Genomic DNA, 55,574 nt, shown 5'->3' with positions numbered 1-55,574 from the left:
ATTCAACATCAACGCGGGTTGCGGGTCCACCGACACCGCGCTGGCGGCGCGCACCATACTGGAGACCGGCGCCGACGTGGGCATCTGCCTCGACGGTGACGCGGACCGGGTGATGATCCTCGACGAGACCGGGCGCGTGGCGGACGGCGACCAGATCATGGCGCTGATGGCCGCCCGCTGGGCACGGGCCGGCAAGCTGTCGAACGGCACGCTGGTGGCGACGGTGATGTCCAACCTCGGGCTGGAGCGGTTCCTGCAGGGGCAGGGCCTCTCGCTGGAGCGCACCGCCGTGGGGGATCGGCACGTGGTGACGGCGATGCGCGCCGGCGGGCACAATCTGGGCGGCGAACAGTCGGGCCATATCGTGATGACGGATTACGCCACCACCGGCGACGGGCTGCTGGCGGGGCTGCACTTCCTTGCGGCGATGATCGACACCGGCCAGCCGGCCAGCGCACTGACGCAAAGCTTCGAGACGGTGCCGCAGCTGCTGAAGAACGTGCGCTATGCCGCGGGCAGCGATCCGCTGGGCGCCGCGGCGGTGCAGGCGGTGATCCGCGATGCCGAGGGGCGTCTGGCGGGACAGGGGCGTCTGTTGATCCGCAAGTCGGGGACGGAGCCGCTGGTGCGGGTGATGGCCGAGTGCGAGGACCCGGACCTGCTGGTCGAGGTGGTGGACGGGATCGTGGAGGCAGTCGCGCGGGCGGCGTGACGGCGGCGCAGGGTGCCTTGGGGCTCTGCCCCAAACCCCGAGGTATTTTCGACGAGAAGAAGGGGAACCCTCAGGCCGCCGGGCGGGACCAGAGGCGGGTCAGGCTGGCCCATTGGCTGATGGCGAGGCCGCAGAGGATGAGGGCGAGCGCTGCGAAGAAGCGCAGGGGCAGGGTTTCCGACAGGATCAGCGCGCCGCAGAGGACGGACCAGAGCGGCACCTGATAGTTGACCAGCGTCATGAAGACCGAGCCGGCGGAGCGGATGACCGTGACACGCAGCAGGGCGGCGAGGGCGGTGGGGAAGAGGCCGAGGAAGACGATGGCCCCCATCTGCACCGGAGCGGCGCGGCCGGGAATGCCCTCGACCAGCAGCATCGCCGGGATCAGGACCGCACTGCCGACGGCCAGCGTCAGCGCCGCCAGCACGATCGGATCGATCGGCGGGCAGCGGCGGGTCATGATGCTGGCGATGGCATAGGAGACCGCCGCGGTCAGGCAGGCGACCTGACCCAGCGGTTCCCACCCGCTGCCGATCCGCAGCACGCCGGGGCCGATGAGGACCAGCGCGCCGGTGAAGCCCACGATCACGCCGATCAGGCGGCGGGTCGACAGCGCCTCGTCACTGAAGACATGCGCCAGCGGCAGCACGAAGAGTGGCAGGGCCGCCATCGAGATGCCGGCGAAGGCGGAGGGCACGTATTGCTGGCCCCATGACAGCAGGGCGAAGGGCAGGGCGGTGTTCAGCACGCCGATCAGCGCGAGGTACTTCAGCAGGCGCGGCGTCAGGGCGGGCCATGGCCGGTGCAGGGCAGCCCGTAGGCCCAGCAGGGCCAGCGCCCCGAGGGTGGTGCGCGCGCAGGCCACGGTCAATGGCCCGTAGCCGCGCAGCGCCACCGCGACCACCATGAAGGTGCCGCCCCAGATCAGGCCGAGAACGCCGATCGACGCCCAGTTGCCTGCGGTCGGTGCGGTGGAGCTTGTCGTCGCGTTCTGCATGGGGGTCCAATGCCGTACCATGTCCACGCCCCCCGACACGGGAGGTTCGTCATGGGCTTCAGTTTTCTGTTGCCGCTGCCGGCGCTGGTCACGTGTCCCGCCGCATCGGTGTGCCCTGTCTATAGCAAGGCCGCGATGGAGAAACAGCGGAAAGACCCGACTGTGCCAAGATCTTCCTGCGCCGCAGGCGGACCGGGGCCGCTGCCATTGCACCGGGGCCCCGGGCGCCATGTGAAAGGCCCGCCGGTGGGCGGGCCTTTCGTCGTTGCGGTGCGGCCTAGTTGCGGGCCTTGTCGACCATGCGGCCGGCGGAGATCCAGGGCATCATGCCGCGCAGCTTCTCGCCCACCTTCTCGATCTGGTGTTCGTCGTTGATCCGGCGTGTCGCCTTGAAGGACGGCTGGCCGACGGCGTTTTCCTGCATGAAGTCGCGCACGAACTTGCCGGACTGGATGTCCTTCAGGACCGCCTTCATCCGTGCCTTGGTCTCGTCGTAGGGCAGGATGCGGGGGCCGGAGACGTATTCACCGTATTCGGCGGTGTTCGAGATCGAGTAGTTCATGTTCGCGATGCCGCCTTCGTAGATCAGGTCCACGATCAGCTTCACCTCGTGCAGGCATTCGAAATAGGCCATCTCGGGCTCGTATCCGGCCTCGACCAGCGTCTCGAAGCCCATGCGGATCAGCTCCACCAGACCGCCGCAGAGCACGGCCTGTTCGCCGAAGAGGTCGGTTTCGCATTCCTGGCGGAAGTTGGTCTCGATGATGCCGGAGCGGCCGCCGCCGATGGCGGAGCAGTAGGACAGGCCGATGTCCATCGCCTTGCCGGTCGCGTCCTGGTGGACGGCCACGAGGCAGGGCACGCCGCCGCCCTTGGTGTATTCGCCGCGCACCGTGTGGCCGGGGCCCTTGGGGGCCATCATGATGACGTCGACGCCGGGCTTGGGCTCGATCAGGCCGAAGTGCACGTTCAGGCCGTGGGCAAAGGCGATGGCGGCGCCTTCCTTCAGGTTGTCGTGGACGTATTTGCGGTAGGTCTCGGCCTGCAGTTCGTCGGGCATGGTGAACATGATCAGGTCGCACCATGCGGCGGCCTCGGCGATCCCCATGACCTTCAGGCCCTCGGCCTCGGCCTTCTGGGCGGAGGGGGAGCCTTCGCGCAGGGCGACGACGAGGTTCTTGGCGCCGCTGTCGCGCAGGTTCAGGGCATGGGCGTGGCCCTGGGAGCCGTAGCCGAGGATCGCGACCTTCTTGTCCTTGATCAGGTTCACGTCGCAATCGCGGTCGTAGTAAACGCGCATGGGGGTTGTCCCTTGGTTGGTTGCATTGGGGCGCACCATAAGGAGATTTGCGCGGGTTGCGAGGGTGGATTTTTGAGTATTTCGGAAAAAGCGAGGACTATCATTCGCGAAATGCGCGGTATATGTGATTTTCATGTTGGATGACAAGGACAGGGCGCTGCTGCGCCGGTTGCAGGCGGACCCGAGCCTGACGGTGCCGGAACTGGCCGCACTGGCAGGGTTGACGGCAGGGCAGGCGACGCGGAGGCTGGACCGGATGACGGCGGATGGCGTGATCCGGGGCCAGACGGCGGTGATCGACTGGGCGGCACTGGGGTATCCTCTGCAGGTCAGTCTGCGGGTGACGCTGGACAAGACGGTGCCGGGGGCCTTCGACGCCTTTCTGGCGGCGGCGCGGGAGGTGGCGGAGGTGCTGGAGATCCAGACCTTCCTTGGCCGGGTCGACGTGCGGCTGGCGCTGGTGGCGCGGGATCTGGCGCATTACCAGGACCTTTATCGCAGGCGCATCCTGTCGCTGCCGCATATCGCGGATATCGAGGCGCTGATGGACGTGGCGGCGGTGAAGTCCGAGACGGGGCTGCCGCTGTGACGCTGGACGATCTGGACCGGGCGCTGTTGCGGCTGATGGTGGCGGATGCGGCGCAGCCGGCGAGTGCGCTGGGACGACAGCTGGGGCTGAGCCAGCCCGCGACCTGGCGGCGGATCCGGCGGCTGCAGGAGGGCGGCATCCTGCGCGGGCGGCGTCTGCAGCTCGATGCGGAGCGGCTGGGGTTCGGGGTGACGGTGTTTCTGGGCCTCAAGCTGGCGACCAAGGGGCGCGTGAGCCTCGAGGATTTCGAGCGGGCGGTGGGGGCGATTCCGGAGGTGCAGGTCGTGACCCATGTGCTTGGTCTGTACGACTATCGCCTGCGGGTCGTGGCGCGCGATCTGGCGGATTTCGAGAGGGTGCTGCGGCGGCGGATCATGACCCTGCCCGGTGTCGGCAATGTCGAGGCGAACGTCATGCTGAGCGAGGAGCGCAGGCCGGGACCGCTGTGACCGGACTGTGAAGATAGGCTTTGCCTGAGGCCCCGTTTCGGCCTAGCTGAGAGGAGCAGCGATGGAGGACGCGATGGACGGACAGATGACGCAGACCCCGGTCGATCCCGACGGGTTGATGGAATTCTCGGTGGTCTTCACGGACCGGTCGCTCAATTCCATGAGCAAGGCCTTCCAGCAGGTGATGCGTGACTGTTCCGCCATGCTGAAGGACGTCTACGGTGCCGATGCGGTGGCCATCGTGCCCGGCGGCGGCACCTTCGGGATGGAGGCGGTGGCGCGGCAGTTCGGCACGAATGCGCATTGCTTCATCCTGCGCAACGGATGGTTTTCCTATCGTTGGACCCAGATCTTCGACGCGGGCGGCTTCGCGGCCCAGACCACGGTGAAGATGGCGAGCCAGACCGGCAACGACAGCCGCGCCCCCTTTGCGCCGGCGCCCATCGCAGAGGTCGTGCAGGCGATCCGCGACGCGAAGCCCGACGTGGTCTTCGCCCCCCATGTGGAGACGAGCGCGGGGATGATCCTGCCTGACGACTACCTGACCGCCATGGCCGATGCGGCGCATGAGGTGGGGGCGATCATGGTGCTCGACTGCATCGCTTCGGGCTGCGTCTGGGTCGACATGAAGGCCACCGGCGTCGACGTCCTGATCTCGGCGCCGCAGAAGGGCTGGTCGGCCACGCCCTGCGCCGGACTTGTCATGCTGTCGGACCGCGCGGCGCAGCGGTTGGAGGCGACCACCTCGAACTCCTTCGCGGGCGACCTGAAGAAGTGGCGCGCGATCATGAAGGCCTACGAGGACGGGGGCCATGCCTATCACGCGACCATGCCGACCGATGGGCTGCGCGCCTTCCGTGACGCGATGGAGGAGACGCGCGACCACGGGTTCGAGAAGCTCAAGGCGGCGCAGTGGGAACTGGGGGACGCGGTGCGCGCGCATCTGGCATCCAAGGGGGTGCAATCGGTCGCGGCGGAAGGGTTTCGGGCGCCCGGCGTCGTGGTGAGCTATACGGACGATCCGGAGGTGAAGTCGGGTGCGGCTTTTGAGCGCGAGGGGATGCAGATCGCGGCAGGCGTGCCGTTGCAGGTGGGCGAGCCCGCGGATTTCATGACCTTCCGGCTGGGGCTTTTCGGGCTCGACAAGCTTTACGACGTGCAGGGCACGCTGGACCGGCTGCTGCCGGTGCTGGACCGGGTGCTTTAGGACGCGCCGAGGCCGAGCCGCATCAGGCGGCGGCGGACCGGGCCGGCGTCGTGCAGCGCCCGGACGCCGAGGGCGCGCAGGTCGTGGATCAGCGGGCTTTGCGCCATCGAGGTGCGGTTGAGGGCGTCGATCCCGGCGACGCGCAGCCGCATCTCTGCATTGCGGGTGCGGGCGTAGGCGGCGAGCATCGCAGGCGATCCCAGTGCGTCGGGGTTCGCCTGCGCAAGGTCGCGCAGGGCGGCGATGTCGGCCAGCGACATGTTCAGGCCCTGCGCCCCGATGGGGGGCATGACGTGCGCCGCCTCTGCCACCAGCGCGGTGCGGGGGGCGGTGATGCGGTCGGCGATCTGGCTGATGATCGGCCAGACCGACCGGCGACCCACAAGCGTCAGCGGGCCATTCACCCCGGCGCTGCGGTCGTTGGCCGCGGCGGTGAAGTCGGCATCGGAGAGCGCGGCGAGGGCCGTGATCCGCGGCCCGGTGTCCATCCAGACGACGGAGGAGCAGGGCCGACCGTCGTGGTCGGGCAGGGGGACCAGCGTGAAGGGGCCGCCCGAACGATGCACTTCGGTCGAGACGCCGTTGTGCGGGCCGGGGTGGGTGACGGCGAAGGTCACCGCCTTCTGGCCATAGCGCGTGGTGGTGACGCCGATGCCTGCGGCGTCCCTCACCGGTGATCCGCGGCCGTCGGCGCCGATCACGAGGCGGGCGGCGACCTGCGTGCCGTCGGTCAGCCGCACGAGGGCCTGATCGGTGCGCGCGACCATGCTGGCAAAGCCGGTGCCGGTGCGCAGGGTGACGTTGTCCATGCCCGCGATGCGGTCGACCATGACCCGGCGCAGCAGCCAGTTCGGCAGGTTCCACCCGAAGGGCGCGTCCGAGATGTCGCTGGCGGCGAAGTCGCGGCTGACGGGGGGATCCTGCGACGCGTCCACGATCCGCATGATGGCGAGCGGCGTGGCCTGGGCGGCCAGCCCGGACCAGAGGCCGGCGCGGTCGAGGACTGCCTGTGCCGGTTGCAGGAAGGCGGTCGTGCGCAGGTCGGCGCCGGGATCCGCGGCATCGGTGACGGGCGGGGCGGGGTCCACGACGGTAACGGCGAAGCCCGCCCCGCCGAAGGCCACGGCCGCCGCGAGGCCGGCGACGCCGCCGCCGCTGATCAGCAGGTCTGTCTGGGTTCTGTCCATGGCTGGAACATAGGTCAGGGCGGACCGCTCGGAAAGGCCGCGCGCTGCGACATCCTTGCCTGCGCCCGTGGTGGACCGCTATGCTGGCGGCAGACCGGGGGATCACGATGCAAGACCGCGCCACACCGCAGAAGGATGCCTATGCGCTGATCCTCGAGGCGATCGACAGCCATATCTACAAGCCCGGCGACCGGCTGGTGGAAAGCGAGCTGGCCGACCGGCTGGGCGTCAGCCGCACGCCGGTGCGCGAGGCGCTGCAGCGGCTGGAGACGCAGAGCCTGCTGACCCGCGACGGGCGGTCGCTGATCGTGTCCTCTCTCGATCACACGCAGATGGCGGAGCTTTACGTCGTGCGCGGCACGCTGGAGGGGCTGGCCGCGCGGCTGGCGGCGCGTCATGCGACGCCGGAGGAGATCGCGGTGCTGCGCGACATGCTGGCCGCCGACGAGGCGCTGAAGGACGACCCGGAGGCGCTGAGCCGTGCGAACCGGCGGTTCCACAAGCAGATCCATCTGGCGTCACACAACCGGTTCCTCGTGCAGCAGCTTGACCTCGTGCACCGGTCGATGGCGTTGCTGGCCACGACCTCGATCTCTGCCAAGGGGCGGGGCGGCGACACGCTGAAGGAACACGAGCGCATCGTCGCGGCCATTGCCGCGGGCGACGGCGATGCGGCGGATGCGGCGCTGCGGGCGCATATCTCTCAGGCCTTCGTCACCCGTCTGAAACTGGATGCCGCGAAGGTGGAGGCAGCGCCCTGACGAGAGGAGCCTGCTGCGGCGGCAGCAGCAGGCCGTGCGCGGTCTTGTGCCAGTAGAACGGCTTCCACGCGAGTTCGAGCAGACCCTTGTAGCAGGCGACGGCCCCGAGCGGGAAATAGACCTGCAGGGTCAGCGCCCATGGCGTCAGCCATGCCTTGTCGGCGCGGCGCAGGGCGAGGGCGGCGATGGCGAAATTGGCAAGCTCGCAGGCGATGAAGAGGCCGACCATGGCCCAGAAGGCCGGGCGGGGCAGCACATCCATCGCCGGGTGGTGCAGCCCGAAGGGCACCAGCCAGAACGACCAGATCAGCGGCGCCAGCAGGAACTGCGACAGCGTGCCCGCAAAGAGCACCTGCACGCCGAAGAACCGCCACGCGCCGAGGTCGCGCCAGAGCGCCGCCGGGTCGCGCATGTGCACGCACCAGGTCACGCCGTACCCCTTGAGCCAGCGGGACCGCTGCTTGACCCATGACCAGGGTCGGCCATTGGCCTCTTCCTCGGTGACGGTGGGGATGAATTCGGTCCGGTAGCCCGCCCGTGCCAGCCGCAGGCCGAGGTCCGCATCCTCTGTCACGTTGTGGGCGTCCCAGCCGCCGAGGGATTCAAGGATGTCGCGGCGGAAGAACAGCGTGGTGCCGCCCAGCGGCACGACCAGCCCCATGCGGGCGTAGCCGGGCAGGACCACGCGGAACCAGCTGGCGTATTCGATGGTGAAGCAGCGGGTCAGCCAGTTGGCGCCGCTGTTGTAATAGTCGAGCACCCCCTGCAGGCAGGCGACCTGCGGGTCCGCCCGATCGAACGCCCGTGCGACGATGCGCAGCTGGTCGGTGGCGGGCGCATCCTCTGCGTCGTAGACGCCGACGATGCTGCCCCGCGCGAAGTCGAGCGCGTAGTTCAGCGCCCGCGGCTTGGTGCGCAGGGTGCCTTCGGGGACGGTGATCGACCGCATCCAGGTCAGCAGGCGGGTGCGGCCGAGGGCGTCACGCGTGGTGTCGTCGTTGTCTTCGAGCACGAGGCAGACGTCGAGGCGTTCGCGGGGGTAATCCAGCGCCTCTAGCCGGGTCAGCAGGTGATCGGCGATGGCCCGTTCGCGGTAGAGGGGGACGAGAAGCGTGATGATCGGAAGGGTCCCGGCGGTGTCGGGGGGCGGCACGTGGTTTTGGCGCAGGCCACTGAGCGCCGCGGCGACCTTGATGCCGCCGGTGAGGACCAGCAGCAGCACGGCGAGGGCCGAAAAGGCGGTGATCACGGTGGCGGGGGCGGCGACGGTCGCGGCCACCAGCAGGGCGGCGGCAAGTATGATCCGCCGCAGCACGCGTCCGGCGCGCCAGCCGCGGCAGCTGTCGGTGGCCGGCGGGCGCTGTTCCGCGCGCCGGACGAGGTCCGGGCCGAAATCCCGCGCCAGCACCCCCGCGATCTGGTCCGGTGTGCTGGTCGCCATGCGGACCGGGCCGAGGGCGGATTCCAGTGCCGTGCGATGTCGTTCGAAGCGGATATAGTCCGACGACAGGACCAGCGTGCAGTCGCCCATCCGGCGCCATGGCAGCACGCCGCCGGCCATCGCCTGTGCCGCACCGTAGTCCTGCACGAGGGCGCGGTCGGGGGCGTGCACCATGGGATCGATCAGCCGGGCGGAGAGGGCCGCGTTCTGCACCATCGCCAGACTGCGTTGCGACAGGCTGAACCGCGTCTGCAGCACGCCGAGCGGGGTCAGACCCTCGTGGCTGGCGATGTCCTGCGCCGACTGGGCCTGCGTCGGAGAGATGCAGCCGTCCTGCACCAGCCGTCGCAGCAGCACGGCCGGATCCACCGTGCGGTGGGGATGCGACGGGGGCGGATCCGGATCCGCCACGGGAAGGCAGGGCGCGAGAATCGTCATGGATCCGCCTGAGTTGCGGGTCCAGTAGGTCAGGGGGTCGTTAAGGAACCATTAACCCGGGTCGGGCTCAGTTCACCTTGCGCGCCTGCATGGCATCGGCAAAGCGCTCGAACAGGTAATAGCTGTCCTGCGGGCCGGGGCTCGCCTCGGGGTGATACTGGACCGAGAAGACCGGCCGGTCGGCCAGAGCAATGCCGCAGTTCGACCCGTCGAAGAGACTGACATGCGTCTCCTCTACCCCGTCTGGCAGGGTCTGGCTGTCGACGGTGAAGCCGTGGTTCATCGATGTGATCTCGACCTTGCCGGTGGTCCGGTCCTTGACCGGATGGTTGGCGCCATGGTGGCCGTGGTTCATCTTGATCGTCTGCGCCCCGAGCGCCAGCGCAAGCATCTGGTGGCCGAGGCAGATGCCGAAGACCGGCACGTCGCTGCGGTCGAGCACGCCCTTGATGGTGGGCACGGCATAGACGCCGGTCGCGGCCGGATCGCCGGGACCATTCGACAGGAAGACGCCGTCGGGGTTCAGGGCCAGCACCTCGTCGGCGGTGGCCGAGGCGGGCAGCACCGTCACGTCGCAACCGGCCGAAGCGAGGCAACGCAGGATGTTGCGCTTGGCACCGTAGTCGATGGCGACGACCCGGTGCTTCGGCGCCTCCTGCCGGGCATAGCCCTCTGGCCAGGCCCAGCGCATCTCGTCCCAGCGGTAGCTTTGGACGCAGGTCACGTCCTTGGCGAGGTCGAGGCCGACGAGGCCATTGAAGCCGCGCGCCGCGGCGACGAGGGCCGCGATGTCGAAGTTGCCGTCGGGGTCATGGGCAAGCGCCACATGGGGGGCGCCCTGCTGGCGGATCGCACGGGTCAGGCGGCGGGTGTCGATGCCGCCCATGCCGATCCGGCCGCGCCGGGCGAGCCAGGTCGTCAGTTCCTCGGTGGCGCGCCAGTTCGAGGATTCGGTCGGGTCCCATTTCACGATCATGCCGGCGGCGACGGGGTCCGCCGTCTCGTCATCCTCGGCATTCACGCCGGTGTTGCCGATGTGCGGAAAGGTGAAGGTCACGACCTGCCCCGCGTAGGAGGGGTCTGTCATGATCTCCTGATAGCCGGTCATGGCGGTGTTGAAGCAAAGCTCTGCCGTGGTCTGGCCGGTGGCGCCGAAGCCACGGCCGTAGAAGACGGTGCCGTCGGCGAGGGCGAGGCAGGCGGTGGGTTTCGCGGTGTCGGTGCTGGTCATGCGGGGTCCCCTTCGGCAGGCGCTGGCGGGCGGGCGCGGGCAGGCGCGGGCGCCATATTCGGCTTGTCCTACGGGGGCCGCGGGCCGGGGTCAAGGGGCGGCCGTGACGCCACGTCCGCCCTGCTTGTCAGGGACCGGACGGGCCCCTATGTTGCGCCGACCTCAGAAACAGGACGACCCACATGGACGTGCGACAGCGACTTTCCGCAGCACTCAAGGACGCGATGAAGGCCCGCGAGGCGGACCGGCTTTCCACCCTGCGGCTGATCAATGCCGCGATCAAGGACCGCGACATCGCGCTGCGCGGCACCGGCGCCGAGGATGGCGCCGTGGTCGACAATGCCGACGTGCTGGCGATCCTGGGCCGCATGGTCAAGCAGCGGCAGGAAAGCGCGCGCGCCTACGAGGAAGGCGGCCGGCTGGAGCTGGCCGAGAAGGAACTGTCGGAAATCAAGGTCGTGGAAGAGTTCCTGCCGCGTCAGCTGGATGCCGATGAGACCGCCGCCGCCGTCGATGCGGCCATCGCCGAGACCGGGGCGGAGAGCATCCGCGACATGGGCCGGGTGATGGCGGTGCTGAAGGAGAAATACACCGGGCAGATGGACTTTGCCCGGGTCGGGCCGATGGTGAAGGACCGTCTGGGATGACGGTGGGGTGGGGCGGGCCCGCCCGCCCACCCCTTTTCGGGGCTTTGCCCCGGACCCCAAGGTATTTGCGACAAGAAGAAGGACCGGACGCTGGCGGGCGTATCGTCGCGTTCCGGTGCGCGGATGTCAGCCGCGCAGGGCGCGCTTGAGTTCGTCGTAGAGCGCCAGGCGTTCGGCGGCGTCGAGGAAGGCGCCGATCTCGACCTCGCGGTCGCCGCCGCGCAGGGTGATGTAATTGTCCACCGGGCCGCCCTTGGGGTGCAGGTGGACGCTGACCCAGTAGCGGTTCGCCTGCCAGTCCTGTCGCGGCCCCTTTGGGTTGTGGCGGGTCAGGTGGGCGGTGTCGGCGGTGACGCGCAGCTCTTCCAGCACCTCTCCGCGACGGTAGCTGACGTTCAGCGCATACCACAGGCCGGTGAAGGCGATGGCGAAGAATGGCAGCAGGCCCCACAGCACCGCCGTGCCCAGCACCGTCAGCAGGGGCAGCGTGATGATCGCAGCGGTGGCCCCCATGAACAGCGCGAAATCGCGCCGCAGCAGCGACCGGTAGGGCCAGAGCGCAAGGGTCCAGTCCGGATCGGCGTGCGGCGGTGCGGGCGACCATTCGTAGGGCATGTGCATGTTGTAGCAGGGCGGCCGCAACTGGCAACTGTGCCGGTTGGTCGCGGTGATGCCGGTGGCGCCGGTTGCGAAGAGGGTGGGCGGGATGCCCTTCGCGGGCGTCTCGTTGGCCAGATGACGTGCGGTGTGCCAAGGATATGCGGTGCGTACAGCAGAGGAGATTGGCATGACGATCACGATTCGCGCGGTAGGGGGGCCGGACCGGCCGGCCTGGGATCGGCTTTATGCCGGCTATGCGGCGTTCTACCGGGTGGACCAGACGGCGGCGATGCGCGACACGGTCTGGGGCTGGCTGATGGAGGCAGGGCACGAGACGGAGGGGCTGGTGGCCTGCGCCGCGGATGGTGCGGTCGTCGGGCTGGCCCATTACCGCGCCTTTGCCCGCCCCTTGTCGGCGCGCACCGGGGGATTTCTGGACGATCTTTTCGTCGATCCCGCGGCGCGGGGAAGCGGGGCCGCGGATGCGCTGATCGCGGCGCTGCGCGATATCGGCGCGGCGCGGGGCTGGTCGGTGATCCGTTGGATCACGGCAGAGGACAATTACCGGGCGCGCGGGGTCTATGACCGGCTGGCAGCGCGCACGCCGTGGGTGACCTACGACATCAATCTGTGAGTGCGGGGACGGCGAAGCCCGCGGGCGGGATCCGTTCGGAGAGGTGATCCCGGCGGGTCACGACACGGGTGATCGTGTGCAGGGCCGCGGACGTGAAGAAGGCCCCGGATCGCTCCGGGGCCTTGTTTCGTCGTGGGTCGGGATCAGTGTGCGTGGCTCTTGTCCCAGTCGCTCTGCTTGGGCAGCTGCTCGAACGTATGCTCGGGCGGCGGGCAGGGCAGGGTCCATTCCAGCGTGTCGGCCCATTCGTTCCACGGGTTGTTCACGGTCACCTTGGCGCCGCGGAACAGGGTGTAGAACAGCACGCCGATGAAGAACAGGAACGAGGCGAAGGACAGGAAGGCCCCCAGCGACGAGACGTAGTTCCAGGTGGCGAAGGCCTCCGGGTAGTCGATGTAGCGACGGGGCATGCCCTGACGGCCGAGGAAGTGCTGCGGGAAGAAGGTGATGTTCGCGCCGATGAACATCGCCCAGAAGTGCAGCTTGCCGGCCCATTCGGGATACATGCGGCCCGACATCTTGGGCAGGTAGAAGTAGATGCCCGCGAAGATCGCGAAGACGGCGCCGAGGCTCATCACGTAGTGGAAGTGCGCCACGACGTAGTAGGTGTCGTGGTAGACGCGGTCGATGCCGGCCTGGCTCAGCACGATGCCGGTGACGCCACCGACGGTGAAGAGGAACAGGAAGCCCATCGCCCAGAGCATCGGCGTCTTGAACTCCACCGAACCGCCCCACATCGTCGCGATCCACGAGAAGATCTTGACCCCCGTGGGCACCGCGATGACCATCGTCGCCATCATGAAGTAGGACTGCTGCGTCAGCGACAGGCCCACGGTGTACATGTGGTGCGCCCAGACGACGAAGCCGAGGACACCGATCGCCACCATCGCATAGACCATCGGCAGGTAGCCGAAGATCGGCTTCTTCGAGAAGGTCGCGATGACGTGGCTGATGATGCCGAAGCCGGGGATGATGATGATGTAGACCTCGGGGTGACCGAAGAACCACAGGATGTGCTGGTAGAGGATCGGGTCGCCGCCGCCTTCGGGCTGGAAGAAGGTGGTGCCGAAGTTGCGGTCCATCAGCAGCATCGTGATGGCGCCGGCCAGCACCGGCAGAGCCAGCAGGATCAGCCATGCGGTGACGAAGATCGACCACGAGAAGAGCGGCACCTTGTGCATGGTCATGCCGGGGGCGCGCATGTTCAGGAAGGTCGTGATCATGTTGATCGCACCGAGGATCGAGGACGCGCCCGACAGGTGAACGGCGAAGATGGCGAGGTCCATCGACATGCCGCCCTCGGAGGTGGAGAGCGGCGGGTAAAGCACCCAGCCTACGCCGGAGCCGGCCTGGCCGTTGCCGCCGGGGGCGAGCATCGAGGCGACGCCGAGGGCGGTGCCGGCCACGTACATCCAATAGGACAGGTTGTTCATCCGCGGGAACGCCATGTCCGGGGCGCCGATCTGCAGCGGCATGAAGTAGTTGCCGAAGCCGCCGAACAGGGCCGGGATGACCACGAAGAACATCATCAGGATGCCGTGGTAGGTGATCAGCACGTTCCAGAGGTGCCCGTTGGGCGTGCAGGGCGTGGCCGCGTCGGTGAAGATGCGCGCGCCTTCCATGCACATGTGCTGGACGCCCGGTTCCATCAGCTCGACCCGCATGAAGACGGTCAGGGCCACCGAGATGAAGCCGACAAGGCCTGCGGTGAACAGATACAGGACACCGATGTCCTTGTGGTTGGTGGACATGAACCAGCGGGTGAAGAACCCCCGCTCGTCGTGATGGTCATGGCCGTGGATGGCGGCGTCTGCCATGTGGCTCTCCCTCGGGTTTGGCTACGGACTGTCAGCGCGCGCGAGTCACTTCGCCCGGCGTCCTGCATTGCGCCCGTTCTAGTGGGTCGTCCCGGGCATCGCAACATTCAAAGGCACGTCTTGGCTGGGATATATTGGCGCAGGGCGGGGCCGTTGCGGGCAGGGGACGTGACCTGGCGGTGCCGCGACCGGCCGCCACGGAAGCGTGGGGCGCGACGCGCCTAGGATGCGTCGGGAAAGACCTCTGCAAAGGTCTGGCGCAGGGCGACGTCGAGGTCGTCCATCGTGACCGGCAGGCCCAGATCGACGAGGCTGGTGACGCCGTGGTCGCGGACGCCGCAGGGCACGATGCCGTCGAAGTGCGAAAGATCGGGTTCGACATTGATCGACAACCCGTGGAAGCTGACCCACTTGTGCAGCCGGATGCCGAGGGCTGCGATCTTGTCTTCCTGCACCGTGCCGTCCGGGGCGAGCGGCTTGTCCGGCCGGGCGACCCAGACCCCGACGCGGCCGGGCCTGATCTCTCCCACCACATTGAAACGGTCGAGCGCCATGATGATCCAGCGTTCCAGATCCTGCACGAAGCGGCGCACGTCACGGCCACGCCGGCCCACGTCGAGCATGACGTAGGCGACACGCTGGCCGGGGCCGTGATAGGTATACTGTCCGCCGCGGCGCGCGTCGAAGACCGGAAAGCGGTCGGGATCGACCAGATCGGCGACCCGGGCAGAGGTGCCGGCGGTGTAGAGCGGAGGGTGTTCCAGCAGCCAGATCAGTTCCTCCGCCTCGCCGGCGGCGATGGCCTTGGCGCGGGATTCCATGAAGGCAAGCGCGTCAGGGTAGGGGACGGGGGTCTCGGAGGTGAGCCAAGCGACCATCTTGTTCACGCGGGCCGTGGCCCGGCCTTTCGGATATCGGGGCAGGGGGAAACGGCACGCGGGGCACTTCGGAACCGAAGGCCGGGTGTCTTTGTCGTAAAGGTGAAGGACAGGCGCGGCAGCAGACTTTTCCTTGATGTTGCGGCCGCAGATATAGGCGTCCCGGACTGGGACCGCCACCGGGGGAATGGGCTTGTCCGGGCTTGGCGGCGGGCGTCAGGGGTCCTGTGGGCTTGCCGCGCCTCGCAAAGCGCGGCGCGCGCACGATTGGGGCTTGATGCGGCTTTGCACTTTGGCTAGCAAGCGGCCCAAGCCCTGACGTGCGGTCGTGGCGGAATTGGTAGACGCGCAGCGTTGAGGTCGCTGTTCTTTAACCGGAGTGGGGGTTCGAGTCCCCCCGACCGCACCAGGGCCTTTTCCCCAACATTCGCTATGTGACGGCCTGTGGCCGGTCGAGTCGGGCCGTTGCGGCGCGATCTGGCCCGCTTGTCGCGATGTCCCCTTTGTACCAAAGATTGCGCAAGATCAGGATTCTATGTCCGGTCTGACGTCCCGTTTTGCCGTCCCGGCGCAGCCATCGCGCGCCGGATCGGATCGTCGCACAACCTGCGGGATCACACGGGAACGCCGGTTTGATAAGCAAAGTTGCGGGAAAATCGCCTGCGAAACGCCGCCCCCGCAGGATATCCCCCTGCAATAACGCGCTTTTTGGCGTTCACCGGGAATCCGGTTGCATATCGGGCGGTCGGTTGCTTTATTTCGCATCAGAAGAGTGCGGGATAACCCGCCGGACACAACGGGGAGATTGGCGTGGCGCAAGGCGACGACGCTTTCGTGGAATTCGACCGCGTTCAAAAGAGCTATGACGGTGAGAACCTTGTCGTCAAGGATCTGAACCTGTCGATGCCGAAGGGCGAGTTCCTGACGATGCTTGGACCTTCGGGGTCCGGCAAGACCACCTGCCTGATGATGCTGGCCGGGTTCGAAACCGCGACCCATGGGGATATCCGCCTCAAGGGCAAGCCGATCAACGATATCCCGCCGCACAAGCGGGGCATCGGCATGGTGTTCCAGAACTATGCGCTGTTCCCGCACATGACCGTGGCCGAAAACCTCGCGTTTCCGCTGCAGGTCCGCAAGATGTCCAAGGACGTGCAGCAGCAGAAGGTGAAACGCGCTCTTGACATGGTGCAGATGGGGACCTTTGCGGGGCGCCGTCCGTCGCAACTCTCGGGCGGTCAGCAGCAGCGGATCGCGCTGGCGCGCGCACTGGTGTTCGAGCCGGAGCTGGTGCTGATGGACGAACCCCTGGGCGCGCTCGACAAGCAGCTGCGCGAGACGCTGCAGTTCGAAATCACCGATCTGGCGCACAAGCTGGGGATCACCGTGGTCTACGTGACCCACGACCAGACCGAGGCGCTGACCATGTCGGACCGCGTCGCGGTGTTCGAAGCCGGCCGCATTCAGCAACTGGCGACGCCAAGCCAGCTGTACGAAGAGCCGCAGAACAGCTTCGTCGCGCAATTCATCGGCGAAAACAATACGCTGGAAGGCGTCGTTGCGGAAATCAGGGACGACACCTGCGTCGTGAAGCTGGACAGCGGAGAGACCATCGACGCCGTGCCGGTGAACGTGAGCAAGGTCGGCGAGCGCACGAAGGTCAGCATCCGGCCCGAACGGGTCGAGGTCGACACCAAGAAGCTGGGGCCAAATGCCCACACTTTGAAGGCCGAGGTGCTGGAATTCATCTACATGGGCGACATCTTCCGCACGCGCCTGCGGGTCGCGGGCATCGACGATTTCGTCATCAAGACACGCAATTCCCCCGATCAGGTCAAGCTGACACCGGGGTCCACGATCGACATCGGCTGGCTGCCGCGGGACTGCCGCGCGCTGGACGCCTGATGCGAGACAGGGCAGGCCACGCCCGGCGGCCTTGCCCGAAAAGATCATGACCGGGTAACCAAACGGGAGTTTACGAATGACCTTGAAGACAACACTGATCGCAACGACGGCATTTTCGCTGGTCGCGACAGGCGCCTTCGCGCAGGACATGTCGAACGACATGACCATCGTATCGTGGGGTGGGGCCTATCAGGACAGCCAGCTGAAGGCCTACGTCGAACCCTACCTTGAAGCGCACCCCGAAGTGAACGTGACCTGGGACGAGTCCTCGGCCGAGGCCGTGGCCAAGCTGCGCGCGATGAACGAAGCCAATAACATCACCTGGGATCTGGTCGATGTCGTGGCGTCCGATGCGCTGCGCCTGTGCGACGAGGGCATCGCCAAGGAGCTTGATTTCGACGAAGTGCTGGCGCCCGGCGACGATGGCTCTACCCCGACCGACGACTTCGGCAACCTGCTGATCAACGACTGCTTCGTGCCGCAGATCGTCTATTCGACGACCTTCGGCTATCGCACCGACATGGTCGGCGACACGCCCCCGACCACGGTCTGCGACGTCTTCGACCTGGAAAAGTATCCGGGCAAGCGCGCCCTGCAGCGGCGTCCGATCGACAACATGGAATGGGCGCTTTACTGCGACGGCGTCGCCAAGGAAGACCTGTACGACGTGCTGGGCACCGACGAGGGCCAGCAGCAGGCCTTTGCCAAGCTGGACACGATCAAGGATCAGGTGGTCTGGTGGACCGCCGGCGCCGAGACGCCCCAGCTGCTCGCCGATGGCGAGGTCGTGATGGGCTCGACCTTCAACGGTCGTCTGTTCAGCGCGATCGTCGAACAGGACCAGCCGATCGAGATGCTGTGGGACATGCAGTCCTTCGACCTCGACGGCTGGATCGTCCCCGAGGGCCTGGCCCCCGAGAAGGAGGCCCGCGTCATGGACTTCCTGAAGTTCGCGACGGACACCCAGCGTCTGGCCGATCAGGCCGCCTACATCAGCTATGGCCCGGCACGTAAGTCCTCGGCCCCGCTGGTCGGCCAGCATGCGTCGCTGGGCATCGACATGGCACCCTTCATGCCGACCGATCCGGCCAACGCCACCAACGTCCACAACTATGACTACGGCTGGTGGGCCGACTACCGCGACGATCTGGACGCCAAGTTCCAGGCGTGGCTGGCCCAGTAAGGGACCGACATGACAGGGGGCGGGCCGTCACGGCCCGCCCTACCCAAGAAGAAACGACAGCGACAGGAACAGCGCGATGCCAAAAGGTTACATCATCGGCCATGTGAAGGTGACGGACCCGGAGGGGTATCCCGAATACGTCCGCCGCGACACGCCGATCCTTGAATCCCACGGCGGGCGCTTCATCGTGCGCGGTGGCGCATCCCAGACGCCGGAGGGCGAGGAGATGGGCCGTCACGTCGTCATCGAATTCGACACATACGAGGCCGCGCAGGCGGCCTACAACGACCCCGCCTATCAGGAGGTCGCCGAGATCCGCCGCCGCTGTGCGATCAGCACCCTGATCCTTGTCGAAGGAGTCTGAGATGAGCGATGCCACCCATGGACCCGACAACCTGACCGGCATCACGCCGGACACCGGCCTCAAGATCGGCAAATCCGACAAGGACGGCCCGATGCTGGCCGCCGACGGCACGCCGTTGAAGACATCGTTGAACCGCGCCCTGCGCCGGCAGAAGCGCCGCGCGCTGATGCTGATCGCGCCGCTGCTGCTGTTCATCCTGCTGACCTTCATCTACCCGATCGGCGAAATGCTGTTCCGGTCCGTCGAGAACCAGATCGTCGGCGATACCCTGCCGCGCACGGTGCGGGTGCTGGCCGACTGGAATCCGGATGAGACCGAGGTGCCGGGCCCCGCGGTCTTTTCCGCGCTGGCCAAGGACATGACCGTCGCGTCGGAAGAAAAGAACCATACCCGGCTGGGATCACGCCTGAACTACGAGGTCTCTGGCATCTCGTCCCTGTTCCGCAAGACCGGGCGCAACGTCGACGACATCGGCGAGAATTATACCGAACAGTTCGTGGCGCTGGACCCCGCGTGGGAGGATCCGCAGACCTTCGTCGACATCTTTGCCGGGCCGCGTTGGGTCGAGGCGAATGCCGCATACGACGGCGAGGGCCGCCGCCCGACGTTCCGCCTGGCCGAGGGCGTGGGCGAGGTGCTGCCGCAGACGGCGAGCATCTACAGGGATTTTGCCCGCGTCGTTCAGGTAGAGGACGACGACAACCCGGCCGAGGAAGAGCCGTGGAACAGCGTCTATCTGGCGCTTTACGAGGACCTGCGCGACGGCGCCGCGATCCCGGCCGACTTTCCGCACGCCGCACTGCTGACGGCGGCGCAGGCCGCAGTGCCGAATTTCGCGACCACCAACCTGCAGGCCGCCTTCGTCGACATGGACAAGGACTGGACCGACCGGGAGGTCTGGCGCACGATCCAGACCTATTCCGCGCCCTACACGACAGGCTATTTCCTGAACGCCGCCGACCTGCAGTTGACGCCGGACGGCATCGCGTGGCGACCCGAGAACGAGCGGGTCTACATCACGCTTTTCGTCCGCACGCTGATCATGTCGACGGCGATCACCGTGGCCTGCATCCTGCTGGGCTATCCGATCGGCTGGTTGCTTGCGAACCTGCCCAGCCGTCAGGCGAACCTGTTGATGATCCTCGTGCTGCTGCCGTTCTGGACGTCCCTGCTGGTGCGGACCTCTGCGTGGAAGGTGCTGCTGCAGGATCAGGGGGTGATAAATGACCTGCTGGTCTGGATCGGTTTCGTGTCCGACGGCAACCGGCTGGCGCTGATCAACAACGCGACCGGCACCATCATCGCGATGACGCATATCCTGCTGCCCTTCATGATCCTGCCGCTCTATTCGGTGATGAAGACGATCCCGCCGAGCTATCTGCGCGCGGCAAAATCGCTGGGAGCGACGAACTGGACCGCCTTCTGGCGGGTCTATTTCCCGCAAAGCGTGCCGGGCATCGGTGCGGGGTCGATCCTCGTCTTCATCCTCGCCATCGGCTATTACATCACGCCGGAAATCGTGGGCGGCACCAAGGGTGTCTTCATTTCGAACCGGATCGCCTATCACATCTCGACCTCGCTCAACTGGGGTCTGGCGGCCGCACTGGGCGCGATCCTGCTGGTGATCGTCATGGCGTTCTACTGGGCCTACGACCGCATCGTCGGCATCGACAACGTCAAGCTGGGAGGCTGAAGCCATGTCATCCGTCGCGTTCAATCCCGAACAGGGCAAGCCGCTGCATCCCTTCGTCACATTCACCCTGCCGCTGGTCGCCGTGTTCGGCGCGCTGCTGGGGTTCATCGGGGGGCAGGCCGCGGGACTCGGCCCGCTGGAAGGGGCGATCTTCGGCGCCGTGATCGCCGCCGTGCTGGCCTTCGTGCTGACCCGGTTCCTGCCGCGCAAGACCGGCCGCTGGGGCGCGATCGCGGTCTGCGTCGCGATGGGGTTCTTTGCCGGCGGATTTGCCGGCGCCGTTGGCGGATTGATCCTTGGCGCGCTGCTGGGCTGGGCGGTCTACTGGCTGGACACCGGCGATTACCGCCGCGGTGTGCCACCCTATGCGACGACCGGGCAGGTGCTCTGGCACAACAGCTTCAAGTTCATCTGCGGGGCGATCTTCTTCTTCCTGATCGCGCCGATCATCACGATCATTCCGCTGTCGTTCAATGCGCAGAACTTCTTTACCTTCACGCCGGAGATGCTGGCGCTGGACCCGGCGGGCTTCAGCCTCAAGCACTATCAGGATTTCTTTACCAACGACGCCTGGCTGCAGCCGCTGAAGAATTCGCTGATCATCGCGCCTTTCGCGACGTTCATCTCGGTCTCTCTCGGCACGCTGGCGGCGATCGGGCTGTCGCAGAGCCACGTGCCGGGACGCCGCGCGATCATGGCGGTGCTGATTTCCCCGATGATCGTGCCGCTGATCATCTCGGCCACGGGCATGTTCTTTTTCTACAGCCAGATGGGGCTGTTCATGGAAAACTACCTTGGTATCTCGAAATCGCTGAGCGGCTACATCAAGGTCATCCTCGCCCATGCGGCGCTGGGTGTGCCCTTTGTGATCATCACGGTGACGGCGACGCTGGTCAGCTTCGACCAGTCGTTGACACGGGCGGCGGCGAACATGGGGGCGAACCCGGTGACGACCTTCTTCAAGGTGCAGATGCCGCTGATCCTGCCGGGCGTGATCTCTGGCGGGCTGTTCGCCTTCATCACGTCCTTCGACGAGGTCGTGGTGGTGCTGTTCGTCGGCGCCGCGGCGCAAAAGACGCTGCCGTGGCAGATGTTCACCGGTCTGCGCGAGCAGATCAGCCCGACGATCCTTGCGGTGGCCACGATCCTCGTCATCATCTCGATCGCGCTGCTGACGGTGGTGGAACTGCTGCGCCGCCGGTCGGAGCGGTTGCGGGGCATGTCGCCGGGCTGATCCGTCAGGGCAGCACGGCGAGCCAGCCCCAGACCGTCAGGATCGAGACGCCGGTGGCGATCAGCACGGCGCTGGCCGCCACGCGGCGTGCGCGGCCGTACATGTTGGCGAAGACATAGGCGTTCACTCCCGGTGCCATGGCCGATGTGAGGATGGCAGAGCGCAGTTCCGGCACGCTGAGGTGGGCAAATCCTGAGAGCAGCCAGACAATGGCCGGATGCAGGATCAGGCTGATCGCCACCACGAAGAGGATCGCGCGCATGTCGCCGGCGGGGCGGTAGCGGAAGAGCACGCCGCCGAGGCCGAAGAGGGCGGCAGGCAGGGCGGCGCGGACCATCAGGTCGATCGCGTCGGTGAAGACGCCGGGCAGGGGCAGGCCGGTCAGGTTGACGATCAGGCCGAGCGTGATGCCTATGATCAACCCGTTCTGGAACATCGCCTTCAGCACCTTGGCGGGCAGGGCGCGGGCGGAATTGCCGGTGTTGCGCGCGATTTCCATCGCGGTGATGCCCAGCAGGTAGCCGAAGGGCGAGTGGATCGCGATGATCGCGTAGTTGTAGCGCAGCGCATCCGTGCCGTAGGCGCGTTCGGTGATCGGCAGGCCCAGCAGCAAGGTGTTCGAGAACAGGGCGCAGAATCCGATGGCGACGCTGTCCTGCCAGTCGCGCTTGAACAGCACCCGCGCGCCGATCATGCCGACGAAGAAGCAGATCGTGGCGCCGGTGTAGAAGGTGGCGAGCAGGGCCGCGTCGAAGTTCTGGCCGAGGTCGAGGCCGCTGATCGCGCGAAACAGCAGGCAGGGGATGGCGAAGGTCTGGGTGAAGCGCATCAAGCCGTCGACGCCGCTGTCGGTGAAGAGGTTCTTCCACACCGCGACGTAGCCGAAGCCGATCACGAGGAAGACCGGCAGGATGACGTCGATCAGATTGCCCATGGCAGCGTCCTTGGGGAAGGGCCGGATGCCTCCGGCGGGAGTTTAACCGGCCGGATGAAGGATCAGGCGGCGCGCGTCAGTGTCAGGCCGTCGTGGGCCGGGATGACGCCGGGGGGCAGTTCGCCCTGCAGGGTGCGGTAGTCGAGGTCGATGTGCATGTTGGTCAGCACCGCCTGACGGGGCCGGGCGCGGGCGATCCAGTCCAGCGTCTGGGCCAGATGGCTGTGGCTGGGGTGCGGCGTGCGGCGCAGGGCGTCGACGATCCAGATGTCGAGGTTCTGAAGGGCATCCCATGCGGCCTGCGGGATGTCGGAGACGTCGGGCAGGTAGGCCACGTCAGCGATGCGGAAGCCAAGGGCCGGAATGGTGCCGTGCACGACCTCGAACGGGGTCAGGACGATCTGGCCGCCGGGGCCGTTCACGATGACGTCGCCGCGGATCGGCCGCAGATCGCAGATCGGCGGGTAGGCGGAGCCGGCTGGCGTCTCGAACGCATAGCCGAAGCGGTTGCGCAGGGCGGCCGTCGTGGGGGCATCGGCCCAGATGTCGAGGCGTTTGCGCATGTTGAAGACGATCATGCGCAGATCGTCGATGCCGTGGACATGGTCGGCGTGCGGATGGGTGTAGACGACCGCGTCGAGGGTGCCGATCCCCGCGTCGAGGAGTTGTGCGCGCAGATCCGGCGAGGTGTCGATCAGCACACGCGTCGTGCCGTCGGGCCCGTCACGTTCGACCAGCAGCGAGCAGCGGCGGCGGGCGTTCCTCGGGTCGGTCGGATCGCAGTCGCCCCAGTGCCCGCCAAGGCGCGGCACGCCGCCGGACGAGCCGCAGCCGAGGATGGTGAAGCGATAGCTCATGCCGCCTTCCAGAACAGGCGGTCGAAGTTGGCGGAGGTGGCTTTCGCGAAGTCGTCGAGGGAGAGGCCGAAGGTGTCCGCCCCGACCTGCGCCGTATGCGCGGTGTAGGCGGGCTCGTTCCGGCGGCCGCGGTGCGGCGGCGGGGCGAGGTAGGGGCTGTCGGTTTCCACCAGTATCCGGTCGAGGGGTGCGTCGGCGAAGATCGCCCGCAGATCCGACGATTTCGGAAAGGCCGCGATGCCCGACATCGACAGGTAGAAGTCGAGGCCCAGCGCCGCCTCTGCCAGCGCGCGGGAGGAGGAGAAGCAGTGCATCATGCAGGTGTAGGGGCCTGCTGCATGTTCCTCGGTCAGGATGCGGGCCATGTCGTCGTCGGCGTCGCGGGCATGGATGATCAGGGGCAACCTGGTCTGTCGGCAGGCCTCGATGTGCAGACGTAGGCTGTCCTGCTGGGTCGCCTTCGTCTCTGCGGTGTAGTGGTAGTCGAGGCCGGTCTCGCCGATGCCGACCATCTTGGGGTGCCGTGCGAGGTCCACCAGCTGATCGACGGTGACGGGGGCGTGGTCGCCGACGCTCATCGGGTGGACGCCCGCGGCCCAGAAGATGCCCTCGTGCGCCTCTGCAATGGCGGCGACGCGGGGGGCGTTGGGCAGTTTGGTGCAGATCGTCACCATGCGGGTGACACCGGCGGCGCGGGCGCGGGCGATGACCGCGTCGCGTTCGTCGTCGAAATCCGGGAAATCCAGATGGCAATGGGCGTCGACGAGGGCGGGAAGGGTCATGGATCAGCCTTGGGTGGTGGCGAGCGCCGTCTGTTCGATGCTCAACACCATATCGAGGATCAGCGCCGCAGGGTCAAGGTTGACCGCCCGTCCGTGCCGCGCCCGGGCCGAAGCGCGTTGCTGCAGGTCGGCCCATGCCCGGGCAGCGCGGTCATGGGGAGAGATGCGGGCCAGCAGACGCGCCTCGCCGGCGGTGCCCTGAGAGGCCGGCTCTCCCATCAGGCCGGCGCGGGCGGTGCGGGCGAGGAAGCGGTCGATCAGGTCGAGGACCAGCGCGAAGCGGGTGTCGTTGGTGCGGCCGGCGCAGCTTTCGGCCAGCTTGATCGTGGCGTTGCGGTCAAGGTGGGGCAGGGTCATCATCAGGCCGATCAGCTGCGCATAGAGCTGCAGGCCGTCCTGCGTCAGCAGGCGCACGGCGTCGCCGGCGGACCCGGCAGAGAGGGTGGCCAGCGCCTCCGTCGCCTCCGTCTCCAATCCCGCCTGGGTCAGGGCGGCGCCAAGATCGGCGGCGGAGAGCGGCGCGCAGCGCAGCACCCGGCAGCGGGACCGGATCGTCGGCAGCAGGCGCGACGGCTGGTGCGCGATCAGCAGCAGGGCGGTGCGGGCGGGAGGCTCTTCCAGTTCCTTGAGGATGGCGTTGGCGGCGGAGCGGTTCAGCTCGTCTGCCGCATCGACGATGACGACGCGGCGGCCGCCGTCGGTGGCGCTCATGTGAAAGAAGTCGCGCATCCCGCGCACGGCGTCGACGGTGATTTCGGATTTCAGGGCACCGGTCTTGTCGTCGGTGGGCCGCCGCACGACATAAAGGCGCGGATGCGCGCCGGACTGGATCAGCCGGGCGTCGGGGTTTTCGGGGTCGATGGTGAGCGATGTGACGGGCGGCGGGTCGCCGAAGAGCCCGCCCTCGGCCGGGCGGTCGGCGAGCAGGAAGGTCGCGATCTTCCACGCCAGCGTCGCCTTGCCGACGCCGCGCGGCCCGGTGATCAGCCAGCCGGAGTGCATGCGCCCCGCGTTCCACGCGTCGAGGAAATCGGCCACGGCGGCGTCCTGCCCGTAAAGCTGTGGGGTATCGCGCGGATGCGGCGCACCGGCGATGCGGTCGGGTTCGGGGGCCTCGGTCACAGGTGGGCCCTGATTTCTGACGCGACGGCGGCGGGATCGCGGTTGCCGTCGATCACCACGCAGCGGTCGGTATTGGCGCGGGCGAGGCTGAGGAAGCCATGGCGCAGGGTTTCCTGAAACGGCAGGCCCATGTCCTCGAACCGGTCCTCGCCACTGCTGCGGGCGAGACCGCGACGCAGGGCGGTGGCGGGGTCCATGTCGATGATGAAGGTCAGGTCGGGTTCGCGACCGATCATCAGGGTGTGCAACTGGTCGACCATGTGGCGCAGGTCGCCGCGGGTCGCGCCCTGATAGACACGGGTGCTGTCGGCGAACCGGTCAGAGATCACGGTTCGGCCCGCGTCCAATGCCGGCAGCACCGTTTTTTCAAGGTGGTCGCGACGGGCCGCGGTGAACAGCAGGATCTCGGTCCGCGCGCTCCACCGGTCCGTGTCGCCGGTCAGCAGAAGGCTGCGGATTTCCTCTGCCCCCGGACTGCCGCCGGGTTCGCGGGTCAGCACGACCTCTGTCCCGTCGGCGCGCAGGCTGTCCGCCAGCAGGCGGGCCTGCGTCGACTTGCCGGAACCGTCGATCCCCTCGAAAGAGATGAACCGCGCCGTGGCGGTCATGCGGGCGGTGCGGCGGCGGCGTCGGTCGCGGTGTCGGCGGGCGCAGCCTCTTCCGCCGTGGCGTCGGTGATCTTGCCCATGATGACCTGCGCCGCGGTGCGCATCCGGGGCATGAAGCCGCCACGCGGCACGTCACGGTCGGCGACCAGCGGCACCCGCTTTTCCGGCATGCCGTCAAGGCTGATGACAAGCTCGCCCAGCTGTTCTCCGACGGTGATCGGGGCCTGGATCGGGCTGTCATAGACGATGTTGGCGGGGATGTTGTCCTGTTGCAGGACAGGGATCAGCAGCGACAGGTCCTGGCCCACGGTCAGGCCGACCTGCGGCTTGTCGCCCATCCAGACGGGCGCATCGGCGATCCGGGTCCCGGCCTTGGCCACGTCCTTCTGCGCGAACTGCCGGAAGGCCCAGTTGACGATCCGCTCCGCCTCTTCCCGGCGTTCGGCGGTGCTGTCCATGCCGGACAGGACGAAGATGATCCGCCGCCCGTCCTGCTTGGCGGACCCGACGAGGCCGTAGCCTGCCTCTGCCGTATGCCCGGTCTTGAGCCCGTCGGCACCGATGCCGAGGCCGAGGATCGGGTTGCGGTTCTGGGTGTTGGACGGCACGCGGCCGTCGAACAGGAATTCCTGTTCCGAGAAGATCGGGTAGAAGGTCGGGTAGTCGGTGATCAGGTGGTCGGCCAGCGTGCCCAGATCGTGCATCGACATCAAATGACCGGGGGCGGGCCAGCCGTTCGCGTTCAGGAAGGTGGAATCGTTCATTCCCATCTGCCGGGCGCGGTCGGTCATCATGCGGGCAAAGCCGGCTTCCGTACCGTCGGGCGACAGTGCCTCTGCCAGCACCACGGCGGCGTCATTGCCCGACAGGACGATGACGCCGCGCAGCAGATCCTCCACCTTCACCCGGTCGGTGGTGTCGAGGAACATGCTCGATCCGTCGTAGCTCGCCGCGTGTTCGGAGACGGGGAGTTCCTCGTCGATGCGCAGGCGGCCGTCGGCGATGGCCTCGAACGCCATGTAGATCGTCATCAGCTTGGACATGGACGCGGGCGGCAGCGGCTCGTCGGCGTTCTTGTCCAGCAGCACGGTGCCGGTCGTCTCGTCCAGCACGTAGGCGGCGCGGGCCTTGGTGTTGAAGGCCTGCGCCCCGGCTTGGCCGGCACCGAGGCACAGCAGCAGGACGGCGAGGGGGCGGATCATGGCGCGCATGGCAAAAGCTCCGGGGCAGGGGTCCTAGTTGGTCACGGCGTAGGCGTCGGGGAAGCCCAGCGCCTTGATCTTGTCCAGCACCGCGCTGCGGTCCGCGACGGTCGGTGCGGGGCCGACGACGACGCGCCAGAACGACTTGCCCTGGCTGTTCTGGGCCAGCACGCTGGCGGACAGGCCGTCCGCGCGCAGGCGGTCGGCGGTCTCGTTGGCGTTCGCCTCGATGCTGAAGATGCCGATCTGGACGAAGGGTTTTTCGAGGTTGGAAGTCGGGGCCGCGGGGGCCGGTTCCGGCGTCGCCGGCGCGGCGGCGGGCAGGTCGGTCGCGACCGGCGCGGGGTCGGCGGCCGGCGCCTCCGTCCCGGGCTGCGGGTCGAGCGGCGTGGCCGCGATCACCTCCGGGGCGTCGAAATTCGTGATCGCCGTGGCGTCCGGGGCGGGCGCCTCCTCGCGCCGCAGGGCGATGACGCTGAGCGGGGCGGGCGCACCGGCCAGCACGCCCAGCGCCTCTGCCGCGTCCGAGGAGACCTGCAGCGCGGGGCCGGGGTTTTCCAGCTCGCGGCGGAACAGGGCGCCGATCACGAACTTGCCGTTGGCGGTGTTGCGGATGATCACCCGCTCGGGGTCGGTCACGGTGGGGTGGGCGACCCAGACGCCGCCCAGCGACGGGCGGCCATCCCACAAGCCGGGTTCGGTCAGCGAGAAGACCTCCGGCGCCTCGATGTCGCGCTCTGCAAGGTTCATGGCGCCGCCGGTCAGGGCGGCCGGGCCATCCGACCCGCCATCCTTCGTCAGCTTGTCGCAACCGGCCAGCGCGACGATGGAGAGCAGGGCAAGGGTGCAGGTCGCCCGGCCCCATCCGGGGCGGGTCTTGTGCCGCGCCATGTCGTGAAATGCCTGCCCGGTCGTCTCTGCCATCGCTCGCCCTCGTCACTTCGGGGTGGCGCGCCACCGTTTGACACGGTCCTTGCTGCGCGGCACCCGGCTTTGCGGACGGGCCACCGGCCCCCCGCCTTTTGCGCGACACTAGCGCCTGAGGCCCGCATTTGAAAGACCGCCACACGCGAACCGGACGGTTTTCGCCAAAGCGTGAACCGGCTTTACGCGGTGCCGCGGGCACAGTATCAGGCGCAGGTCGGAGGCTTGGCAGAGTGGTCGATTGCACCGGTCTTGAAAACCGGCGAGGGTGCGAGCCCTCCCAGGGTTCGAATCCCTGAGCCTCCGCCAGTCCCACCTCTTAACGGTTTGAAATCGTTGTGTTTATGATTAATTCGGGGAATAGATTCCCCCAATACTTCCCCCAGGACTTGGCAGAAGGTCGCGGACATTGGCGGAATGTGCCATCAACCGGTCGGCAAGTCTGGCACATATATTTGCTTAAGTGGGACGATTGAACGGTAGCGCGGTGATAGCTTGGCGTAGTTGTCCAATAGAAGGTCAACGAAGGAATCGCCGTCGATCAAACGCAGCTTAGGCCGGCTTCGTTCAAGTTCACTGGCTGCGCGGCTAAATGAACCAAGCGTGACGAACAGCCCAAATTCCCCATCGCCCAGCATTCCCAACAGTTGATTGACCTCTGCATTGCTGTGCTGACCTGTGGTCCGCTTACACTGGATTTTCACGATAGGCGGCTGGAACCCAAGTGCATTCATATGTGCAATCACATCAACGCCGCCATCGCCGGACCTTGGCGTGACGCGGGCGGTGTAGCCCATACATTCCATGACGTGTGCGACCAATTCCTCGAATTGATAGCCAGTCAGACCAGCCATGATGCGCCGCACAATGAAGTCTTCGGTCGTTTCCTCGGCTTGCCGGGATACAGACAGCGTAGCGGCGTCGTCGTCCTGCATGTCGTCTGGCGTGTACTCGGGGCTTTCCAAAGTCGTGATGCGGTCAGCGCCAAAGTCTGTACTGATCTTCGACAGAAACTCAGCCGCATGCCGTTTCACGCGAAAAAGGGTCACGGCTGAACCGATTTCATTCAGAGCGCTTTGGCTAAAGTCGTTGCGTGGGAAGTGTCCAAGCCAATCGACGATGCGACGGTTCGGATATGCGATCTCGCCGGTTTTCTCGATGCGCGATTTGAATCCATACTGGCTACGATGTGCCTCGTCAGCGATAACAACCACATTGCGGCGGTCGGTTAGCATCGGATAGGCTTCACCCTTTTCGGGAGCGAACTTCTGGATGGTGGTGAAAATAGCCCCGCCCGAGGCGCGTGAAAGTGCCTTTTGGAGGTCCTCGCGGCTGTCGGCTTGCACCGGCGTCTGGCGGATCAAGTCGCGACACATGGAGAACGTCCCGAATAGTTGATCATCTAGGTCGTTGCGATCGGTAATCACCACGATGGTTGGATTCTCCATCGCCGGTTCGCGCACCAGTTGCCCGGCGTAGAATGCCATAAGCAGGCTCTTGCCCGATCCTTGCGTGTGCCAGATCACCCCCGCTTTTCGATCACCCTGCGATCGCTGGCTTCAACTGTGCTGATTACTGCGCGTTTAACGGCGTGGAACTGATGATAACCGGCGATGATTTTGGAGATGCCGCTGGAAGTGTCGCCAAAGACTGTGAAATCGCTCAATAGCGATAACAGCCGTGGGCGGGCGAAGACCCCTTCGATCAGCACCGACATTTCAGGCGTCCCCTTGGGGGCTACATCGGTACCGTCGGTCGTGCGCCAAGGCATGAAGCGTTCTAAGTCTGCGGTCAGCGAGCCAATGCGGGCCTGAATGCCGTCAGTCGTTATCAGCACAGCATTGGTGCGGAAAAGAGAGGGGATCTGCGCCTTGTAGGTCTTCAGTTGATTGAACGCCGCGCCCAGCGTGGCGTTTTCCGCACCAGGCTTTTTTACCTCTATCACACCTAGAGGCAGACCGTTCAGGAATACCACTACATCAGGGCGGCGGTTGTTGCCGTTTTCGATCACCGTGAACTGCGCGATAGCCAGCCAATCGTTGTGCTGGTCGTCCGGATCGATCAGTTGCACCGCATCACCGCGGATTGCGCCATCATCGGCCCGGTACTCCACGGGAACGCCCTCGACCATCGCGCGGTGCAGGCGGCGATTTTCTTCGATCAGCGAGGGACGTTCGGTGCCAATTACAGTTCGAAGCGCATCTTCGCGCGCCTCAAAGGGTATGTTTGGGTTTAGCCTCGTGATAGCATCTCGCAGCCGCTGTTTAAGGAACGTTTCGGAATAGGCATCGCGCTCTGGGGCTTGACCATCGGGACCCGAAACTGCGTCGTTCAGGCAAGTGTATCCCATCGACCCAAGTTGATCGAGAAGCACTGTTTCGACTTCAGCTTCACTCAGAACGCTCATTTGATGGCTACCTTTGACGAACACCGTATCGATGAGACACAGGATCTATTCATGAAATCCGCCCTCGATCAGGGAAATCAGCAAGTCCTCGATTGACTGGTCATGGTTCTCAGGTGGGTACCAGATCGGGTGGATGTCGGCCGCACCAAGTTCGGCGCGGCGCGCCTCCCTGTCCATGCCCTCAGTCAAAGGCAAAAAAGCATAGTGTCTGGGTGTGGCGACGCGCGCTTGACCCTTCAATTCAGCAAGGGAGGCAATAGTCCGGTCGACGTTCAGGCTGCATCCAAGGAAAAGCAAACTTGTAGCGTTGATTGTAGCGCGAAGTATCTCTCGGTAACTGCCCTCAACACCGTAGTTGGCCTCATACTCTTCTCGCGTCAGGACGCGACCGATAGCCGTGTCGGCTTCACCGTGCAGGCGGAGAAGACAATGTGGATGATCTCCTATGCGGCGCGGTGCTTCTCGTAGATTTACACCAGCCAACAGGGACCAAAGATCGGGAGAGAGGTAGGGTGCGGTGCCTGCCATTTTGGCGCGGGTGGGGCCGAAGTCGACAAACCAGTCGCGGAACAGCGCCCGCGCAATGGCCTCCAGCGTGGCGCTCATCTTCCGGTTCAACTCGATCTTGTCGTCCAGCGATGCCAGCAACTCGCCTATTCGCTGCTGTTCCGAAAATTCCGGAAAGGCGATTGGCATTGAGCGCAGCGCCTTCTGGCTTATCCCCAACACCGTTGTTCCAGTCGCGCGACTGGCAAGAACCTCTTGTTGTACGGGCGACGTCAAAAGGTATCGCAAGAATGTGTTGTCCAGTATACCGGCCTTGCCTCGTAGGCAAACCAGCCGCTGACCCAAACCATAAGATGCCGTTTCTTCGTCTAATTGGATTACCTCCCCGAGAGGGGCTTCCGTTGTCATGACGACGTCGCCGGGCTTTGGATATCCTCGCGTCATCCACTTAGGATAGTAGTCCGGAGCGACGGTCTGTTCGATCGGCCGCAATAGCCCGGCGGTCTTCACAACCCTGGCCGACAGAACAGGGATGCCCCATGGCGATTTTGTCGGGCTCTTGCCGCGATAGTCGAGTAAAGCTTCGAGACAGTTTTCAAGAGTTTCAGTTTCCCACGCTGTCATTGCGGGATAACCCCCGCCAGCCGCGCCCGGATGGTCGCCGTCAGCGCTTCGGCGTCGGCGAACTGCGTCTCCAGCACCTCCTGCAAGCCTGCGAAACGTTCGACAAAGGGCACGTCGTCCTCCTCTGCCGCTTCTGCCCCCACATAGCGGCCCGGGGTCAGGACGTGGCCGTGGGACCGGATTTCCTCCAAACTTGCCGATTTGCAAAACCCGGGAATGTCGACGTAGCCCTCACCCAGACGCCAAGCGTGGTAGGTCGCGGCGATCTGCGCCACGTCGGCGTCGGAAAACTCTTTTCGCGTGCGATCCACCATAAAGCCCAGCCTGCGGGCGTCGATGAACAGCACCTCGCCGCGCCGGTCACGTAGCTGCCGATCGCGGGCGATGCCGTTGGATTTGTCCTTGGCCAGAAACCAAAGGCAGGCTGGAATCTGTGTGGAATAGAACAACTGCCCCGGCAGGGCGATCATGCAGTCGATCACTTCGCCTTCGATCATGGCCTTTCGCATCTCGCCCTCACCAGATTGGGTCGACGACATCGAGCCATTGGCCAGCACAACCCCCGCCGTGCCCGAAGGGGCGAGATGGTGCAGGATGTGCTGCAACCACGCATAGTTGGCATTGCCTGCTGGCGGCGTGCCATACTTCCACCGCCCATCCTCGCGCAGCCGTTCACCGCCCCAGTCCGAGATATTGAATGGCGGGTTGGCAAGGATCACATCGGCCCTGCGTGTTGATCGCGTCGCCGAACATGGGCTTGGGCACGATCAAGTGGGCGTGACGCTCGCGCATCGCGCGATGACAGGCACTTTCCTCCCGGACGGCGGCGTTGCCCGAGGAGAGCAGCATCACCCGCAGGATCTCCGTCCGCACCCCGCGCGCGATGCCGAGCTGGTGGCGCAACCTCTTGGCCGGGCGGGCGCTGTAGCCCATTTTGACAACAGGCAGCCCCGGCAGGTCGATCTTGAAGAGATAGACATAGCTCGGCTTGCCGGCCCAATTCTGCGCGCAGGCCCCGCAGCTCGCATCGCCCCAGGCCATGTTCCCGATGCTGACATCCTGAGCATGCCCGCATCCGTGGCGGTAGCTGCGATAGCCGGGACGACGGCCACGCGCCGGACCGTCGAGCGTCCAGCCGAAATGCCGCGCCTCGGTGCCATAACGAATCTCGCGGCAGGCCTCGCAGTCGATGGCGTGACCCCCGGCAGCGGCTTTCTCAACGCGCAGATACTGCCGACGGACGACGTGGCCGCAGCGCAGACGGGAATGTCCGTAGTGACGGCTGCCGGCGTCAGCTGCGATCAGCTCGGCCCCGAGGGCCAGCGCCGCCGTGGCACGGCGCTGGTAGATGCACCCGTGACAGAGCGGCTGGTGATCGCGCAGCACGTTGATCCGCACGACCGCCTTGGTGCCGCAGGCATGGCACCGCAGTACGCAGCGGTAGCGGTCGGTGACGCGGGTGATGAGGTCGAAACCCTTGGCCTCGGCGATGGCAGGCCAGGACGGATCGGGGGCAAGCGGAAAAACCAAGTGGCTTGCGCCATCGACGAGAACGGCGGAGGGCAGGCGGGTGTGATGGGTCATGAAAAGTCTCCTGGTGAGGTGAGAAAGCTGAAAAATGGGCAGCCGCCATCCCTCGGCATCCGAGGGGTGGATGCCGAGGGGCTGCTCGTAGAGGTGGTTGGGGTCGGTGAACCTGACGAAAAGCTCAGCCAGCGCAGGGCAGGGGGGCGGCGTCCGGATCCGGATCGTCCCGGCGGTGCTGCGCACGGGCACGCTCGACCGCCGCGTCGATACCGCGAGTCACGAGACCGCGTACATCCTCGACGTGGTCCGGATCAATCTTGGCGTAGTCGTTGATCGCCGTCTCGACCATGAGGTCGATCACCTCCACCGCTGCCCACAGGCGATCGGCGGAGAACATCTCCTCGGGCAGCGGCGAGCGGGCGCAAGCCGCCGCCCGGTAGCGCAGCCCTGCCGACCTCTGGGCGATCAGGTGGAGGTCAAGGCCATCGGACTGCAGCAAAAGCAACATTGCCCAGGCCGCGTTGGACAGATCCCAGAAACCGCACGTGTCGGATCCTTAGAATTTCCAAATCAACTTGTCGGCTTCGGCATGGGCGTCGGCCGCTTCAGAGTCGCAGCCCAAGACAGCCGTGTTAAAGCCCGACGGATCGAGCCGCTTGATACGCAACCGATCACCGTTCGGCTGTCCGCTGAGTTCGTGCAGAAGATCGACGACATACGTAAAACTGAACCCGATCTCCCAACGCGGCCGGAAATGATGCGGCGCATGATGGAAGAGTGGGTCAGTTTGAAGGGGCACGACTGACAAATGCAGAGCCTTCAATTACGGCCTCCATGCGTATGGTATCGCTTTTAAGACGCGACCACGAAGCGCTTCCTGTGCGAGGTTCGAAGCCGTGCGATCGTGCGATTTGCCCTTCCGCAATCATGGGCTCATTTTGCTATCTCGCTTGATTGATTGGGCATAGGCACCCAATCACTCCGGCCAGCCGCCTTCAGCCTTCAGAGTGTCATTACAGTATGATACAAGCTGAAAATGTGGCTCTAAGGTGATCTACCGGGCCCGTTCAGGGCCCTGAGAACAATTTTGTCATAGAAGGGCAGAAAGCGGTCATTCGCTGCGGGAGGAACGGCACCCCGCGCGTTCAAGAAGCGGACATTCAGTCAGAAACCTGGTCCCGCACCTCTTTGGACGACAAGAAGGGCGGACAGCGGTCATTCGCTGCTGGAGCGAAGGCACCGCGTCCGCCTTCAAGAAGCGGACATTCAGCCAAAAACCAAGGCCAAGGCCTATTCGGTTGACATGATTGGCGGTGAGCGGAACTTCACCGCGTTTCGCCTGAATAGTTGACTGGCGAACTGCCGATCTTTCGCGGCCAGTCGCCAGCATCGGAAAGTCAAATGAGTCTCTTGCCGTCAGCGGGCAGCTCAGGAGATGCGCCGCTGCCTTATGATCTGTAGTGGTTTGCCCGTTCGTTTCGCGAGGCCATCTCTGCTGTCTGCTGCACCCGCTTGCGACGTGTCGCATCAGTGCGGGCCGCCGCGATCCATTCGAGGATGATGCGTCTGGACGACGGCGGGAACGCGTCGAAATGACCTTGCGCATGGGGTGTGTCGCGCAGCATCGCGGCCAGGTCGTCCGGCACCACGCCATCCTCGATGTCGACGAGAGCGGTCCAGCTGCCGTCCGCCCTCGCGCTGTCGACGGCGGCCTGCCCGCGCGGCGTCATCTGACCGCTGGTGATCAGGTCCTCGGCCCGCTGACGGTTGGCACGGGACCAGTTGCTGCCCGGCCGCCGGAGCGAGATCAATCGCATGGACCGGGCCGCGTCCAGCGACCGGGGGCGGCTGTCGACCCAACCGTGCGCGACCAGCTGCCGGACGATCGTGTCGTAGGCTAGGTAGCGGTCGTCACCCGCCTTGAACGAGATCAGCCAGACGCTCTGGTGCTGGTGATGGTGCGCCGCGAGCCAGTCGCGCAATTCGTCCTCCGACGCAACCTCGACCTGCTCGAAGTCACTGGCCTTGGTCATCGCTGACCAAGCGCGCCGAAGAACAGCCGCAGATCGTCGGCCACGACCTGCGGCTGCTCCCACTCCATGAAATGCCCGCCCTTCGCGGCAACGGTCCAGTGCGCCACGGGCCCCTGCCGTTCGATCCATGATCGTGGCGTGCGGAACATGTCGTTGTCAGGCATCAGGTATCCGACCGGCACCTGCGGCATGGTCCAGCCGCCCTGGGCGCGCACCGCCTCGGCGTAAAGGCGCATGGAGGGGTTGATGGTCTGGGTCGCCCAGTAGATCGTGAGGTTCGTCAGCAGCGCGTCACGGTCGATGACCGTGGTCAGGTCGCCGTCGTGGTCCGTCCAGCGCCAGAATTTCTCGAGGATCCAGGATGCCAGTCCGGCGGGCGAATCGTTCAGGGCAACGGCCAGCGTCTGCGGCTTGCTGGACTGCAGCATGGCGTAGGCCATCTCCTGCTGCATCCAGTTTTGCGCGTTCTGGGCAAAGGTCTGCTCCTCCTCGGTCAGATCGTCGGGGATCGGACCTTGCAGGTAGGGGTTCGTGCCGCCGGTGTGAGACCCGATAACGGCGTCGGCGTAGGTGCCCGCCATGGGCGCCGCGACACCGGCCCCGAGGTCCGACGACCGCAGGCCGTAGCGGTCGTAGCCCAGCACGTCGGTCATCAGTGTGTGCATGTAAGGCGCGATCGCGCCGGGGCTCATCCCCGGCGAAGTCGGGATGCCGGAAAAGCCGTAACCCGGCAGTGACGCCGCCACGACATGGAACGCCGGACCATCGTCAACAGGCTGCGTCAGCAGAGGGATGATGTCGAGCATCTGCACGAAGGATGACGGCCAGCCGTGCAGCATCAGCAGCGGAACGGCATCCGCATGATCGGACCGCGCGTGGATGAAGTGAATGTCCAGGCCGTCGATGGCGGCCTTGAAATTGTCGAAGGCATTAAGACGGGCTTGTGCGGCGGGCCAGTCGTAATCGGACGCCCAATAGGCCAGCAGTTCGGACAGCCACGCGGTATCGGTGCCGTAGCTCCAGCCGCTGCCGTCGATCTGGTCAGGCAGGCGCGTCGCGGCGAGGCGGTTCTTCAGGTCCTGAATGACCTCGTCCGGGATGTCGATGGTGAAGGATGTGGCAGCCATGGTGGGATCCTGCGATTGCGATGAAGGGGTTTGGGCATGAGCCGGGCCGGCAACGAAGGCCGCGAGGCCCACGAGCGCCGTGCGGCGGGTGATGGGATCGATCATCGGTTCCACCTCCCGCGGTCATGAACGAGGGGTTGTAATCGGGACGTCGATCCCGATCATGACCGGTGATGTCTTCAAGGCAATCACTGACAATTTTGTCAGTGCAATTTCGGCAGGGGGTCGCGGAGATGGAAGATCAGGCAGGCTGCCCGGTGAAGGCGACGGTCGGCGTCATCGGCGGGAAATGGAAGACGGGAATCCTGTATCGGCTGGCGCGCAAAAGCTACCGCCTGTCCGAACTGAAACGCGAGATGTCATGGATCTCGGAAACGGTCCTGATCCGGCAATTGCGCGAATTGCAGGCCGAAGGCGTGGTGGAACGGATCGACCACCGGCAGAGGCCGCCGAAGGTCGAATACGCCCTGACGGATTACGGCCAAAGCCTCGCCCCGCTTCTGGACGCCATCGCCGCCTGGGGACAGTCCCACCTTTCGCACAAGGCGGGTTGAGGGCCAGGGTCCTGTCAGGGCTGCAAGGTGTCGTTGACGTAATTCCAGACGTCGCTGATGACGACCGATCCTTCGCCGACGCCGCTTGCCACGCGTTTGACGGACCCCAGCCGCACGTCGCCCACCGCATACATACCGGGGGCAGAGGTGCCGAAAGGCGTCGCGGCCCCCGCCGCCGGACCAGTCAGCACGAAGCCCTTGTCGTTGAGCGCGACGACGCCCTCGAGCCAGCCGGTATTCGGCGCGGCACCGATCATCACGAACAGCCCGCCAAGGTCGATCTGCCGTTCGCTGCCGTCGCGGGTGTCGCGCAGGGTGCAGGAGTCCAGCGTGGTCTCTCCGCCCAGAGCCGCGACTTCGGTATAAGGATGGACGGTGATGGCCGGCTCATGTTCCAGCCGGCTGCTGAGGTAGGCCGACATCGTCTCGCGCAGGTTGTCCTTGCGGATCAGGACGTGGACGTGCGCCGCAGCCCGCGCGAGAAACATCGCCGCCTGCCCAGCCGAATTGCCGCCGCCGACGATGGCGACGTGCCGGTCCTTGCAGAACCGCGCCTCCATGTCGGTCGCCGCGTAGTAGACGCCGGCGCCCTCGAACTCCTCCAGCCGTGCGATGGGCAGGCGCCGGTATTGCACCCCTGTCGCCACGACGACGGTCCGCGCGCGCAAGCTCTCGCCGTCATCAAGTGTCAGTTCCCACGTCGCGTCGTCGTGCCGTGCCAGCACCGTCACCGTGCGCGGCATGACGAAGCGCGTGCCGAGGCGCATCGCCTGCATCTCGCCCCGCCAGGCGAGGTCGCCGCCCGAGATGCCGGTGGGAAAGCCCATGTAGTTCTCGATCCGCGACGAGGATCCTGCCTGGCCGCCGATCACCTCGTTCTCGATGACGATGCCGCGCAGCCCCTCGGCCCCCGCATAGACCGCCGCGGCGATGCCCGCCGGGCCGCCGCCCACGATGGCCACGTCGAAGAGCGCCTCACCCGTCAGCGGCATGTCGAGGCCAAGGAGCCGCGCCACCGCGCGCGGGCTCACGTCCTGCAATTGCCGCCCGGCGAAGAGCGCCGTTGGGATGTCGAGCGCGCAGTCCGCCTCGCCCAAAAGGCGGCAGGCTTCGTCCGAGCCGAGCGCAAGTTTCTTGACGGCGATGCGGTTGCGGGCGGCGAAGGATTCGAGCCGCCGCAGGTCGCGGTCCTGATCGGCGCCGATCAGGGTCAGCGCGCTTTCGTCATTCTCGAAGATGCGCCGGCGGCGTCCCGCGAAGACCGTCACGATCCGGTCCGACAGTTCCGGCACCCGCGCCATCAGGGCCAGCATGTCCTCGCGCGGGACAACCACCACGCGGGTATCGGCCGCGGCCTGCATCCCCATGCTCCAGACGCCGCCATTCAGGAAGGCGATCTCGCCCAGATACTGGCCGGGGCGCAGGGAGCCCGGCGTCGCCTGCGCGCCGGTCTGGCTGTCGAGCAGGATGACGTCGCCTTCCTCGACCAGCATGAATTCGACCATCGGATCGCCCGGCCGCACGACGATCTCGCCCGCCGCGTAGCGCCGCTCGACTCCGATGGCGCGGATCGCGGCGATATGGCTGTCGTCCAGTGGCACGCGCGGCGTATTGGCGAGGTTGATTGCGAGTGATTCCATTTGGGTCATCTCCGCCTGAATTCTGCGGGCAGACTATCAAGCCGCGCCGCACGGCCGCCAAGATTCTCGCGACCCGCCGGCGATTGTGACGCGTCGGAGGTCTCGAACGCTGCACTCTGCTCAATTTATGAACGCCGGGCAAGGCAGTTCGTCCGAAACCGGAACCTTCTCTGCAGACGCAAGAGAGCGAGCCTCCATTCCGCCGAAAAACGCGTTCTACGATTTCGCGCCCGCTGTCGGGCTCTCGATCGCCGTCATGTCCACGATGCCCCACGCCAGACCGGCATTTCGAAACATGCGTTTGCCCTGGACTGGATAATCGCAGACGTCATGCGGCAGCCGCTCACCCACGACGACGCAGCGGAGCACGTCCGTTCCGTTGTTCAACAGCGAATGTGGCAAGCCACCTTTCCTGTATCCGATGAAGTCTCCTGGTCCGACGCTGTATTCTTCATCGCCGATCCGCGCCAACGCCGTTCCTTCCAGTATGTAGATGCATTCATCCTCGTGATGATGGACGTGATGTTCGGTGGTCAGCTGACCCGGCTCCACGGTGATGATGTGAAAGCCGAAGCCGGTCAGCCCGGTGACATCACCAAGCGATTTGTTCACCCTTTGCGCGTCGGAATTCAGGAAATGTGTCTTTTTCAGACCCGCCATCGCGGCAATGTCGGCGGCTCTCAAGACATATTTCGACGAATCGGATTCGGCTGACATCCTGCTTTCCCTTCCCGGCAGCTTCGCTGCATGTGGTCTACCACACTCCTGTGTTTCAGTCCTTCGCGTTGGCCGTTGGAAATGAACGTCAACCGTCATCCTGCCCCGTCTGAGCTTCCCATGCAGCTGAGCCTGCAATGCCGGGTGGGTGAAGGTTCGCGCAAGAAGGGAAGAAGACGTTCCGAGTCGTTCCACCCGGGCGCGACGGCCCCGCGGATGCCACTGGCTGACCCGGTGACGCGGAAGGCTTTGCCCCCTGCCTCTCATCACACCAACCGGGACTTTCGGTCCGAGAGGTAAAGCCGCGCGGCGGGATCGTCAGACAGGCCGATCGCACGGTCATAGGCGGCGACGGCGTCCGCGTTCCTTCCCAGCCGGCTGAGGACATGGGCTTGGGTGGCCCACCACGGCTGATAGGCGGTCCGGCTGTCCGCCGGGATCGCATCGAGTGCCGCGAGCGCAGCCATGGGCCCGTGCGTTTCGGACAGGACGGCGGCGTGCCCGGTCAAGGCGCCGACGGTCGGCGCGATCTCGACGAGGCCCGCGTAAAGCAAAGCGAGCGCGGTCCAGTCGGTGCGACCGCTGCGGTGCCGCGCGGCATGAACGGCCTGGATCGACGCCTCGAGTTGATAGCGCCCCAAGGTTGGCCGGCGCGACGCGTGGCGCAACGCCGCTTCCGCATCGGCGATCATCCCGTGGTCCCAAAGCGCGGTGTCCTGCTCCGCCAACGGAACCAGCGCGCCCGTGGCCGGGTCGGCCCGCGCGGTTCGGCGCGACTCCGCGAACAGCATCAGGGCGAAAAGCGCATTTGCCTCCGGCTGGTCGGGAAATCCGTCGGCCAGCAGGCTGACGAGCCAGAGCGCTTCCTGCGCGAGGCTCGCCGCCTTCTGATCGCCGGCGGGCAGACCATTGTATCCGACGACATAGGCGGCATAGACCGCGTTCAGGACGTCCGATATCCGCGCATCCATGTCAGCCTGCGCGGGCAGGTCGAACGCCATGCCAGCCCGTTCGATCTTTGCCTTCGCCCGGGTCAGCCGCTGTCCGAGCGTGCCGGGTGGCACAAGGAAAACCGAGGCCATGCGCCGCGCGTCGAGGCCGAGGATGACCTGCAGCATGAGCGGCGCGCGCAGGGCAGGGGCAATCGCGGGGTGGGCGCAGACAAACATCAGCGGCAACCGCGGGTCCGTCGCGGGTGGCGTGGCAAGGCTGTTGTCTTCGGCCATCAGCAGAATGTCCCGTGCATGGATCGCGGGCCTTGCATCGGCCCGTGCGCGATCCGTCGCGCGGTTGCGGGCGACCGTCGTCAGCCAGGCCTCCGGGTTGTCGGGAATGCCGGTCCGGGGCCATGTCTCCAGCGCCCGGATCAGCGCGTCGGACAGGGCATCCTCTGCCGCGGCCAGCGACCCGGTCCGCGCCGCCAGGCGGGCGACCAGCTTGCCGTAGGACAGGCGGGCCAGCCGTTCGACGGCACGGACCGCCTCGCTCATGCGGAGCGCATGATGACCGGGCGCACCTCGACCGCGCCGCGCGATGCCGCGGGATTGCGGGCCGCCCAGGCGAGTGCCGTGTCGAGGTCGGGCACGTCGACGACGTAGAAGCCGCCCAGCTGTTCCTTCGTTGCGGCATAGGGCCCGTCCTGCACCTCGCGGTGTCCGTCCGTCACCCGGATCGTCGTCGCCGTGTGGGCGGGATGCAGCGCCTCGCCGCCGACCATGATGCCCGCGTCGATCAGGGCGCGGGTGTATGCGCCCCAGAGTTCGCCCTCGGCGGCATCGGTGACGGAGCCGGCATCGGGATGATCCGCGGGCGGCATGTAGTTCATGATGATGTATTGCATGATCGGTCCTCTCTGGTGTGGTCAGTAACGGGCGACGACGGGCAGCAGGGCGGTCGGTCGCTTGTCGGGCGCGCACATGTCGTTGTCGGCAGGCCGCACGCCGAAATAGACACCGGCCGCATCCATCGCGAAAAGGTCGTGATCCTCGCCGCAGACCGCCACCGGACGCCATGCAGCGCAGCCCGTCACGGAAATGTCGGTCTCGATATTATAGGTCAGACCGCAGTCCGCCATCCCCATCCCCGCGATAATCGCAGGATCCTCCGTCAGCAGGGTGACGTGTTTCCAGTTCTCGTAAAAGATGGCGTCGAAGGCACCGGGAACGGTGGTGGAGGCCGCGCCGACCTCGAACGGGCCGCCGGTGCGGAACTGGAATGTCCGGAGTGTCATCTCCGGGTCCAGAGCTTGGGTGAAGATCAGGTGCCAGCGGCCGTCCGCAAAGATGAACTCGCGCGTGCCGAAGCCGCCATACCACGGTTCGGGCGCCGCGCTGCGGAACGTGCCGTGCGCGGCGGAGAGGTCTTCTGCCGTGGGGAAGTCCTGCGCCATTGCCGGAGCGGCACAGGCGAGGGCGGCCGCCAGGATCGTGGGTCGAAACATGTCCTGTCTCCTTGTCGATGTCCGAAGCCGATGGTGGCTTCGATAGGGGGACGAACGGCAAGGAGGGGTTTCTACATCCGGTGCGATCTTTTTGTCCGGGGATCGTCGGCGGCCCCCCACGTCCTGGCAGGAGACCGGCGACCGACCGCTGTGGCTGGCAATATCGCGTGAGAGGGCGAGTAGCAGACCATGCGCTGTAAAGACCGGTTGCGACCGCAGGTGCCTCGATGCGCGGCAATGACTGCTTTGCAGAAACTGACTGGCGGGTTGCGGCCAACTCTAAACGACTGCTTTGAGCCGTCCTTGACTGCGGCGAGACGACCGCACAGGGGGCAGGAATTGATATCTGCTGCGCCGGGGCGTCGGTGGCGGCGATGCGCAGGAGGACCGGAAGATGCGTGTCCGCTGCACGGCGCCGTCGGCTACCAGCACCACTGGCGGAACCAGTTCCGCTGCCGAGCGTTCCTTTAACATGGAATTGAATTGCGAACGTCACGGTGCAGGACCACCCTTGCTCCTGGTTCACGGGCTGGGTGGAAGCGTCCGGTCCTGGGACAGCATCCTGCCGATGCTTGCTCGCGGACGCGAGGTCGTATTGGTCGATCTGCCTGGGCACGGGGCATCTCCGGCGCTTCCGGGGCGCCAGACGATTGCCGCCTATGCGGACGCGCTCGAGCACTTCATCGACCGGAACGGGCTCGCCGGCGTCGATACCGTCGGCAGCTCTGTCGGCGCGCGGCTGGTGCTGGAACTGGCACGTCGCGGCATCGGCGGCCACACGGTCGCTTTTGATCCGGGCGGTTTCTGGCGCGGCTGGGAGACGGCGTGGTTCCGCTCCACGCTTGCCGCCTCGGTCCGGCTGGTGCGCCTCCTGCGGCGGCGCATTCCGGCGCTCTCGCACAGCCGCGCCGTGCGGGCCGTTCTGCTCGCGCAACTGTCGGCGAGGCCCGGCGCCCTCGATCCGATGCTGGTCCGGAACGAGCTGACGGCCATAGCCGAGACAGACGTTTTCGACGCGATGCTGCGCGAACTGGCGCGTGGTCCGTTGCAGCAGGGGACCGCCACGCCTCCGGGCCGCGTGACGATTGGCTGGGGACGTCAGGACCGTCTCCTGCTGCCACGTCAGGCGGAGCGTGCGCAAGCGGCCTTCCCCACCGCGCGGTTGCATTGGTTCGAGCGGTGCGGCCACTTTCCGCAATGGGACCGCCCGAAGGAGGCCGCAGAGGTCATCATGCAAACGATGGCGAGATAAGGCGCTGATAAAGGACGTGATGTCTCACACGCGGTCCAGCTCCTCGAGAAACTGCATGATGAGATGGCGATAACTTGAGCAGATGCTTCCTTTGTCCGCTCCGCCGACCTTCACCTTCGAAAATGCTGCGCGAGGGATGAATGGCCGATATCGTGAAGCTGCACCGCAGCATTCGACCATCAAGCCAATGGCAGGTCTGGGCCGTAAGGGGACCTTGATCCAATCATTCGTTGGAATCCTGTTTGCATGGGCTGCCGTGAAGGATCACTTTCGTACCCCGACTGCTTCTGAAGAAGATGAATTCTGCTGGGACGCGATCATGGGGAGCAGCGTTTGACTCCGGGAGGCGAAGCGAATCTTTAAATATTCTACAGTTGTTTGCTTGGAAACTGCAGTCTCAGCATAGTCCGTACACCATCAGATGCTTTCCGCCAGGCGGCAGGCATAAACGGCTACCCGGAGCCTACGCGCCGTATGGTTGCCCGTTCCGCGATAGCCCGCACGACGTGTTCCGCATCCTCCGCCACGCCGAGGAAGCGACCCGATCCCCAGGTATGCAGCCAGCCGAGGCCGAGGAAATAGACACCCTCCGCCGCGCAGATGCCCCGCCGGTGGATCGGCCGCCCCCGGTCGTCGAGGCAGTCGACGCGTAGCCAGTCGTAGTTCGGCCGGAAGCCGATGCACCACAGGATTGAGGTGATGCCCTCTGCCGCCGCGTCGATCTCGATCTCTTCCGTCTCGGGCCGCCAGACCTTCTCGAACGGCGGCTCCTCGGGCGCGTCGATCCCTTCCTTCGCGATGTAGTCGTCGATCATCTGGCGAATCCCGAGGTAGCTCTTGTCGGCGGCATCGAGGTTCGCCTCCAGGTCCGGCAGGAAGCGGATCGTGGTTCCCTCCATGTCCGCCACGGAGCCGTACATCCGCAGCCCGTCGCGGGCGAAGCGGCGCAGGTCGATCTCGTGCCCGCCGTCGCGGCCCGACATGTAGTGGTTTGTCTTGGCCTCGGTCGATTTCGGGTCGGGCTGCTGATCGATGGTGATGGCGTAATATCCCAGCGCGTGCAGCCAGTCGGTCGCGTCGCGCCCGCGATACCAGCGCGGGCTGCGCGGGGCCGGGCCGACGGCGAGGCGCACGTCGCGCCCGGCGATCCACAGATCCTCCATCATCTGCACGCCCGATTGCCCGGTGCCGACGACGAGGCAGGTGCCGTCGGGAATGTCGGACGGGCGGCGGTAGGCCTTGGAATGGATCTGCGCGATGGCGGGATCGAGCCGGCCCGCGAAGGGCGGCGTGATGGGCCGGTCGTAGCCGCCGGAGGCGACGATGACGTGATCGGCGGACCACAGGCCCCGGTCGGTGTCGACCTCGAACCGCTCGCCCACCTTCTCGACCCGCGTCACGGTCACGCCCTCGCGCAGGGGGGCATCGAAGGTCGCGCAGAAGCCCTCGACGTAGTCGACGATCTGATCCTTCAGCATGAACCCGGTCGGGTCGTCGCCCCGGTAGGGGTAGTCCGGCAGCTTGCACTGCCAGTTCGGGGTCACGAGGCAGAAGCTGTCCCAGCGGTCGGCCTTCCAGGCATGGAACCGCGCGTGCCGTTCCAGCACGACGTGGTCGATTCCCGCCTGGCACAGGTAGTAGGACGCCGACATGCCCGCTTGCCCCGCGCCGACGACGACGGTGGTGACATGGGTGCGGGCGGCGGGCTTCAACGGATGGACAGGCATGTGACATGCTCCTGTGGCTGGTAGCGGGCGACGCGGGCGGCGATCTGCGCGGCCTGCGCATCGGCGGAGGAACAGCGGAAGCCGTATTTGGCGGCGACCCGTTCGGCGGCGAGGTCGAGGGCGGTGCGCGCGCGGTCGTGGAAGTCGGCGACGCTGTAGGTCTGTCCTGCGGTCAGGTGGTCGTGAATGACGGTGGAGGGGGAATAGCAGGCCTCCTCCGTCCCGTCGGGCCAGCGGATGCGGAAGGTGACTTCAGGCACAGGCAGGCTCCCTGACGGGGGCGAGGCCGAGGTAGGGCCGCGCGCCGTGGTCCCAGACGAGGTGCCGGTCCGTGCCATCCGTCAGCGTCACGGCGCTGCCCGGCGCGACCTCACCGATGACGGCGGCGGCGATCTCGCGGGCGTGGAAGCGGGCGAGGACCTCCGGCGCGTCCCCGGGCGTCGCGGTCAGCAGGAAGCCGAAGCTGGGGAAGGCCGTCATCCAGCGGCTCAGATCGCCGTCCGGTGCGGCGATCCGCGCGGGGTCGATGGCGATGCCCACGCCGGAACACTCCGCCAGCATGACGGCGGTGCCTATGATGCCGCCCTGACTGATGTCCTTGCCCGCGGTGACGAGGCCGTCTTCGGCCAGTCCCGGCAGGATCTCCATGTCGCCGCGCAGGCGAGCGTGGGGGGCGTTCAGGAAGGCGGGGAAGTTGCTGCTGCTGCCGGCATAATCGCCGCGCAAGTCGGCGGCCGCGATCAGCACGTCGCCGGGGCGGGCGTCGAAGCTGGTGATGAGGGCCTTCGCCCGCCCCCAGATCGCGGCGGCGAGTTGCGGCTGGGCTGTGCGCAGGTTGGTGTGGCCACCGACGATGGGGATGCCGTAGGCCTCCGACGCCTCCCTCATCCCGCGCAGGATCTCGGCCGCCGTCGCGGCGTCGGGGGCCCAGAGTGCGTTGGTGACGGCCGTGGGTCGGCCACCCATGGCGAGGATGTCGGACATGTTCACCATGACCGCGCACCAGCCCGCGAACCACGGCGCAGCGGCCACGAAGTCGTTCATGAAGCCTTCGGTCGCCATCAGCTGCCAACCGTCGCCGTCGCGGATCGCGGCGGCATCGTCGCCGGGGCGGCCCGCGCTGTCCTGCGTCAGACCCAGCGCCGCACAGGCCACGTCGATGTCGCGCTTGCCCGTGACATGGGGGTGCGCGGCGAGCGTGGCAGCTAGGGCGGCGAGGTCGGTCATGCCGCGCGCCGGGTCAGCGCCATCCACCCCCGCGCGGGGTCGGCGACGGGGGGATAGGCGGCCAGGTCCGCCTGCATCTTCATGTGCGGATGGCCGTGCAGGTCCTGCTGGCCCAAGGGCTGCCAGTTCAGCCGCTCGAACAGGGCGACGTTCTGCATCTGGACGTGGGCGAGGAAGGTTGTGCATCCCTGCGCATGGGCGGTGCCGACGGCGAGGCGGATCAGCTCCGCCCCCAGCCGCCCGACGCGGCGATAGGCGGGGGCCACGGCCAGCCGCCCGCCCCACCAAACGCCGGGGGTTTCCTCGTGGATGCGCACGGTGCCCACGACCTCATCCGCCTCGGAGGCCATGGTGGACAGGGCGACCAGCGGCAGGGCGACCCGGTCGATGGCGTCCCGGTCGTGGGTGGCGAAGATGCCCTGTTCGGTGACGAAGGTCCGGTGCCGCAGGGACGCGGCTCCCCCGATCTCCCACGCCTGCGTGGCCAGGCGGATCAGGAACTCCGGCGTGACGAAGGCTTCGGGGCGTTCGATGATCATGACGCGGGCTCCAGCGCGGGGCGCTTGAACTTTTCGAAGGCCGACAGGGCCGAGCAGGCCCCGCAGCGGCCGCAGCCGGCCTTGATGTCCTCGGCCCGCATGCCCCGGTCGACGATCATCTGCGCGAGCGGCGCCAGCACGCGGTGCATGAAAGCCGAGGACGGCGCGGGATGACTTTCCAGCGGCGTGCCGCTGACGGGGACGAAGGGCACGACGAAGGGATAGACGCCGATCGCCGTCAGCCGGTCGCACATCGCGAGGATCGCCTCCTCCGTGTCGCCCAGCCCCGCGAGGATATAGGTCGAGACCTGCCCCCAGCCGAAGACCTCCACCGCGGCGGCGAAGCTGTCGAAGTATTTCTCTAGCGGGACCTGCGCCTTGCCCGGCATGATCCGGTGGCGCAGCTCCGGCGTCACGACCTCGAGGTGCATGCCGAGGCTGTCGATGCCCGCGTCCTTCATCCGGCGGTGCCAGGCGTCGTCCTCGGGCGGCTCGCATTGCGCCTGAAGCGGCAGGTCGACGGCGGCGCGGATCGCCTCGGCGCTGTCGGCCAGCACCTTCGCGCCGCGATCCTTGCCGGCGGGGGTGCCGGTCGTCATCACCATGTGCCTGACCCCGTCGAGCAGCACGGCGGCGCGGGCGACCTCGGCCAGTTGCGCGGGCGACTTGTGGGCGATGGTGCGGCCGGCGGCGAGGCTCTGGCCGATGGCACAGAACTGGCAGGTCTTCTTGCGGCTCTCATACCGGATGCAGGTCTGCAGCACCGTCGTCGCCAGCACGTCCTTGGCATGCAGCTGCGCGATATGGCCGTAAGGCACCCCGTCGGCGGTGGAGAGGTCGAGGAACTTCGCCCGCTGCGGGAACTGCACGTCGGCGAAGAACGCGCCGTCCTTGGTCACCCGCGCGCGGCCCTCGGCGTCGGGCGCCTCCACCAGATAGGGCGAGTCGAAGGCCGTCGCGGTATGGACCGGCACCATGACGGTCAGCCCGCCGATGGTGACGGCCTTGTGGTCGGTCGGCCCCGCGCCGCCGCGCCGGCTGTCCGCCCCGGCGCGCGGATCGACAAGGCGCATGCCGCGGGTCTGCAGGTCGTTGATGATGTCGCCGGTCTGCATGTCAGTCCTCCAGGGGAATGGGCTGGAATTCGGGGCCGGCGGCAGAGACGTGCCGCGTCGGCGTGAGGTCGGTGTTGTGCCTGAGCGAGAGGAGTTCGGGCCGCGCGTAATGGCCGACCGAGTCCATCATCCGCTTGCGCTTCGTCACCAGCGCCATGTCGAGGTCACCGTAGAGGATGCCTTCGCCACTGGTCAGCGGCGGGACGACATGGCGTCCCTCCGGCGTCACGATGCAGGTCATGCAGCCGTCGCGCAGGGCCTTCTGCAGGGCGGGATCGGGCGTCACGCTCTCGATCTGCTCGTCGGTCAGCCAGCCGGTCGCATTGACGACGAAGCAGCCCGATTCCAGCGCATGATGCCGCATCGTCACCTCGATCTGCTCGGCGAAGATCGGCCCGACGAGGGAGCCGGGGAACTGCGCCACGTGGATCTCCTCGTGCTGGGTCATCAGCGCGTAGCGGGCGAGCGGGTTGTAGTGTTCCCAGCAGGCCAGCGCGCCGACGCGGCCGACGCGCGTGTCCACGACCTTCAGCCCCGCGCCGTCGCCCTGACCCCAGACCATGCGTTCGTGATAGGTCGGGGTGATCTTGCGCCGCTTCAGCAGCAGCGTGCCGTCTGCGTCGAAGACCAGCTGCGCGTTGTAGAGCGATCCGTGGTCGCGTTCGTTGACCCCCAGCCCCACGACGACACCGTGATGCGCGCAGCGTTCGGCGACGCGGCGGGTGTCCTCGGACGGCACGGTGACCGCCTGCTCGTAGAGGTGCAGGTGCGGCTTGCCCTGCTGGCAGGGCGGCAGCACGAAGGAGAAGTAGGGATAGAACGGCACGAAGGTCTCGGGAAAGACGATCAGGTCCGCGCCGTGGCCCGCCGCCTCGTCGATGGCGTCGAGCACGCGGGCCATCGTCTTGTCGCGGCTGGCGAGGTCCGGCGCGATCTGGACGGCGGCGGCCTTGACGGTGCGGGTCATGGGGGTCCTCCGAAAGCGGGATGCCGGGGCCAGCGTCGGCCCCGGCGGGGAATGCCTACAGCGTCCAGGTGTCGACGATCACGGCGTTGTCGCGGACGTGCAGCAGCTTCAGGTCCAGCACGTCCTGCGGCGCGATCGGAATGATGCCGGGCAGAAGTGCTGCCTCGCCGTGGCCGTAGAGTGCCTGCAGGGCGAAGCGGCAGGCGTAAATCTTGCTGCCCTCGGCCATGAACTTCTTGAGGTTGTCGGCGAAGTTCTGGTGCCCCGGGAAGGCCGCGTCGCCCAGCGTCGGAAAGCCGCGCTGGATGCCCAGCGTGACACCGGGACCGTAGAGCAGGATCGACGTCTCGAATCCCTTGCGAGCCAGACGGATCGCGTTGAGCATGTTGACGAGGCCGATCGACCCCTCGAAGGCGACGGTGTGGAAGGTGACCAGCGCCTTCTGGCCCGGTTCCGCCTTCACGTCCTCGAAGACCTTGTCCTCGTAATCGACGAAGAAGTCGCCGTCCTTGTGCTTTTCCTGCGTGACTGCCGGCATTGTGATCGCTCCCCTGTGTGTGGCGGGCCTCTGGTGGCCTTGCGGTGTGGGATGACGATGCGACGCCCGTCCGGATCCAATCAATGTTGCGACTAATTTTGCAGTCAATTTAAATGGTGCGACGTGGAAATTTGCCCGGCCGACGCCACAGCCGCTTGTTTTGACGGCGCGCGGCAAACGATTTCTATTCGGCCGGCCAGAATATCCAGACAAAGCGCTTCAATTTCGCCAGAATCGCGTCTAGGACGTCTGCATGAGAGACTGGATGCCCACCCTGCGCCGCGACGGTGCCGCGCGCTACCTTCAATTGGCCGATGCCATCGCGGAAGGGATCAACGCCGGCACCCTGCGCGACGGCGCGCGCCTGCCGCCGCAGCGGGTGCTGGCCGACCGGCTTGGCATCGACTTCACCACCGTCTCGCGCGGTTACGCCGAGGCGAAGGCGCGCGGGCTGGTCGACAGCCACGTCGGGCGCGGCACCTTCGTCGTCGGGCGCAAACCGGTCCCGGCCGAGCAGGAGCTGCGCCGCCACGCCGACGTCGACCTGACCATGAACCTGCCGCCGGAGCCATCCGACCCGGCGCTGTTGTCACGGATGGAAGCGGGGTTGCAGACCGTCTCCGCCAACCTGATCGACCTTCTGCGCTATCAGTCCTCCACCGGCGGGCAGATCGACAAGGAGGCGGCGTCGATCTGGCTCTCGCTCCGCGGCCTCGTCCCGTCGCTCGACCGGATCGCGGTGACGCCCGGCGCCCACCCCACGATCCTCGCCATCCTGATGGGCCTTGCGCAGCCCGGCGACGTGGTGCTGTGCGAAGGCATCACCTACGCCGGCCTGCGCGGCATCTGCGCCCGCCTCGGCCTGCGCCTGATCGGCCTGCCGGGCGATGCGGAGGGAATCGACCCGCAGGCACTTGATGCGGCGATCAGGCAGCACGCGCCCAAGGCGCTCTACCTCAACCCGATCCTGAACAACCCCACGACGCGCACCATGTCGCTGGCGCGGCGGCAGGCGGTGGCGGATGTCATCCTCGACCACCACCTGCCGCTGATCGAGGATGACGCCTACGGCTTCATCCCGCCGCATCCGCCCGCCCCGCTGGCGAGCTTTGCGCCGGATCTGGTCTGGCACATCGGCGGGCTGGCGAAATGCATCGGAGCGGGGCTGCGGCTGGCCTATACGGTGGCCCCCACCAGCCACGCCGCCCGCGACCTCGCGCATCAGCTCAAGGTGATCTCGGTCATGCCCTCGCCGCTGATGATGGCGCTGGCGACCCGCTGGATCACCGACGGCACGGCCGACGGCATCCGCCGCTTCATCCGCGAGGAGACCCAGGCCCGCCAGGCCATCGCGGCGCAGCTGCTGGCCCCCTTCACCTACGAGGCCGCGCCGCACGCCTTCAACGTCTGGCTGCACCTGCCCAAGGGCGCCACCCGCGCCGACATCATCGGCCGGATGGCCGGCACCGGGCTCGGCATGATGCCCTCGGACGCCTTCACCGTGCTGGGCCCGCCGGCGGAATCGATCCGCGTCTGCTTCGGCGGTCAGATCACCCGCGGCCAGCTGCGCGATGCGGTCGGGCTGCTGGCCTACATCATGTCCAACCCGGTGTGACGATCCGGACGGGCAGTCATCATTGAAACAGACAAAAGACTGAAAGGCATACCATGAAGAAGATCGACGTTGACGAAGATACCAAGCGCTCGAAATTCCTGATTAAGGCGATGATCGTTCAGGTCGTCGTCGTGCTGATCCTGACCTTCATCTATATCAAGTGGCTGGCTTCCTGACTGCAGCAAGAATTTCGTTGCTGCGCGGACTCCACAAAAATGGCGATTGGGCGGCGAACGAACGAGAGGATCTGCGTCAGTTCAAATTGCGGCACTTAACAAGCTGCATGACCTGCCCCCCGTTGGTCCCTCGATCATAACGAGAGTCTGCCGGTTTGAGATTGGTAGTCGGCGGGTGGTTTCATGGCAAGCGCGCCGGGCGCTGAGCCATCAGGGAGCGCAAGCGTTCGGCGCGCTTCGAGCGGCGTCAGGTTGCCAAGTGAGGAGTGCGGCCTGACAGCGTTGTAGTCGTAGCGCCAGAGGGCGATCTTCCGGCGCGCGTCGTCCAGGGTGTCGAAGATCTCCTCGTTGAGCAGCTCGTCGCGCAGGCTGCCGTTGATGGGGAAGACGGCCCCGCTCCTGATCAGGGACCGTATATTGGTCCTACTTTGCAGAAGGAGTATTCCCATGAACCCAGCCACCGTGGGCCTTGATCTGGCCTAGAACGTGTTTCACGTGCATGTCGCCGACGCGTCCGGCAGAACGCTCGACAGCAAGCGGCTAACGCGTCGTGAGCTTCTACCTTTCTTCGAGTCGCTACCCTCTTGCCTGATCGGCATCGAGGCGTGTGCGACTGCCCACAACTGGGCCCGTCAGTTGCAGAAGCTCGGCCATGACGTGCGCCTCATACCTCCAGGTTATGTCAAACCGTTTGTGCGGCGGGGGGCGAAGAACGACGCCACTGATGCGGCCGCCATTTGTGAAGCAGTGACCCGTCCCAACATGCGCTTTGTCCCGATCAAATCGCGTGAGGATCAGGCATTTTTGATGCTGCACAGAGCCCGAGGGCTTCTGGTCCGACAGAGAACGATGGCGGCTTGCGCATTTCGGGCACATTTGGCCGAGTATGGCATTATCGTTGCTCAGGGTAGGCACCGGGTCGACGCTCTCGTCGAGAAGCTGGACGAGCTACGGCAGGAGCTGCCAGAGGATGCGAACTTCGCTTTGAATGCTCTCGTCGGGCAACTGGATGCATTGAACCGGCAGATCGACGGGATCGACACCCGGTTGGCAGAGATCCACAAAGCCAATTCGACCTGTCGCTTGCTTACCACCATACCGGGAATAGGATCAATTACCGCGACGGCATTTGCAGCGACCATCCCGGACCCTTCGGCGTTTCGGTCGGGGCGGGAGTTTGCTGCCTGGCTTGGACTGACGCCGCGACAAAACTCGTCGGGAGGCAAGCACAGGCTTGGTGGCATCACCAAACAAGGAGACCGGTATCTCCGCCATCTCTTGGTCTTGGGAGCCCGCACCGTGGTCCGGTATCCGAAGGCCCGCTTCCGTGTAGATGGTCCGTGGATTGAGGCTTTGCTGGAACGGCGCCGACCCATGGTCGTGGCGGTCGCGGTCGCAAACAAGTTGGCGCGGACGATATGGGCAATGCTCTCCACGGGAGAGGTATTCCGGAGCGCTCAGCCATAAAGGATCGACAAACGAAGAGGCAGTGAGATGGCACAAGTGCAATAACAGCGTGATGACAAATCGGCAGAGCTGAGGATCGAGAAAGCCCGAAGAGCTTTAAGCGCGCCAAAGCGCGTCCCGTTGATGAGGCCTCGATCCGCGGACACCATCAGGGCCAGCAGTCATGTATGAGGCTGCGCGAACAGGCCGAATACATGAACGCACCCGCCGATGAAGGTCACGTTCAAAACACTTGCGCCCGCGGGGCCGTCTATACATGAAGCTTTCGATGAAGGCATTCTGCTGCGGCTTGCCGGGATCGATGTAATGCCAGGCAACGTCGTTCTGATCGGCCCACTTCAGGATGGCCCGGCTGGTGAACTCCGTCCCATTGTCACTGACGATGCAAGCCGGCTTTCCATAGGTCCTGACCAGCGCATCCAGTTCGCGGCCACCCTCGCGCCCGAGATGCTGGTGTCGGCGACCAGACACAGGTTCTCGCGGCAGCAATCGTCGATCACCGCCAGGATCCGGAACTTGCGCGACGCCCCGAACGTGTCCGCCACGAAGTCCAACGACCAGCGCTGGTTCGGCATTATGGCCAAGGGCATCGGTGTGCGCGTGCCGCGGGCCCGTTTGCGGCCGCGCCTGCGCCGCACCGACAGCCCTTCGTCGCGGGAGAGCCGATACAGCTTCTTCGGGTTCATCAGCATGCCCCTGCGCTCCAGCAGCAGCCCGATGCGCCGATAGCCGAACCGCCGGCGCACGGCGGCGATTTCCTGCATCGCTGTGCGGATCTCCAGATTGTCGGGCGACCGCTCGCGCCGCACCGTCTTCGGATCGACGACCTGTCAGAACGCAGGCCCGGCGTTGCGAGATGTCATGGTCTCGCACCGCCCTCAGCACCGCGTCCCGCCGCGCGTTCGGTGTCGTCAGGGCTTTCCCAAGAGATCCTTCAGCACGACATTGTCGAGCATGGCCTCCGCCAGGAGCCGCTTCAGCTTGCCATTCTCGTACTCCAGCGCCCTCAGCCTCTGGGCATCGGACACGTCCATGCCCCCATACTTGGCCTTGAGCTTGTAGAACGTGGCCGGGCTGAGACCGTGGCGGCGACAGACCTCCGCCGTCGCCATTCCGGCTTCTTGCTCCTTGATCATCCCAATGATCTGCGCCTCGGTGAAGCGGCGTTTCCTCATGTCGTCTGCTCCTTCGTGATGAAGCAAACTCTACATTAAAGCGAGGGACATTCCGGGGGGCAGGTCACGCGGCATCGGCCAGAGCCGCGCCGGAAGTTGGGTCACGTCAGGTTGTCAGTAAAGCCCCTGGATTTCCAGCGGCAGCTGGCGGACTTCCTGCTGTCTCAGGATCGTGCGGGGGACGGCGGTGGCGTCGGCCTGGCGCAGGCGCGTCAGGCGGTTCGCGCTCGCGGCCTCGATGTCGTGGCGGTCGCGCAGGATCGTGGGACGCAGGAAGACGAAGAGCGTGCGGCGCGTCTCGCGCGCGTCGCGGGACTTGAAGAGATTGCCGACCACGGGGATGTCGCCGAGCCCCGGAACCTTCTGTTCGCTGCTCAGACGGTCGTCAGTGATCAGCCCGCCCAGCACCACCGTCCCGCCGTTGTCGGCCATCACGGTCGTGTTGATGACCCGCCGGTTGGTCACCAGATCTGCGGCGCCTTCGACGTTGCCGTTCACCAGGCTGGAGATTTCCTGTTCGATCACCAGCTGCACGACGCCGCCGGCGGTGATGCGCGGCACGACGTTCATGGTGATGCCGACGTCCTGCCGTTCGATGGTGGTAAAGGGCGTGACCGTGTTGCCGTCGGTGGCGAAGCTGCCGGTGCGGAACGGCACGTTCTGGCCCACGACGATGGTCGCCGGTTCGTTGTCGAGTGTCGAGACCGAGGGCGTGGACAGCAGCCGCGCGCGGGTCGAATTGGACAGCGCCTGCACCAGCAGGCCGAAGTCGTTGTTGCTGGCCGCCAGCGTCGCCCCGGTCGACAGCGCAACCGAGGCAGGTGCCCCCACCGCGGCAAGGACGCCCTGCAGGGACACGCCGCCGTTGCTGAACGATGTGGCCCCCAGTGCCCCCCGTGCCTGCGCTACACCGAAGCCAAGCTGCGCGCCCAGCCGTTCGGCCACGTCGCCCGAGACCTCGACGATCGCGGCTTCTATCATCACCTGGGGCCGCCGCACGTCGAGCGCGTGGATCAGCTGGTCGATCTCGTCCAGTTGCGTCTGCGTGCCGCGCACGATGACGGAATTCGTTTCCACCGAGGGTGTGATCGTCGCGGTGGGAGTCGCCGCATCCCGGGTGATCGGCGTGTAGAATCCGGCGATGGGATTGCCGTCCGCATCGACCGCGTTGGGATCGACGGCCCCGACGTCGGCGGCGACCGGATTGGTGATGCTGGTTCCATCGCCCACGGTCCCGCGAATGATCTCGGCGATGATCGCGGCATCGCCGTATTGCAGGGCGAAGACGCGGGTGCTGACCTGCGCGCCAGGGGCCGTCGGCGCACGGACATCCATGGACTGGGCAAGCTGGCGGATCTCCTCGATGTCCTGCGGTGTGCCGCGCACCAAGAGCACGTTGGCGCCCGCATCGACACTCAACCGGGCACCGGTGCCCGCCGGTCCCAGCACATCGAGGATGGCCTGACCGATGGAGGCCGCCTCGGCGTTGCGGATGCGGATGACCTCCGCGCGGACCTGGGCGTCGCCGTCGAAGGCGTTGGCGATCTGCATGATCCGGTCGACGTTGGCGCGGGTGTCGGTGATGATGATCGCGTTGGGATCCTCCACCGCCTCCAGGTAGCCGCTTTCGGCGACGAGCGGCCGCAGCACGCGCACCGCCTCGGCCGAGGGCAGCCGGTCGAGGCGCAGCATCTCGGTCACCACGTCCTGCTGGCCGACGGGGGTGGTGTCGGTGGGGCCGCTGACCGCGCGCTGCTCGGCCTCGGGCACGACCTGCCAGACGGTGCCGGCCTGCACGGCGACGAAGCCGCGCGAGCGCAGGATCGACTGGAACAGCGCCCAGATGCCGGGCGCGTCCAGCGCCTCGGCCGAGACGACGGTGACCGTGCCGGTCAGGCCCGGGTCCAGGATCAGGGTGCGCTTGGTGATGTCGGTGACCTGCTCGGCCAGCACCGCGATCTCGGCGTCGCGCAGGTTGATCGTATACGTGCTGTCTTGCGCCCGCAGGGGCGCGGCGGCGATCAGCAGCACCATGAGCGCGATGATGACCCGACGCATCATTGCAGCGGAAATGACAAAACGATGGACCGGCCTTCGCGTTCGATCTCGACTCGCGCCAACCCGCTGTTCGCGACCTCGTCATAGAGGGCGCGATCGCTGTCGACGTTGCCGACGGGCTGACCGTTGACAGATTTCACCAGATCTCCTGCCTGCAATCCTGCGCGGGTGACCCCGCTGTCGTGGTTTTCCGTGATCGTATAGCCGCCAGGGCTCGGAACCAAACCTATTTCGTCCAGCACCTGCATCGGATTGGCCCTAATTCGTTCGCGCCACAGATCGATGTAATCCTGCGTCGTGACCGGCGGCGGTGGTGGCGGCGGCTCGACGTAGTCTTCCGTCGCCGGCGGGGCGAGCGCCGCTGCAAGCAGGCTTTCCATGCTGTCGGGACTGTCAGTGGCGGTTTCTTCCCCGCCGACGGCAGCCAGATCGGCATTCGGAAAGCC

Annotated in this window: 54 protein-coding genes, 2 tRNA genes and 3 pseudogenes (1 of these 59 running past the window's edge); 19 read left to right on the top strand and 40 right to left on the bottom strand. The window is 66.2% G+C overall.

What is annotated here, in order from left to right; genetic code table 11:
• On the top strand, positions 1-712 hold the 3' portion of the coding sequence (glmM, locus tag BUA54_RS11545) for a phosphoglucosamine mutase (RefSeq protein ID WP_072857414.1). Its footprint begins 629 nt before the window's first position; the window shows 712 of its 1,341 coding nt (coding positions 630-1,341); the start codon falls outside the window, past its left edge; it ends in the stop codon at positions 710-712.
• 70 nt (positions 713-782) lie between these two features.
• On the opposite strand, the gene BUA54_RS11540 is transcribed toward glmM, so the two are convergent.
• The gene (locus tag BUA54_RS11540; RefSeq protein WP_072857413.1) at positions 783-1,709 is read right to left on the bottom strand and encodes a DMT family transporter; all 927 of its coding nucleotides are present in this window, start codon (positions 1,707-1,709) and stop codon (positions 783-785) included.
• Between the two features lie 277 nt (positions 1,710-1,986).
• Positions 1,987-3,009, bottom strand: coding sequence for a ketol-acid reductoisomerase (gene ilvC, locus BUA54_RS11535; RefSeq protein WP_072857412.1), 1,023 nt, complete (start codon positions 3,007-3,009; stop codon positions 1,987-1,989).
• Between the two features lie 133 nt (positions 3,010-3,142).
• Here ilvC and BUA54_RS11530 point away from each other — a divergent pair, with 133 nt between their 5' ends.
• The 3 genes from BUA54_RS11530 (at position 3,143) to BUA54_RS11520 (ending at position 5,254) form a co-directional block, all read left to right on the top strand.
• Positions 3,143-3,598 carry an Lrp/AsnC family transcriptional regulator gene (locus BUA54_RS11530; RefSeq protein WP_072857643.1) on the top strand — a complete coding sequence of 152 codons (456 nt, stop codon included), beginning with the start codon at positions 3,143-3,145 and terminating at the stop codon, positions 3,596-3,598.
• Positions 3,595-4,047 carry an Lrp/AsnC family transcriptional regulator gene (locus BUA54_RS11525; protein ID WP_072857411.1) on the top strand — a complete coding sequence of 151 codons (453 nt, stop codon included), beginning with the start codon at positions 3,595-3,597 and terminating at the stop codon, positions 4,045-4,047. Before BUA54_RS11530 ends, BUA54_RS11525 begins: the two co-directional genes overlap by 4 nt.
• A gap of 61 nt (positions 4,048-4,108) precedes the next feature.
• A complete protein-coding gene (locus tag BUA54_RS11520; RefSeq protein ID WP_245810642.1) occupies positions 4,109-5,254 on the top strand; it encodes an aminotransferase class V-fold PLP-dependent enzyme in 1,146 nt (381 codons plus the stop codon).
• Here BUA54_RS11520 and BUA54_RS11515 read toward each other — a convergent pair.
• A complete protein-coding gene (locus BUA54_RS11515; RefSeq protein WP_072857410.1) occupies positions 5,251-6,441 on the bottom strand; it encodes a UbiH/UbiF family hydroxylase in 1,191 nt (396 codons plus the stop codon). The genes BUA54_RS11520 and BUA54_RS11515 overlap by 4 nt on opposite strands.
• A 107-nt stretch (positions 6,442-6,548) precedes the next feature.
• Here BUA54_RS11515 and BUA54_RS11510 point away from each other — a divergent pair, with 107 nt between their 5' ends.
• The gene (locus tag BUA54_RS11510; protein WP_072857641.1) at positions 6,549-7,202 is read left to right on the top strand and encodes a GntR family transcriptional regulator; all 654 of its coding nucleotides are present in this window, start codon (positions 6,549-6,551) and stop codon (positions 7,200-7,202) included.
• On the opposite strand, the gene BUA54_RS11505 is transcribed toward BUA54_RS11510, so the two are convergent.
• Together BUA54_RS11505 and carA are read right to left on the bottom strand one after the other, a co-directional pair.
• On the bottom strand, positions 7,156-9,081 hold the full coding sequence (locus BUA54_RS11505) for a glycosyltransferase family 2 protein (protein ID WP_084114355.1): 1,926 nt from the start codon (positions 9,079-9,081) through the stop codon (positions 7,156-7,158). The genes BUA54_RS11510 and BUA54_RS11505 overlap by 47 nt on opposite strands.
• Before the next feature lie 67 nt (positions 9,082-9,148).
• Positions 9,149-10,312, bottom strand: a complete 1,164-nt coding sequence (gene carA / locus BUA54_RS11500; RefSeq protein WP_072857409.1) for a glutamine-hydrolyzing carbamoyl-phosphate synthase small subunit — start codon at positions 10,310-10,312, stop codon at positions 9,149-9,151.
• Between the two features lie 182 nt (positions 10,313-10,494).
• Between carA and BUA54_RS11495 the strand changes: the two genes are divergently transcribed.
• Positions 10,495-10,959, top strand: coding sequence for a GatB/YqeY domain-containing protein (locus tag BUA54_RS11495; protein ID WP_072857408.1), 465 nt, complete (start codon positions 10,495-10,497; stop codon positions 10,957-10,959).
• 126 nt (positions 10,960-11,085) lie between these two features.
• On the opposite strand, the gene BUA54_RS11490 is transcribed toward BUA54_RS11495, so the two are convergent.
• The gene (locus tag BUA54_RS11490; RefSeq protein WP_072857639.1) at positions 11,086-11,574 is read right to left on the bottom strand and encodes a DUF2244 domain-containing protein; all 489 of its coding nucleotides are present in this window, start codon (positions 11,572-11,574) and stop codon (positions 11,086-11,088) included.
• A gap of 172 nt (positions 11,575-11,746) precedes the next feature.
• Here BUA54_RS11490 and BUA54_RS11485 point away from each other — a divergent pair, with 172 nt between their 5' ends.
• Positions 11,747-12,193: a GNAT family N-acetyltransferase gene (locus BUA54_RS11485; RefSeq protein WP_072857407.1), complete on the top strand. Its 447-nt coding sequence runs from the start codon at positions 11,747-11,749 to the stop codon at positions 12,191-12,193.
• Between the two features lie 143 nt (positions 12,194-12,336).
• Here the strand turns inward: BUA54_RS11485 and ctaD are convergent, their stop codons facing one another.
• Together ctaD and lipB are read right to left on the bottom strand one after the other, a co-directional pair.
• Complete coding sequence (gene ctaD, locus BUA54_RS11480) at positions 12,337-14,010, bottom strand: cytochrome c oxidase subunit I (RefSeq protein WP_072857406.1); 1,674 nt, start codon at positions 14,008-14,010, stop codon at positions 12,337-12,339.
• A gap of 221 nt (positions 14,011-14,231) precedes the next feature.
• Complete coding sequence (gene lipB / locus BUA54_RS11475) at positions 14,232-14,897, bottom strand: lipoyl(octanoyl) transferase LipB (RefSeq protein ID WP_281250645.1); 666 nt, start codon at positions 14,895-14,897, stop codon at positions 14,232-14,234.
• 313 nt (positions 14,898-15,210) lie between these two features.
• Between lipB and BUA54_RS11470 the strand changes: the two genes are divergently transcribed.
• From BUA54_RS11470 to BUA54_RS11445, 6 genes are all read left to right on the top strand, one after another.
• A tRNA-Leu gene (locus tag BUA54_RS11470) sits at positions 15,211-15,297 on the top strand.
• Between the two features lie 401 nt (positions 15,298-15,698).
• Entirely contained in the window at positions 15,699-16,793 is a 1,095-nt protein-coding gene (locus BUA54_RS11465) for an ABC transporter ATP-binding protein (RefSeq protein ID WP_178352743.1), read from the top strand.
• Positions 16,794-16,869: 76 nt separating this feature from the next.
• The gene (locus tag BUA54_RS11460; RefSeq protein WP_072857404.1) at positions 16,870-17,976 is read left to right on the top strand and encodes an extracellular solute-binding protein; all 1,107 of its coding nucleotides are present in this window, start codon (positions 16,870-16,872) and stop codon (positions 17,974-17,976) included.
• A gap of 76 nt (positions 17,977-18,052) precedes the next feature.
• Positions 18,053-18,340: a DUF1330 domain-containing protein gene (locus tag BUA54_RS11455; protein ID WP_072857403.1), complete on the top strand. Its 288-nt coding sequence runs from the start codon at positions 18,053-18,055 to the stop codon at positions 18,338-18,340.
• A gap of 1 nt (position 18,341) precedes the next feature.
• Positions 18,342-20,033: an ABC transporter permease gene (locus BUA54_RS11450; protein ID WP_084114353.1), complete on the top strand. Its 1,692-nt coding sequence runs from the start codon at positions 18,342-18,344 to the stop codon at positions 20,031-20,033.
• A gap of 4 nt (positions 20,034-20,037) precedes the next feature.
• A complete protein-coding gene (locus BUA54_RS11445; protein WP_072857402.1) occupies positions 20,038-21,267 on the top strand; it encodes an ABC transporter permease in 1,230 nt (409 codons plus the stop codon).
• Positions 21,268-21,271: 4 nt separating this feature from the next.
• Here BUA54_RS11445 and BUA54_RS11440 read toward each other — a convergent pair whose 3' ends face one another.
• From BUA54_RS11440 to BUA54_RS11410, 7 genes are all read right to left on the bottom strand, one after another.
• Positions 21,272-22,201, bottom strand: coding sequence for an AEC family transporter (locus BUA54_RS11440; protein WP_072857401.1), 930 nt, complete (start codon positions 22,199-22,201; stop codon positions 21,272-21,274).
• Between the two features lie 62 nt (positions 22,202-22,263).
• A complete protein-coding gene (locus BUA54_RS11435) occupies positions 22,264-23,058 on the bottom strand; it encodes an MBL fold metallo-hydrolase (protein ID WP_072857400.1) in 795 nt (264 codons plus the stop codon).
• Positions 23,055-23,840 (bottom strand): TatD family hydrolase, encoded by a 786-nt coding sequence (locus BUA54_RS11430; RefSeq protein ID WP_072857399.1) that lies wholly within the window; start codon positions 23,838-23,840, stop codon positions 23,055-23,057. Before BUA54_RS11430 ends, BUA54_RS11435 begins: the two co-directional genes overlap by 4 nt.
• A gap of 3 nt (positions 23,841-23,843) precedes the next feature.
• A complete protein-coding gene (locus tag BUA54_RS11425; protein WP_072857398.1) occupies positions 23,844-24,962 on the bottom strand; it encodes a DNA polymerase III subunit delta' in 1,119 nt (372 codons plus the stop codon).
• A complete protein-coding gene (tmk, locus tag BUA54_RS11420) occupies positions 24,959-25,570 on the bottom strand; it encodes a dTMP kinase (RefSeq protein ID WP_072857397.1) in 612 nt (203 codons plus the stop codon). The genes BUA54_RS11425 and tmk overlap by 4 nt, the downstream gene beginning before the upstream one ends.
• Positions 25,567-26,772 carry a D-alanyl-D-alanine carboxypeptidase family protein gene (locus tag BUA54_RS11415; RefSeq protein WP_072857636.1) on the bottom strand — a complete coding sequence of 402 codons (1,206 nt, stop codon included), beginning with the start codon at positions 26,770-26,772 and terminating at the stop codon, positions 25,567-25,569. The genes tmk and BUA54_RS11415 overlap by 4 nt, the downstream gene beginning before the upstream one ends.
• Positions 26,773-26,805: 33 nt before the next feature.
• Positions 26,806-27,696, bottom strand: coding sequence for an SPOR domain-containing protein (locus BUA54_RS11410; RefSeq protein ID WP_245810640.1), 891 nt, complete (start codon positions 27,694-27,696; stop codon positions 26,806-26,808).
• Between the two features lie 219 nt (positions 27,697-27,915).
• On the opposite strand from BUA54_RS11410, the gene BUA54_RS11405 reads away from it, so the two are divergent.
• Positions 27,916-28,005, top strand: a tRNA-Ser gene (locus BUA54_RS11405).
• A gap of 116 nt (positions 28,006-28,121) precedes the next feature.
• Here BUA54_RS11405 and BUA54_RS21380 read toward each other — a convergent pair.
• The 9 genes from BUA54_RS21380 to BUA54_RS11360 form a co-directional block, all read right to left on the bottom strand.
• Positions 28,122-29,183, bottom strand: coding sequence for a restriction endonuclease (locus BUA54_RS21380; protein WP_245810633.1), 1,062 nt, complete (start codon positions 29,181-29,183; stop codon positions 28,122-28,124).
• 35 nt (positions 29,184-29,218) lie between these two features.
• Positions 29,219-30,103 carry a type I restriction endonuclease gene (locus BUA54_RS11395; RefSeq protein ID WP_072857395.1) on the bottom strand — a complete coding sequence of 295 codons (885 nt, stop codon included), beginning with the start codon at positions 30,101-30,103 and terminating at the stop codon, positions 29,219-29,221.
• Positions 30,104-30,148: 45 nt separating this feature from the next.
• Complete coding sequence (locus BUA54_RS11390) at positions 30,149-31,234, bottom strand: SIR2 family protein (RefSeq protein WP_084114351.1); 1,086 nt, start codon at positions 31,232-31,234, stop codon at positions 30,149-30,151.
• Entirely contained in the window at positions 31,231-31,953 is a 723-nt protein-coding gene (locus BUA54_RS11385; protein WP_084114349.1) for an N-6 DNA methylase, read from the bottom strand. The genes BUA54_RS11390 and BUA54_RS11385 overlap by 4 nt, the downstream gene beginning before the upstream one ends.
• On the bottom strand, positions 31,907-32,818 hold the full coding sequence (locus BUA54_RS11380; RefSeq protein WP_072857393.1) for a GIY-YIG nuclease family protein: 912 nt from the start codon (positions 32,816-32,818) through the stop codon (positions 31,907-31,909). The genes BUA54_RS11385 and BUA54_RS11380 overlap by 47 nt, the downstream gene beginning before the upstream one ends.
• Before the next feature lie 124 nt (positions 32,819-32,942).
• Complete coding sequence (locus tag BUA54_RS11375; RefSeq protein ID WP_072857392.1) at positions 32,943-33,269, bottom strand: hypothetical protein; 327 nt, start codon at positions 33,267-33,269, stop codon at positions 32,943-32,945.
• A gap of 48 nt (positions 33,270-33,317) precedes the next feature.
• On the bottom strand, positions 33,318-33,584 hold the full coding sequence (locus BUA54_RS20845) for a hypothetical protein (RefSeq protein WP_143155410.1): 267 nt from the start codon (positions 33,582-33,584) through the stop codon (positions 33,318-33,320).
• Positions 33,585-34,209: 625 nt separating this feature from the next.
• Positions 34,210-34,794, bottom strand: coding sequence for a YdeI/OmpD-associated family protein (locus tag BUA54_RS11365; protein ID WP_072857390.1), 585 nt, complete (start codon positions 34,792-34,794; stop codon positions 34,210-34,212).
• A complete protein-coding gene (locus BUA54_RS11360) occupies positions 34,791-36,026 on the bottom strand; it encodes an epoxide hydrolase family protein (RefSeq protein ID WP_084114384.1) in 1,236 nt (411 codons plus the stop codon). The genes BUA54_RS11365 and BUA54_RS11360 overlap by 4 nt, the downstream gene beginning before the upstream one ends.
• Before the next feature lie 128 nt (positions 36,027-36,154).
• On the opposite strand from BUA54_RS11360, the gene BUA54_RS11355 reads away from it, so the two are divergent.
• On the top strand, positions 36,155-36,475 hold the full coding sequence (locus BUA54_RS11355) for a winged helix-turn-helix transcriptional regulator (RefSeq protein ID WP_072857389.1): 321 nt from the start codon (positions 36,155-36,157) through the stop codon (positions 36,473-36,475).
• A gap of 14 nt (positions 36,476-36,489) precedes the next feature.
• On the opposite strand, the gene BUA54_RS11350 is transcribed toward BUA54_RS11355, so the two are convergent.
• From BUA54_RS11350 to BUA54_RS11330, 5 genes are all read right to left on the bottom strand, one after another.
• Positions 36,490-38,115: an FAD-dependent oxidoreductase gene (locus BUA54_RS11350; RefSeq protein ID WP_072857388.1), complete on the bottom strand. Its 1,626-nt coding sequence runs from the start codon at positions 38,113-38,115 to the stop codon at positions 36,490-36,492.
• 216 nt (positions 38,116-38,331) lie between these two features.
• Positions 38,332-38,832, bottom strand: coding sequence for a cupin domain-containing protein (locus tag BUA54_RS11345; RefSeq protein WP_072857387.1), 501 nt, complete (start codon positions 38,830-38,832; stop codon positions 38,332-38,334).
• 266 nt (positions 38,833-39,098) lie between these two features.
• The gene (locus BUA54_RS11340; RefSeq protein ID WP_072857386.1) at positions 39,099-40,322 is read right to left on the bottom strand and encodes an RNA polymerase sigma factor; all 1,224 of its coding nucleotides are present in this window, start codon (positions 40,320-40,322) and stop codon (positions 39,099-39,101) included.
• Positions 40,319-40,672, bottom strand: a complete 354-nt coding sequence (locus BUA54_RS11335) for a YciI family protein (RefSeq protein WP_072857385.1) — start codon at positions 40,670-40,672, stop codon at positions 40,319-40,321. The genes BUA54_RS11340 and BUA54_RS11335 overlap by 4 nt, the downstream gene beginning before the upstream one ends.
• Before the next feature lie 21 nt (positions 40,673-40,693).
• Complete coding sequence (locus tag BUA54_RS11330; RefSeq protein WP_072857384.1) at positions 40,694-41,272, bottom strand: hypothetical protein; 579 nt, start codon at positions 41,270-41,272, stop codon at positions 40,694-40,696.
• A gap of 511 nt (positions 41,273-41,783) precedes the next feature.
• On the opposite strand from BUA54_RS11330, the gene BUA54_RS11325 reads away from it, so the two are divergent.
• Positions 41,784-42,524, top strand: coding sequence for an alpha/beta fold hydrolase (locus BUA54_RS11325; RefSeq protein WP_218588279.1), 741 nt, complete (start codon positions 41,784-41,786; stop codon positions 42,522-42,524).
• A gap of 452 nt (positions 42,525-42,976) precedes the next feature.
• Here the strand turns inward: BUA54_RS11325 and BUA54_RS11320 are convergent, their stop codons facing one another.
• The 7 genes from BUA54_RS11320 to BUA54_RS11290 are packed head-to-tail and all read right to left on the bottom strand — an operon-like array spanning position 42,977 to position 48,637.
• Positions 42,977-44,251: an MSMEG_0569 family flavin-dependent oxidoreductase gene (locus tag BUA54_RS11320; RefSeq protein WP_072857382.1), complete on the bottom strand. Its 1,275-nt coding sequence runs from the start codon at positions 44,249-44,251 to the stop codon at positions 42,977-42,979.
• Entirely contained in the window at positions 44,233-44,511 is a 279-nt protein-coding gene (locus BUA54_RS11315) for an MSMEG_0570 family nitrogen starvation response protein (protein ID WP_072857381.1), read from the bottom strand. Before BUA54_RS11315 ends, BUA54_RS11320 begins: the two co-directional genes overlap by 19 nt.
• On the bottom strand, positions 44,504-45,478 hold the full coding sequence (locus BUA54_RS11310) for a sll0787 family AIR synthase-like protein (RefSeq protein WP_072857633.1): 975 nt from the start codon (positions 45,476-45,478) through the stop codon (positions 44,504-44,506). The genes BUA54_RS11315 and BUA54_RS11310 overlap by 8 nt, the downstream gene beginning before the upstream one ends.
• Entirely contained in the window at positions 45,475-46,017 is a 543-nt protein-coding gene (locus BUA54_RS11305) for an MSMEG_0567/Sll0786 family nitrogen starvation N-acetyltransferase (RefSeq protein ID WP_072857380.1), read from the bottom strand. The genes BUA54_RS11310 and BUA54_RS11305 overlap by 4 nt, the downstream gene beginning before the upstream one ends.
• On the bottom strand, positions 46,014-47,132 hold the full coding sequence (locus BUA54_RS11300) for an MSMEG_0568 family radical SAM protein (protein ID WP_072857379.1): 1,119 nt from the start codon (positions 47,130-47,132) through the stop codon (positions 46,014-46,016). Before BUA54_RS11300 ends, BUA54_RS11305 begins: the two co-directional genes overlap by 4 nt.
• Position 47,133: 1 nt before the next feature.
• Entirely contained in the window at positions 47,134-48,099 is a 966-nt protein-coding gene (locus BUA54_RS11295; protein WP_072857378.1) for a Nit6803 family nitrilase, read from the bottom strand.
• A 55-nt stretch (positions 48,100-48,154) separates the two neighbouring features.
• Positions 48,155-48,637, bottom strand: coding sequence for an MSMEG_0572/Sll0783 family nitrogen starvation response protein (locus tag BUA54_RS11290; RefSeq protein WP_072857377.1), 483 nt, complete (start codon positions 48,635-48,637; stop codon positions 48,155-48,157).
• 253 nt (positions 48,638-48,890) lie between these two features.
• Between BUA54_RS11290 and BUA54_RS11285 the strand changes: the two genes are divergently transcribed.
• Complete coding sequence (locus tag BUA54_RS11285; RefSeq protein ID WP_072857376.1) at positions 48,891-50,252, top strand: aminotransferase-like domain-containing protein; 1,362 nt, start codon at positions 48,891-48,893, stop codon at positions 50,250-50,252.
• A 53-nt stretch (positions 50,253-50,305) separates the two neighbouring features.
• Positions 50,306-50,428 (top strand): hypothetical protein, encoded by a 123-nt coding sequence (locus BUA54_RS21750; RefSeq protein ID WP_281250644.1) that lies wholly within the window; start codon positions 50,306-50,308, stop codon positions 50,426-50,428.
• A 134-nt stretch (positions 50,429-50,562) separates the two neighbouring features.
• Here BUA54_RS21750 and BUA54_RS11280 read toward each other — a convergent pair.
• Positions 50,563-50,805 (bottom strand): annotated as a pseudogene (locus tag BUA54_RS11280) (integrase core domain-containing protein); the annotation flags it as partial.
• Positions 50,806-50,914: 109 nt separating this feature from the next.
• Between BUA54_RS11280 and BUA54_RS11275 the strand changes: the two are divergent.
• Positions 50,915-51,895, top strand: a complete 981-nt coding sequence (locus BUA54_RS11275; protein ID WP_143155408.1) for an IS110 family RNA-guided transposase — start codon at positions 50,915-50,917, stop codon at positions 51,893-51,895.
• 96 nt (positions 51,896-51,991) lie between these two features.
• Here BUA54_RS11275 and BUA54_RS11270 read toward each other — a convergent pair.
• From BUA54_RS11270 to BUA54_RS11260, 3 genes and pseudogenes are all read right to left on the bottom strand, one after another.
• Positions 51,992-53,070: pseudogene (locus BUA54_RS11270) on the bottom strand (IS3 family transposase).
• A gap of 114 nt (positions 53,071-53,184) precedes the next feature.
• Entirely contained in the window at positions 53,185-55,131 is a 1,947-nt protein-coding gene (gspD, locus tag BUA54_RS11265; RefSeq protein WP_072857375.1) for a type II secretion system secretin GspD, read from the bottom strand.
• Positions 55,128-55,574 (bottom strand): annotated as a pseudogene (locus BUA54_RS11260) (hypothetical protein); the annotation flags it as partial. The gene gspD and the pseudogene BUA54_RS11260, both read right to left, overlap by 4 nt.

The sequence above is a fragment of the Loktanella atrilutea genome (assembly GCF_900128995.1).
GTDB classification, from domain to species: domain Bacteria; phylum Pseudomonadota; class Alphaproteobacteria; order Rhodobacterales; family Rhodobacteraceae; genus Loktanella; species Loktanella atrilutea.
The sequence above is the reverse complement of the archived record's forward strand: the minus strand, read 5'-3'. Positions and strand labels throughout refer to the sequence as shown.

Coding starts and splice junctions, on each gene's coding strand:
- BUA54_RS11310 (WP_072857633.1), bottom strand. CDS start 45,478: ATGACCGACCTCGCCGCCCTAGCTGCCACGCTCGCCGCGCACCCCCAT.
- BUA54_RS11540 (WP_072857413.1), bottom strand. CDS start 1,709: ATGCAGAACGCGACGACAAGCTCCACCGCACCGACCGCAGGCAACTGG.
- BUA54_RS11285 (WP_072857376.1), top strand. CDS start 48,891: ATGAGAGACTGGATGCCCACCCTGCGCCGCGACGGTGCCGCGCGCTAC.
- BUA54_RS11350 (WP_072857388.1), bottom strand. CDS start 38,115: ATGGAATCACTCGCAATCAACCTCGCCAATACGCCGCGCGTGCCACTG.
- BUA54_RS11330 (WP_072857384.1), bottom strand. CDS start 41,272: ATGTTTCGACCCACGATCCTGGCGGCCGCCCTCGCCTGTGCCGCTCCG.
- BUA54_RS21380 (WP_245810633.1), bottom strand. CDS start 29,183: ATGGCATTCTACGCCGGGCAACTGGTGCGCGAACCGGCGATGGAGAAT.
- BUA54_RS11430 (WP_072857399.1), bottom strand. CDS start 23,840: ATGACCCTTCCCGCCCTCGTCGACGCCCATTGCCATCTGGATTTCCCG.
- BUA54_RS11520 (WP_245810642.1), top strand. CDS start 4,109: ATGGAGGACGCGATGGACGGACAGATGACGCAGACCCCGGTCGATCCC.
- BUA54_RS11355 (WP_072857389.1), top strand. CDS start 36,155: ATGGAAGATCAGGCAGGCTGCCCGGTGAAGGCGACGGTCGGCGTCATC.
- BUA54_RS11290 (WP_072857377.1), bottom strand. CDS start 48,637: ATGCCGGCAGTCACGCAGGAAAAGCACAAGGACGGCGACTTCTTCGTC.
- gspD (WP_072857375.1), bottom strand. CDS start 55,131: ATGATGCGTCGGGTCATCATCGCGCTCATGGTGCTGCTGATCGCCGCC.
- BUA54_RS11340 (WP_072857386.1), bottom strand. CDS start 40,322: ATGAGCGAGGCGGTCCGTGCCGTCGAACGGCTGGCCCGCCTGTCCTAC.
- BUA54_RS11300 (WP_072857379.1), bottom strand. CDS start 47,132: ATGCAGACCGGCGACATCATCAACGACCTGCAGACCCGCGGCATGCGC.
- BUA54_RS11435 (WP_072857400.1), bottom strand. CDS start 23,058: ATGAGCTATCGCTTCACCATCCTCGGCTGCGGCTCGTCCGGCGGCGTG.
- BUA54_RS11320 (WP_072857382.1), bottom strand. CDS start 44,251: ATGCCTGTCCATCCGTTGAAGCCCGCCGCCCGCACCCATGTCACCACC.
- BUA54_RS11490 (WP_072857639.1), bottom strand. CDS start 11,574: ATGCCCTACGAATGGTCGCCCGCACCGCCGCACGCCGATCCGGACTGG.
- BUA54_RS11505 (WP_084114355.1), bottom strand. CDS start 9,081: ATGACGATTCTCGCGCCCTGCCTTCCCGTGGCGGATCCGGATCCGCCC.
- ctaD (WP_072857406.1), bottom strand. CDS start 14,010: ATGGCAGACGCCGCCATCCACGGCCATGACCATCACGACGAGCGGGGG.
- BUA54_RS11440 (WP_072857401.1), bottom strand. CDS start 22,201: ATGGGCAATCTGATCGACGTCATCCTGCCGGTCTTCCTCGTGATCGGC.
- BUA54_RS11365 (WP_072857390.1), bottom strand. CDS start 34,794: ATGACCAAGGCCAGTGACTTCGAGCAGGTCGAGGTTGCGTCGGAGGAC.
- BUA54_RS11410 (WP_245810640.1), bottom strand. CDS start 27,696: ATGGCAGAGACGACCGGGCAGGCATTTCACGACATGGCGCGGCACAAG.
- BUA54_RS11415 (WP_072857636.1), bottom strand. CDS start 26,772: ATGATCCGCCCCCTCGCCGTCCTGCTGCTGTGCCTCGGTGCCGGCCAA.
- carA (WP_072857409.1), bottom strand. CDS start 10,312: ATGACCAGCACCGACACCGCGAAACCCACCGCCTGCCTCGCCCTCGCC.
- BUA54_RS11495 (WP_072857408.1), top strand. CDS start 10,495: ATGGACGTGCGACAGCGACTTTCCGCAGCACTCAAGGACGCGATGAAG.
- BUA54_RS11445 (WP_072857402.1), top strand. CDS start 20,038: ATGTCATCCGTCGCGTTCAATCCCGAACAGGGCAAGCCGCTGCATCCC.
- BUA54_RS11295 (WP_072857378.1), bottom strand. CDS start 48,099: ATGACCCGCACCGTCAAGGCCGCCGCCGTCCAGATCGCGCCGGACCTC.
- BUA54_RS11455 (WP_072857403.1), top strand. CDS start 18,053: ATGCCAAAAGGTTACATCATCGGCCATGTGAAGGTGACGGACCCGGAG.
- BUA54_RS11515 (WP_072857410.1), bottom strand. CDS start 6,441: ATGGACAGAACCCAGACAGACCTGCTGATCAGCGGCGGCGGCGTCGCC.
- BUA54_RS11345 (WP_072857387.1), bottom strand. CDS start 38,832: ATGTCAGCCGAATCCGATTCGTCGAAATATGTCTTGAGAGCCGCCGAC.
- BUA54_RS11380 (WP_072857393.1), bottom strand. CDS start 32,818: ATGACCCATCACACCCGCCTGCCCTCCGCCGTTCTCGTCGATGGCGCA.
- BUA54_RS11375 (WP_072857392.1), bottom strand. CDS start 33,269: ATGTTGCTTTTGCTGCAGTCCGATGGCCTTGACCTCCACCTGATCGCC.
- BUA54_RS21750 (WP_281250644.1), top strand. CDS start 50,306: ATGAAGAAGATCGACGTTGACGAAGATACCAAGCGCTCGAAATTCCTG.
- tmk (WP_072857397.1), bottom strand. CDS start 25,570: ATGACCGCCACGGCGCGGTTCATCTCTTTCGAGGGGATCGACGGTTCC.
- BUA54_RS11530 (WP_072857643.1), top strand. CDS start 3,143: ATGTTGGATGACAAGGACAGGGCGCTGCTGCGCCGGTTGCAGGCGGAC.
- BUA54_RS11390 (WP_084114351.1), bottom strand. CDS start 31,234: ATGACAGCGTGGGAAACTGAAACTCTTGAAAACTGTCTCGAAGCTTTA.
- BUA54_RS11450 (WP_084114353.1), top strand. CDS start 18,342: ATGAGCGATGCCACCCATGGACCCGACAACCTGACCGGCATCACGCCG.
- BUA54_RS11485 (WP_072857407.1), top strand. CDS start 11,747: ATGACGATCACGATTCGCGCGGTAGGGGGGCCGGACCGGCCGGCCTGG.
- BUA54_RS11510 (WP_072857641.1), top strand. CDS start 6,549: ATGCAAGACCGCGCCACACCGCAGAAGGATGCCTATGCGCTGATCCTC.
- BUA54_RS11395 (WP_072857395.1), bottom strand. CDS start 30,103: ATGAGCGTTCTGAGTGAAGCTGAAGTCGAAACAGTGCTTCTCGATCAA.
- BUA54_RS11460 (WP_072857404.1), top strand. CDS start 16,870: ATGACCTTGAAGACAACACTGATCGCAACGACGGCATTTTCGCTGGTC.
- BUA54_RS11335 (WP_072857385.1), bottom strand. CDS start 40,672: ATGCAATACATCATCATGAACTACATGCCGCCCGCGGATCATCCCGAT.
- BUA54_RS11360 (WP_084114384.1), bottom strand. CDS start 36,026: ATGATCGATCCCATCACCCGCCGCACGGCGCTCGTGGGCCTCGCGGCC.
- ilvC (WP_072857412.1), bottom strand. CDS start 3,009: ATGCGCGTTTACTACGACCGCGATTGCGACGTGAACCTGATCAAGGAC.
- BUA54_RS11305 (WP_072857380.1), bottom strand. CDS start 46,017: ATGATCATCGAACGCCCCGAAGCCTTCGTCACGCCGGAGTTCCTGATC.